Source organism: Morococcus cerebrosus, from assembly GCF_022749515.1.
In the GTDB taxonomy this organism is placed as follows: Bacteria; Pseudomonadota; Gammaproteobacteria; order Burkholderiales; family Neisseriaceae; genus Neisseria; species Neisseria cerebrosa.
Genome location: NZ_CP094242.1, coordinates 1,614,318 through 1,670,417 on the forward strand (window position 1 = coordinate 1,614,318; position 56,100 = coordinate 1,670,417).

56 protein-coding genes, 5 tRNA genes and 7 pseudogenes (2 of these 68 running past the window's edge) are annotated in these 56,100 nt (G+C 51.3%); 26 read left to right on the top strand and 42 right to left on the bottom strand.

What is annotated here, in order from left to right:
* On the top strand, positions 1 to 117 hold the final stretch of the coding sequence (locus MON37_RS07565) for a YbhB/YbcL family Raf kinase inhibitor-like protein (protein WP_039404191.1). Its footprint begins 441 nt before the window's first position; the window shows 117 of its 558 coding nt (coding positions 442-558); its start codon lies off the left edge, out of view; the stop codon is at positions 115 to 117.
* On the opposite strand, the gene MON37_RS07570 is transcribed toward MON37_RS07565, so the two are convergent.
* A complete protein-coding gene (locus MON37_RS07570) occupies positions 95 to 910 on the bottom strand; it encodes a helix-turn-helix transcriptional regulator (protein WP_209323740.1) in 816 nt (271 codons plus the stop codon). The genes MON37_RS07565 and MON37_RS07570 overlap by 23 nt on opposite strands.
* Before the next feature lie 506 nt (positions 911 to 1,416).
* On the opposite strand from MON37_RS07570, the pseudogene MON37_RS12475 reads away from it, so the two are divergent.
* Positions 1,417 to 1,877 (top strand): annotated as a pseudogene (locus MON37_RS12475) (hypothetical protein); the annotation flags it as partial.
* Between the two features lie 707 nt (positions 1,878 to 2,584).
* On the opposite strand, the gene dapE reads toward MON37_RS12475, so the two are convergent.
* The 7 genes from dapE to MON37_RS07605 all read right to left on the bottom strand — a co-directional run bounded on the left by dapE (position 2,585) and on the right by MON37_RS07605 (position 8,819).
* Complete coding sequence (gene dapE / locus MON37_RS07575) at positions 2,585 to 3,730, bottom strand: succinyl-diaminopimelate desuccinylase (protein ID WP_039404189.1); 1,146 nt, start codon at positions 3,728 to 3,730, stop codon at positions 2,585 to 2,587.
* Positions 3,731 to 3,898: 168 nt separating this feature from the next.
* A complete protein-coding gene (ylqF, locus tag MON37_RS07580) occupies positions 3,899 to 4,840 on the bottom strand; it encodes a ribosome biogenesis GTPase YlqF (protein WP_039404188.1) in 942 nt (313 codons plus the stop codon).
* Between the two features lie 157 nt (positions 4,841 to 4,997).
* Complete coding sequence (locus MON37_RS07585) at positions 4,998 to 5,228, bottom strand: hypothetical protein (protein ID WP_039404187.1); 231 nt, start codon at positions 5,226 to 5,228, stop codon at positions 4,998 to 5,000.
* A gap of 42 nt (positions 5,229 to 5,270) precedes the next feature.
* Entirely contained in the window at positions 5,271 to 6,125 is an 855-nt protein-coding gene (rapZ, locus tag MON37_RS07590) for an RNase adapter RapZ (RefSeq protein WP_003756091.1), read from the bottom strand.
* Positions 6,106 to 7,068, bottom strand: a complete 963-nt coding sequence (gene hprK / locus MON37_RS07595) for an HPr(Ser) kinase/phosphatase (protein WP_003756089.1) — start codon at positions 7,066 to 7,068, stop codon at positions 6,106 to 6,108. Before hprK ends, rapZ begins: the two co-directional genes overlap by 20 nt.
* Before the next feature lie 3 nt (positions 7,069 to 7,071).
* Positions 7,072 to 7,521 (bottom strand): PTS IIA-like nitrogen regulatory protein PtsN, encoded by a 450-nt coding sequence (gene ptsN / locus MON37_RS07600; protein ID WP_003743926.1) that lies wholly within the window; start codon positions 7,519 to 7,521, stop codon positions 7,072 to 7,074.
* Positions 7,522 to 7,811: 290 nt separating this feature from the next.
* Positions 7,812 to 8,819, bottom strand: coding sequence for an IS30 family transposase (locus MON37_RS07605; RefSeq protein WP_242883590.1), 1,008 nt, complete (start codon positions 8,817 to 8,819; stop codon positions 7,812 to 7,814).
* 104 nt (positions 8,820 to 8,923) lie between these two features.
* Here MON37_RS07605 and MON37_RS12480 point away from each other — a divergent pair.
* A pseudogene (locus MON37_RS12480) lies at positions 8,924 to 9,031 on the top strand (IS5/IS1182 family transposase); the annotation flags it as partial.
* A gap of 4 nt (positions 9,032 to 9,035) precedes the next feature.
* On the opposite strand, the gene ubiA reads toward MON37_RS12480, so the two are convergent.
* The 4 genes from ubiA to MON37_RS07625 all read right to left on the bottom strand — a co-directional run bounded on the left by ubiA (position 9,036) and on the right by MON37_RS07625 (position 12,922).
* Positions 9,036 to 9,953, bottom strand: a complete 918-nt coding sequence (ubiA, locus tag MON37_RS07610) for a 4-hydroxybenzoate octaprenyltransferase (RefSeq protein ID WP_039408711.1) — start codon at positions 9,951 to 9,953, stop codon at positions 9,036 to 9,038.
* Positions 9,954 to 10,389: 436 nt separating this feature from the next.
* Positions 10,390 to 11,133, bottom strand: coding sequence for a pseudouridine synthase (locus MON37_RS07615; protein ID WP_016687475.1), 744 nt, complete (start codon positions 11,131 to 11,133; stop codon positions 10,390 to 10,392).
* 116 nt (positions 11,134 to 11,249) lie between these two features.
* Positions 11,250 to 12,113 carry a UTP--glucose-1-phosphate uridylyltransferase GalU gene (gene galU / locus MON37_RS07620; protein WP_039408715.1) on the bottom strand — a complete coding sequence of 288 codons (864 nt, stop codon included), beginning with the start codon at positions 12,111 to 12,113 and terminating at the stop codon, positions 11,250 to 11,252.
* Positions 12,114 to 12,304: 191 nt separating this feature from the next.
* Positions 12,305 to 12,922 (bottom strand): CoA pyrophosphatase, encoded by a 618-nt coding sequence (locus MON37_RS07625; RefSeq protein ID WP_209323769.1) that lies wholly within the window; start codon positions 12,920 to 12,922, stop codon positions 12,305 to 12,307.
* A gap of 174 nt (positions 12,923 to 13,096) precedes the next feature.
* Here MON37_RS07625 and MON37_RS07630 point away from each other — a divergent pair, with 174 nt between their 5' ends.
* From MON37_RS07630 to MON37_RS07680, 11 genes and pseudogenes are all read left to right on the top strand, one after another.
* Entirely contained in the window at positions 13,097 to 14,956 is a 1,860-nt protein-coding gene (locus tag MON37_RS07630) for a tetratricopeptide repeat protein (RefSeq protein ID WP_039408718.1), read from the top strand.
* 55 nt (positions 14,957 to 15,011) lie between these two features.
* A complete protein-coding gene (gene lolB, locus MON37_RS07635) occupies positions 15,012 to 15,599 on the top strand; it encodes a lipoprotein insertase outer membrane protein LolB (RefSeq protein ID WP_039408721.1) in 588 nt (195 codons plus the stop codon).
* 27 nt (positions 15,600 to 15,626) lie between these two features.
* Positions 15,627 to 16,472, top strand: a complete 846-nt coding sequence (ispE, locus tag MON37_RS07640) for a 4-(cytidine 5'-diphospho)-2-C-methyl-D-erythritol kinase (RefSeq protein ID WP_039408725.1) — start codon at positions 15,627 to 15,629, stop codon at positions 16,470 to 16,472.
* Between the two features lie 6 nt (positions 16,473 to 16,478).
* Positions 16,479 to 16,554 (top strand) — tRNA-Gln (locus tag MON37_RS07645).
* 11 nt (positions 16,555 to 16,565) lie between these two features.
* Positions 16,566 to 16,641: transfer RNA gene (locus MON37_RS07650), tRNA-Gln, on the top strand.
* A gap of 11 nt (positions 16,642 to 16,652) precedes the next feature.
* A tRNA-Gln gene (locus tag MON37_RS07655) sits at positions 16,653 to 16,728 on the top strand.
* Between the two features lie 244 nt (positions 16,729 to 16,972).
* Entirely contained in the window at positions 16,973 to 17,956 is a 984-nt protein-coding gene (locus tag MON37_RS07660; protein WP_016687469.1) for a ribose-phosphate pyrophosphokinase, read from the top strand.
* 66 nt (positions 17,957 to 18,022) lie between these two features.
* Entirely contained in the window at positions 18,023 to 18,595 is a 573-nt protein-coding gene (locus MON37_RS07665; RefSeq protein WP_039408732.1) for a 50S ribosomal protein L25/general stress protein Ctc, read from the top strand.
* Between the two features lie 362 nt (positions 18,596 to 18,957).
* Entirely contained in the window at positions 18,958 to 19,275 is a 318-nt protein-coding gene (locus MON37_RS07670) for a helix-turn-helix domain-containing protein (RefSeq protein WP_039408735.1), read from the top strand.
* Between the two features lie 47 nt (positions 19,276 to 19,322).
* Positions 19,323 to 21,884, top strand: a complete 2,562-nt coding sequence (gene glnD / locus MON37_RS07675; protein ID WP_039408738.1) for a [protein-PII] uridylyltransferase — start codon at positions 19,323 to 19,325, stop codon at positions 21,882 to 21,884.
* A gap of 67 nt (positions 21,885 to 21,951) precedes the next feature.
* Positions 21,952 to 22,062, top strand: a pseudogene (locus MON37_RS07680) (IS5/IS1182 family transposase); the annotation flags it as partial.
* 192 nt (positions 22,063 to 22,254) lie between these two features.
* Here MON37_RS07680 and MON37_RS07685 read toward each other — a convergent pair.
* The 3 genes from MON37_RS07685 to MON37_RS07695 all read right to left on the bottom strand — a co-directional run bounded on the left by MON37_RS07685 (position 22,255) and on the right by MON37_RS07695 (position 24,750).
* Positions 22,255 to 22,788 carry an inorganic diphosphatase gene (locus tag MON37_RS07685; protein WP_039408741.1) on the bottom strand — a complete coding sequence of 178 codons (534 nt, stop codon included), beginning with the start codon at positions 22,786 to 22,788 and terminating at the stop codon, positions 22,255 to 22,257.
* Positions 22,789 to 22,921: 133 nt separating this feature from the next.
* On the bottom strand, positions 22,922 to 23,371 hold the full coding sequence (gene nudB / locus MON37_RS07690) for a dihydroneopterin triphosphate diphosphatase (RefSeq protein WP_039408744.1): 450 nt from the start codon (positions 23,369 to 23,371) through the stop codon (positions 22,922 to 22,924).
* The gene (locus MON37_RS07695; protein ID WP_039408747.1) at positions 23,371 to 24,750 is read right to left on the bottom strand and encodes a mechanosensitive ion channel family protein; all 1,380 of its coding nucleotides are present in this window, start codon (positions 24,748 to 24,750) and stop codon (positions 23,371 to 23,373) included. Before MON37_RS07695 ends, nudB begins: the two co-directional genes overlap by 1 nt.
* Before the next feature lie 248 nt (positions 24,751 to 24,998).
* Between MON37_RS07695 and MON37_RS07700 the strand changes: the two genes are divergently transcribed.
* Positions 24,999 to 25,075, top strand: a tRNA-Pro gene (locus tag MON37_RS07700).
* A 152-nt stretch (positions 25,076 to 25,227) separates the two neighbouring features.
* Here the strand turns inward: MON37_RS07700 and pncB are convergent.
* From pncB to MON37_RS07735, 7 genes and pseudogenes are all read right to left on the bottom strand, one after another.
* Complete coding sequence (gene pncB / locus MON37_RS07705; protein WP_039408749.1) at positions 25,228 to 26,451, bottom strand: nicotinate phosphoribosyltransferase; 1,224 nt, start codon at positions 26,449 to 26,451, stop codon at positions 25,228 to 25,230.
* Positions 26,452 to 26,583: 132 nt separating this feature from the next.
* On the bottom strand, positions 26,584 to 27,921 hold the full coding sequence (gene brnQ, locus MON37_RS07710; RefSeq protein ID WP_039408752.1) for a branched-chain amino acid transport system II carrier protein: 1,338 nt from the start codon (positions 27,919 to 27,921) through the stop codon (positions 26,584 to 26,586).
* 113 nt (positions 27,922 to 28,034) lie between these two features.
* A pseudogene (locus MON37_RS07715) lies at positions 28,035 to 28,097 on the bottom strand (transposase); the annotation flags it as partial.
* A 49-nt stretch (positions 28,098 to 28,146) separates the two neighbouring features.
* The gene (locus tag MON37_RS07720; RefSeq protein ID WP_039408754.1) at positions 28,147 to 29,034 is read right to left on the bottom strand and encodes a segregation and condensation protein A; all 888 of its coding nucleotides are present in this window, start codon (positions 29,032 to 29,034) and stop codon (positions 28,147 to 28,149) included.
* 105 nt (positions 29,035 to 29,139) lie between these two features.
* Complete coding sequence (locus MON37_RS07725) at positions 29,140 to 29,598, bottom strand: hypothetical protein (RefSeq protein ID WP_039408756.1); 459 nt, start codon at positions 29,596 to 29,598, stop codon at positions 29,140 to 29,142.
* 51 nt (positions 29,599 to 29,649) lie between these two features.
* Positions 29,650 to 30,123, bottom strand: a complete 474-nt coding sequence (locus MON37_RS07730; RefSeq protein ID WP_039408759.1) for a hypothetical protein — start codon at positions 30,121 to 30,123, stop codon at positions 29,650 to 29,652.
* A 1-nt stretch (position 30,124) separates the two neighbouring features.
* Positions 30,125 to 30,901, bottom strand: coding sequence for a tRNA threonylcarbamoyladenosine dehydratase (locus tag MON37_RS07735; RefSeq protein ID WP_039408762.1), 777 nt, complete (start codon positions 30,899 to 30,901; stop codon positions 30,125 to 30,127).
* A 192-nt stretch (positions 30,902 to 31,093) separates the two neighbouring features.
* On the opposite strand from MON37_RS07735, the gene MON37_RS07740 reads away from it, so the two are divergent.
* On the top strand, positions 31,094 to 31,558 hold the full coding sequence (locus tag MON37_RS07740) for a universal stress protein (protein ID WP_003755397.1): 465 nt from the start codon (positions 31,094 to 31,096) through the stop codon (positions 31,556 to 31,558).
* 229 nt (positions 31,559 to 31,787) lie between these two features.
* Here MON37_RS07740 and MON37_RS07745 read toward each other — a convergent pair whose 3' ends face one another.
* Positions 31,788 to 33,056 (bottom strand): Nramp family divalent metal transporter, encoded by a 1,269-nt coding sequence (locus tag MON37_RS07745; RefSeq protein WP_039408768.1) that lies wholly within the window; start codon positions 33,054 to 33,056, stop codon positions 31,788 to 31,790.
* Positions 33,057 to 33,611: 555 nt separating this feature from the next.
* Here MON37_RS07745 and MON37_RS07750 point away from each other — a divergent pair.
* A complete protein-coding gene (locus tag MON37_RS07750; RefSeq protein WP_003740987.1) occupies positions 33,612 to 33,983 on the top strand; it encodes an ACP-like domain-containing protein in 372 nt (123 codons plus the stop codon).
* Positions 33,984 to 34,077: 94 nt separating this feature from the next.
* On the opposite strand, the pseudogene MON37_RS07755 reads toward MON37_RS07750, so the two are convergent.
* Positions 34,078 to 34,377 (bottom strand): annotated as a pseudogene (locus tag MON37_RS07755) (DUF2238 domain-containing protein); the annotation flags it as partial.
* Between the two features lie 50 nt (positions 34,378 to 34,427).
* Here MON37_RS07755 and MON37_RS07760 point away from each other — a divergent pair.
* A protein-coding gene (locus MON37_RS07760) for an IS630 family transposase (protein WP_242883592.1) occupies positions 34,428 to 35,275 on the top strand; the annotation gives its coding sequence in 2 pieces (ribosomal slippage) (positions 34,428 to 34,743 and positions 34,743 to 35,275; 849 coding nt in all).
* A 2-nt stretch (positions 35,276 to 35,277) separates the two neighbouring features.
* On the opposite strand, the pseudogene MON37_RS07765 reads toward MON37_RS07760, so the two are convergent.
* Positions 35,278 to 35,601 (bottom strand): annotated as a pseudogene (locus tag MON37_RS07765) (DUF2238 domain-containing protein); the annotation flags it as partial.
* 43 nt (positions 35,602 to 35,644) lie between these two features.
* Between MON37_RS07765 and MON37_RS07770 the strand changes: the two are divergent.
* Positions 35,645 to 36,437, top strand: a protein-coding gene (locus tag MON37_RS07770; protein ID WP_234403659.1) for an IS5 family transposase whose coding sequence is annotated in 2 segments (ribosomal slippage) — positions 35,645 to 35,908 and positions 35,910 to 36,437 — 792 coding nt in all. Because the reading frame shifts where the segments join, the coding sequence is not laid out codon by codon here.
* Between the two features lie 51 nt (positions 36,438 to 36,488).
* On the opposite strand, the pseudogene MON37_RS07775 reads toward MON37_RS07770, so the two are convergent.
* Positions 36,489 to 37,576: pseudogene (locus tag MON37_RS07775) on the bottom strand (MBL fold metallo-hydrolase).
* An 84-nt stretch (positions 37,577 to 37,660) separates the two neighbouring features.
* Positions 37,661 to 38,395: a fumarate/nitrate reduction transcriptional regulator Fnr gene (gene fnr, locus MON37_RS07785; RefSeq protein WP_009311137.1), complete on the bottom strand. Its 735-nt coding sequence runs from the start codon at positions 38,393 to 38,395 to the stop codon at positions 37,661 to 37,663.
* 143 nt (positions 38,396 to 38,538) lie between these two features.
* Between fnr and hemN the strand changes: the two genes are divergently transcribed.
* The 6 genes from hemN (at position 38,539) to MON37_RS07815 (ending at position 44,358) form a co-directional block, all read left to right on the top strand.
* On the top strand, positions 38,539 to 39,960 hold the full coding sequence (gene hemN, locus MON37_RS07790) for an oxygen-independent coproporphyrinogen III oxidase (RefSeq protein ID WP_039406912.1): 1,422 nt from the start codon (positions 38,539 to 38,541) through the stop codon (positions 39,958 to 39,960).
* 77 nt (positions 39,961 to 40,037) lie between these two features.
* Complete coding sequence (locus tag MON37_RS07795; RefSeq protein ID WP_019270508.1) at positions 40,038 to 40,238, top strand: hypothetical protein; 201 nt, start codon at positions 40,038 to 40,040, stop codon at positions 40,236 to 40,238.
* A 227-nt stretch (positions 40,239 to 40,465) separates the two neighbouring features.
* Complete coding sequence (locus MON37_RS07800; protein WP_003759974.1) at positions 40,466 to 41,203, top strand: methionine ABC transporter ATP-binding protein; 738 nt, start codon at positions 40,466 to 40,468, stop codon at positions 41,201 to 41,203.
* A gap of 1 nt (position 41,204) precedes the next feature.
* The gene (locus MON37_RS07805) at positions 41,205 to 41,891 is read left to right on the top strand and encodes a methionine ABC transporter permease (protein WP_003777092.1); all 687 of its coding nucleotides are present in this window, start codon (positions 41,205 to 41,207) and stop codon (positions 41,889 to 41,891) included.
* Between the two features lie 138 nt (positions 41,892 to 42,029).
* The gene (gene prfA / locus MON37_RS07810) at positions 42,030 to 43,106 is read left to right on the top strand and encodes a peptide chain release factor 1 (protein WP_039406907.1); all 1,077 of its coding nucleotides are present in this window, start codon (positions 42,030 to 42,032) and stop codon (positions 43,104 to 43,106) included.
* 244 nt (positions 43,107 to 43,350) lie between these two features.
* Positions 43,351 to 44,358: an FAD:protein FMN transferase gene (locus tag MON37_RS07815; RefSeq protein WP_039406904.1), complete on the top strand. Its 1,008-nt coding sequence runs from the start codon at positions 43,351 to 43,353 to the stop codon at positions 44,356 to 44,358.
* Positions 44,359 to 44,478: 120 nt separating this feature from the next.
* Here the strand turns inward: MON37_RS07815 and MON37_RS07820 are convergent, their stop codons facing one another.
* From MON37_RS07820 to MON37_RS07830, 3 genes are all read right to left on the bottom strand, one after another.
* On the bottom strand, positions 44,479 to 45,816 hold the full coding sequence (locus MON37_RS07820; RefSeq protein WP_082013614.1) for a sodium-dependent transporter: 1,338 nt from the start codon (positions 45,814 to 45,816) through the stop codon (positions 44,479 to 44,481).
* A gap of 261 nt (positions 45,817 to 46,077) precedes the next feature.
* Positions 46,078 to 46,153: transfer RNA gene (locus MON37_RS07825), tRNA-Ile, on the bottom strand.
* 220 nt (positions 46,154 to 46,373) lie between these two features.
* Positions 46,374 to 47,027 carry a cysteine hydrolase family protein gene (locus MON37_RS07830; RefSeq protein ID WP_039406902.1) on the bottom strand — a complete coding sequence of 218 codons (654 nt, stop codon included), beginning with the start codon at positions 47,025 to 47,027 and terminating at the stop codon, positions 46,374 to 46,376.
* A 225-nt stretch (positions 47,028 to 47,252) separates the two neighbouring features.
* Between MON37_RS07830 and MON37_RS07835 the strand changes: the two genes are divergently transcribed.
* Positions 47,253 to 47,501: a hypothetical protein gene (locus MON37_RS07835; protein WP_141752686.1), complete on the top strand. Its 249-nt coding sequence runs from the start codon at positions 47,253 to 47,255 to the stop codon at positions 47,499 to 47,501.
* Positions 47,502 to 47,537: 36 nt separating this feature from the next.
* Here the strand turns inward: MON37_RS07835 and MON37_RS07840 are convergent, their stop codons facing one another.
* The 12 genes from MON37_RS07840 to hisH form a co-directional block, all read right to left on the bottom strand.
* Positions 47,538 to 49,493, bottom strand: a complete 1,956-nt coding sequence (locus tag MON37_RS07840) for a Pycsar system effector family protein (protein WP_039406900.1) — start codon at positions 49,491 to 49,493, stop codon at positions 47,538 to 47,540.
* 220 nt (positions 49,494 to 49,713) lie between these two features.
* Complete coding sequence (locus MON37_RS07845; RefSeq protein WP_039406898.1) at positions 49,714 to 49,998, bottom strand: PepSY domain-containing protein; 285 nt, start codon at positions 49,996 to 49,998, stop codon at positions 49,714 to 49,716.
* Between the two features lie 157 nt (positions 49,999 to 50,155).
* The gene (gene tatC / locus MON37_RS07850) at positions 50,156 to 50,932 is read right to left on the bottom strand and encodes a twin-arginine translocase subunit TatC (protein ID WP_039406895.1); all 777 of its coding nucleotides are present in this window, start codon (positions 50,930 to 50,932) and stop codon (positions 50,156 to 50,158) included.
* Between the two features lie 8 nt (positions 50,933 to 50,940).
* Positions 50,941 to 51,615 carry a Sec-independent protein translocase protein TatB gene (gene tatB / locus MON37_RS07855; protein WP_039406892.1) on the bottom strand — a complete coding sequence of 225 codons (675 nt, stop codon included), beginning with the start codon at positions 51,613 to 51,615 and terminating at the stop codon, positions 50,941 to 50,943.
* A gap of 3 nt (positions 51,616 to 51,618) precedes the next feature.
* Positions 51,619 to 51,822, bottom strand: a complete 204-nt coding sequence (gene tatA, locus MON37_RS07860) for a Sec-independent protein translocase subunit TatA (RefSeq protein WP_003679438.1) — start codon at positions 51,820 to 51,822, stop codon at positions 51,619 to 51,621.
* Positions 51,823 to 51,867: 45 nt separating this feature from the next.
* Positions 51,868 to 52,191: a histidine triad nucleotide-binding protein gene (locus tag MON37_RS07865; RefSeq protein ID WP_039406889.1), complete on the bottom strand. Its 324-nt coding sequence runs from the start codon at positions 52,189 to 52,191 to the stop codon at positions 51,868 to 51,870.
* Positions 52,192 to 52,328: 137 nt separating this feature from the next.
* Positions 52,329 to 52,652: a phosphoribosyl-ATP diphosphatase gene (locus MON37_RS07870; RefSeq protein ID WP_039406885.1), complete on the bottom strand. Its 324-nt coding sequence runs from the start codon at positions 52,650 to 52,652 to the stop codon at positions 52,329 to 52,331.
* Positions 52,653 to 52,839: 187 nt separating this feature from the next.
* Positions 52,840 to 53,238, bottom strand: coding sequence for a phosphoribosyl-AMP cyclohydrolase (gene hisI, locus MON37_RS07875; RefSeq protein ID WP_003769029.1), 399 nt, complete (start codon positions 53,236 to 53,238; stop codon positions 52,840 to 52,842).
* Positions 53,239 to 53,360: 122 nt separating this feature from the next.
* Positions 53,361 to 54,128 (bottom strand): imidazole glycerol phosphate synthase subunit HisF, encoded by a 768-nt coding sequence (hisF, locus tag MON37_RS07880; RefSeq protein WP_003776869.1) that lies wholly within the window; start codon positions 54,126 to 54,128, stop codon positions 53,361 to 53,363.
* Positions 54,129 to 54,272: 144 nt separating this feature from the next.
* Positions 54,273 to 54,590 (bottom strand): hypothetical protein, encoded by a 318-nt coding sequence (locus tag MON37_RS07885; RefSeq protein WP_003740874.1) that lies wholly within the window; start codon positions 54,588 to 54,590, stop codon positions 54,273 to 54,275.
* Positions 54,591 to 54,946: 356 nt separating this feature from the next.
* The gene (hisA, locus tag MON37_RS07890) at positions 54,947 to 55,684 is read right to left on the bottom strand and encodes a 1-(5-phosphoribosyl)-5-[(5-phosphoribosylamino)methylideneamino]imidazole-4-carboxamide isomerase (RefSeq protein ID WP_009313164.1); all 738 of its coding nucleotides are present in this window, start codon (positions 55,682 to 55,684) and stop codon (positions 54,947 to 54,949) included.
* Between the two features lie 161 nt (positions 55,685 to 55,845).
* A protein-coding gene (hisH, locus tag MON37_RS07895; protein ID WP_039406879.1) for an imidazole glycerol phosphate synthase subunit HisH crosses the window boundary here: on the bottom strand, positions 55,846 to 56,100 show its end. It continues 390 nt past the right edge of the window; the window shows 255 of its 645 coding nt (coding positions 391-645); its start codon lies beyond the right edge, outside the window; its stop codon occupies positions 55,846 to 55,848.

Genomic DNA, 56,100 nt, shown 5'->3' on the forward strand with positions numbered 1-56,100 from the left:
CTGAAAGTCGCCAAGCTGCCGAACATCACCGCCGAATCCACACCCGCGCTGGTCGGTTTCTTTACTAGGGCAAACAGCTTGGGCGAAGCGAAATTCACGGTCGAACACCGACGCTGACCTGCCCCGTGCGCCGATATGCCGCCGGCTCCGCTTCCGAGCGGACCGCCGACGGCACGCAACCGAACCGCTCTTTGAAGCGCGCGCTGAAACGGGACGGGCAGTCATAGCCGACCGCGCCGGCAATCTGCGCCACCGGCCATTGCGTAACCTGCAACAGCGTCAGCGCGCGCATCATGCGTACATCCGTCAGCAGCGTACGGAAATTCGTGTCCTGCCGCGCCAACCGCCGCCGCAACGCGGCCTCGCTGCAATTAAGCCGCTGCGCCAGCATCGCCGACGACCAGTCTGCAGCCATATCGGCGGTAATCAGTTTGCGGATTTGCCGCATCAGGTTGACGCCTTCGTACACGGTAAAACCGATGCCGTCATGCTGCAACCACGCCAACACGCCGCAAAGCGCGGCCTCCGCCGCATTGTGCGGCACTTCTTCATCCGCCAGTACCGCAGCCGCATAATCAAACGCGGCGTTCATCCGCCCGGGGTGCGGCAGCTTCACCGCATCGCACACTGCCTGCGCCGTCCCGTATTGTGCGGCAAACCTTTCTATGGCTTCCTGTTCGAAAGCAATCCATTGCGCCTGATAGAGGTCGTCTGAATCAGGAATATTGATGACGTCAAACGTCTGTCCGCCTGCCAATGCGACAGCCTCACCCGCCGCAATCCTCAATTCGCGCCCCGCCCACCGCAGCTTCTTGCATCCGCGCCGCACGATAACTACGGTCGGTTCATGTACCGCCACGCTGCGGTACAAGGCGGTATGATGTTGCACGATGCCGCCTAAAGCACCCAATCGTTCACGCGTATGAAAGTAATTTGACGGCACGGTTATATTCCTCAATGTTTCAACACACAGGGCTGCACATAAGGCGCAGCCCTGTTTACCCTGATTTAGAAGGGGTTACTTCCCAAAAAATAAACCAAAATTCTACTGCCCTGAAGGGCCGGGTTTCAACCATATTCCATCGGCGTGCCTGCAACTTGGCTCCCTCCCCTGTGGGGGAGGGTCGGGGAGAGGGTAAAACGGGGCAGATACAGACAATATTTCCGTTGCCGCCCCAATGCCCTCTCCCTAACCCTCTCCCACGGGAGAGGGAATGGATTGCCGTTCAAATAAATCGCTCCACATAAAAAATCAATGTATTATCTCAAACTCACGTTAGGTCTAATCAAATTGTCAGACATCCATATCCGACAAGCAATCTGCTTTTCAGACGGCCTTGCAAATTTAAGTTTGACATGCGTTCGAAATAAGGCAGTTGATGCGAAGCGAAATTCCGTCGGCGTGCCTGCAACTTGGCTCCCTCCCCTGTGGGGGAGGGTTGGGGAGAGGGTAAAACGGGGCGGATACAGACAATATTTCCGTTGCCGCCCTAATGCCCTCTCCCTAACCCTCTCCCACGGGAGAGGGAATGGATTGCCGTTAAAATAAATCTCTTTACATAAAAATCAATGCGTTATCTCGAACTCACGTTAGGTCTAATCAAATTGTCGGACATCCATATCCGACAAGCAATCTGCTTTTCAGACGACCTTGCAAATTTAAGTTTGATGTGCGTTCGAAATAAGGCAGTTGATGCGAAGCGAAATTCCGTTGGCGTGCCTGCAACTTGGCTCCCTCCCCTGTGGGGGAGGGTCGGGGAGAGGGTAAAACGGGGCAGATACAGACAATATTTCCGTTGCCGCCCCAATGCCCTCTCCCTAACCCTCTCCCACGGGAGAGGGAATGGATTGCCGTTCAAATAAATCGCTCCACATAAAAAATCAATGTATTATCTCAAACTCACGTTAGGTCTAATCAAATTGTCAGACATCCATATCCGACAAGCAATCTGCTTTTCAGACGGCCTTGCAAATTTAAGTTTGACATGCGTTCGAAATAAGGCAGTTGATGCGAAGCGAAATTCCGTCGGCGTGCCTGCAACTTGGCTCCCTCCCCTGTGGGGGAGGGTTGGGGAGAGGGTAAAACGGGGCGGATACAGACAATATTTCCGTTGCCGCCCTAATGCCCTCTCCCTAACCCTCTCCCACGGGAGAGGGAATGGATTGCCGTTAAAATAAATCTCTTTACATAAAAATCAATGCGTTATCTCGAACTCACGTTAGGTCTAATCAAATTGTCGGACATCCATATCCGACAAGCAATCTGCTTTTCAGACGACCTTGCAAATTTAAGTTTGATGTGCGTTCGAAATAAGGCAGTTGATGCGAAGCGAAATTCCGTTGGCGTGCCTGCAACTTGGCTCCCTCCCCTGTGGGGGAGGGTCGGGGAGAGGGTAAACCGGGGCAGATACAGACAATATTTCCGTTGCCGCCCCGATGCCCTCTCCCTAACCCTCTCCCACGGGAGAGGGAATGGATTGCCGTTCGAATAAATTGCTCTACATAAAAATCAATGCGTTATCTCGAACTCACGTTAGGTCTAATCAAATTGTCGGACATCCATATCCGACAGCTCATTTTCTTTTCAGACGGCCTTTTCAGCCAACAACCGCGCCAATATCCCCTCATACACTGCCGACAGCTTCGGAATGTCGTCCAGCCGCACGTTTTCGTTGATTTGGTGGATGGTGGCATTGGACGGGCCTAATTCGATGAGTTCTTTCGCAATGGCTTTAATAAAGCGTCCGTCCGAAGTGCCGCCGGTGGTGGACAATTCGGTCTCTACGCCACAGGTTTCGGAGATGGCGGCGCGTGCCACGTTGGTCAGTTTGCCCGCGTGGGTCAAGAAGGGCTGCCCCGAACACGACCACTGCAAATCGTATTGCACACCGTGTTTGTCCAAAATGGTGTGAACGCGTTGTTTCAGCCCTGCTTCGGTGGACTCGGTGGAGAAGCGGAAATTGAATTTGACGTTCAGCTCGCCCGGAATGACATTGGTCGCGCCTGTACCGCCGTTGATATTGGAAATTTGAAAGCTGGTCGGCGGGAAGTATTCGTTGCCTTCGTCCCAGACTTCCTGCGTCAGCTCTAACAAGGCCGGGGCAAAAGTATGCACGGGATTGATTGCCAAATGGGGATAAGCAATATGCCCTTGCTTGCCTTTGACGGTCAGGTTGCCCGACAGCGAGCCGCGCCGGCCGTTTTTAATCATATCGCCCAATTTGTCCACGGCGGTCGGTTCGCCGACGATGCAGTAGTCGATAAGCTCGTCGCGCGCTTTCAATACATCGACGACTTTGGTCGTGCCGTCCAACGCGTCGCCCTCTTCGTCGGAAGTAATCAGGAGCGCAATGCTGCCTTGGTGGTCGGGATGTTCGGCAACGAAGCGTTCGCAGGCGGTAACGAAGCAGGCGATGCTGGTTTTCATGTCCGCCGCGCCGCGCCCGTATAATCTTCCGTCGCGCTCGGTCGGTTCGAACGGGTGCGAATCCCATTTTTCAACAGGGCCCGTCGGCACGACGTCGGTATGCCCTGCAAAACAGACGACGGGAGCCTGCGTGCCGCGTCGCAACCAGATGTTTTTGGTGTCGCCGAAATGGAGTTCTTCAGCCGCAAAACCGATTTTGTGCAGGCGTTCGGCAAGCAGTTTTTGGCAATCTCGGTCGTCGGGGGTAACGGACGGGCGGGAAATCAACGCTTTGGCGAGTTCTAGGGATTGGGTTTCGGTCATTTTTTGGTTTTCTTGTTGATTGTGAATATTTGGAACAGGTCGTCTGAAAATAAGTTTCGGGTTTCAGACGACCTTTTTGTAGCAAATTATATAGCGTTCGATGCTTGAATTCATTCCTATGCGGAAATGGAGACACGGATATTTTCTATTTTAGCCCACCATACCGCCCTACTCGTCCGCAGGCTTCTGCCCTTTACGTTCTGCCTTTCTGGCTTCGCGAATGGCTTTGAGTTCGGCTTCTTTTTGGCGGGCTTTTTTGAGCCATGTTTCCCATTGGTTCGGCGTTTCGAGGGTGATTCTGCCGATTTTGCCTTCGCGGAAGTCGGTGAGGATGTTTTCGGCGGCTTTTTGGTAGTTGACCCGTCCGCCGCTGAGGACTGCGCCGCGTTTTTTGGCTATCCATTCAAGCCAGGAGTTGTCGTCCCAGTGGCTGCTGGGATCTTTGTCGGCTTGGTAGCGTTCTTGCAACATGGGGAGGTAGTGGCGGCGGAGGTAGTCTAAAAGCTCAAGGGCGACTTCTTCTTCGTCCAGCGCGTTGCGTCCGACTGCGCCGCCGGCGGCGAGGTTGTAGCCGCCTTCTTCGACGATGATTTTCGGCCACAGCATTCCGGGGGTGTCGTAGAGCCAGAAGTCGTCGGCGAGGAAGAGGCGTTGTTCGGCTTTGGTGATGCCGGGTTCGTTGCCGGTTTTGGCGGATTTTTTGCCTATCATGCCGTTGATGAGGGTGGATTTGCCGACGTTGGGGATGCCGCAGATGAGGACGCGCAGGGGTTTTTCTATGCCTTGGCGGTGGGGAATCATGGCGCGGCAGGCTTGGGTGATTTTGCCGTGTGCGCCGGTTTCGGAGGAATCGAGGGCGATGGCGCGGGTGTCGGGGCGGCTATTGTAGTGTTCGAGCCAGATTTTGGTGCGCTCGGGGTCGGCAAGGTCTTGTTTGTTGAGGATTTTGAGTTTGGGTTTGCCTTTGGAAAGCTGGGCAAGCAGGGGGTTTTCGCTGGAGGCGGGCATACGCGCGTCCAGCATTTCAATCACCATATCGACGCTTTTGATGCGTTCGGCGATGGCTTTTTTTGCTTTGTTCATGTGGCCGGGAAACCATTGGATTGCCATGTTCTTTTTCTTTCTGTCTGATTTGCGGTGGGGTCGTCTGAAAAGCGGTTCGGCGGTGTTTTCAGACGACCTTGAGGTTTGTCCGTTTTCTGTGCAAAGGTCGTCTGAAAGCCTTCGCGGTTTTTCAGACGACCTTTTGGTTTGGGGCGCTCAAGGTTTAGAGGTTGCCGTGTTCGTAGCGGTAGTAGCCGGCTTCGTCCATACATTGTTCAAGGGATTTGGATTCGCGTCCGTGTTTGGCGTCGTGTTGCGCTTGTGATTTGCAAACGTTGATTTGGCGGGAAACGTCGGATTCGCTTGCGCCGGTACGGTGCCAGCGGTAGGCAGGGACTTCGGCGGCGCAGGCGGCGAGTATGCAGGCGAGTGCGAGGGTGATGATGGGTTTCATGGTTTTCTCCTTTTATATCGAAAAGGTCGTCTGAAAAGGGAATCAACGTCCGGACAGGTTTTGCGCCTGTCTGTGGCGGACCAGCAGTTCGTAATGCCCTTGCAGGCGTTGGGCGAGTTTTTCGACGACATAGACGGAACGGTGCTGCCCGCCGGTACAGCCGATGGCGATGGTAACGTAGCTGCGGCTTTCTTTTTGCAGGCGCGGGAGCCAGTGGTTCATAAAGTGGTCGATATCGTCCACCATTTCCTGCGCCAGGGGCTGCTGGTCGAGATACGCTTGAATGGGGGCATCCATGCCGGTGTAGGGGCGCAGCTCGGGATCGTAATAGGGATTGGGCAGGCTGCGCATATCGAACATGAAATCGGCGTTGTTCGGCACGCCGTATTTGAAGCCGAAAGACTCGAGGATAACCAAAAGCCCCCTGCGCTCGATGTTGAGCCATTGTTGAACGGCATAACGCAGTTGCTGCGCGTTCATTTTGGATGTATCGATGCAGTAGGCGATGTCTTTAAGCGGGAACAGCCATTCGCGCTCTTTTTGCAGGCTTTCCAGCAGGGTAAGGTTCAGTCCAGACAGCGGATGGCCGCGCCGCGTTTCGGAAAAACGGCGCACCAGCACGCTTTCTTCTGCCTCCACAAACAATACTTCGACCTGATGGCCTTCATCGCGCAGGTATTGGATTTGCTCCTGCGCTTCCTGAATGTTGATACCGGAACGGACATCGACGCTCACGCCGAGTTTGGTTTCATCGGCGCGCTCGATATGGTGCAGCACCAGCGAAGGCAGCATTTCCAGCGGCAGGTTGTCCACGCAGAAATAGCCGAGGTCTTCAAGCTGTTTGAGGGCAACGGACTTGCCCGAGCCGGACAATCCGCTAATCAGGACGATTTTCATGGTTTTGTTCGTTTTCTTTGAGTTGTGTTTGATGGCGTTCGAGGAATTCTTTGGTACTGTCTTTGCCGCGCAACTGGAGGATGTAGTTGCGCACCGCCGCTTCAACCAATACGGCAAGGTTGCGGCCTACGGCGACAGGCAGGGTGACGGAACGGACGTTGACGTTGAGGATGGACTCGGTTTCCGTGCGTATGCTCAAGCGGTCGAGCTGCTTCATGTAATCGTCGTCGGCAGCGACCAGGTTGATAATCAACTGGAGGATTTTTTTCGGACGGATGGAAGTTTCGCCGAAAATGTGGCGGATGTTGAGTATGCCTAACCCACGCACTTCAAGGAAATCGCGCAGCATCGGCGGGCAGCGGCCTTCGAGCGTTTCGGGTCCGGTGCGGAAAAGCTCGACCGCATCATCGGCAATCAGGCTGTGTCCGCGCGAAATCAATTCCAACGCCAACTCGCTTTTACCCAAGCCGGAATGACCGGTAATCAACACGCCGACTTCAAATACATCGAGGAATACGCCATGCTTGACGATGGAAGTCGCCAGCGTGCGTTGCAGATAAATCCGCAACACGTCCATCAAATACGGGCTTTCGAGCTTGGAAGTCAAGAGCGGGATGTCGTTTTTATGGCAGTAATCGCGCAATTTGGGCGAAACCGCCAGACCGTTGGCAACGATGACCAGCGACATGGGAATATCGAAGAGTTCGCCGAAATCGTAATTCAACTCGCCCGATTCGAGACGCTTGAGATATTCGGCTTCGGCAACACCGACGACTTGGATTTGATTGGGATGGATAAAATTCAAATGGCCGACCAACGCCAAAACGGGTTTGTCGGCCTCTACTCCGATGCGGTTGTCCGCACCCGAATTGCCTGCCGCCCAAGCAAGTTGGAGCTTGTGCTGATTGTCGGAAAACAGGCGGCGGACGGATATACTGGGCATTCTTTACTCTTCTGCCAGAAGTTTGCGCACCTCCTCGGCAGAGGTTGCGGACATCAAGGCTTCACGGACGGCTTTTTGCGAGAACCTGCCCGCCAGTTTGGACAAGACTTCCAAATGCTCGCCAGTCGCATTTTCCGGCACCAACAAAGTGAAAATCAGGGATACGGGTTTGCCGTCGGGCGCATCGAAAGCGACCGGTTCTTTCGTGCGGATAAACGCGCCGGTGGCTTTTTTCACGCAGGCATGACGGCCGTGCGGGATGGCGACGCCCTGCCCCAAGCCGGTCGAACCCAGCTTTTCGCGGGCAAACAGGCAGTCGAAGACATCGCCGTGAGGTAATTCTGCTTCATGTTCAAGCAGCAGGCCCGCTTCTTCAAACAAGCGTTTTTTGCTGCCGACTTCCAAGTCTAAAACGATATGGGACAAAGGCAAAATTTCGCCGATAAGGCTCATAGAAATCTCTTTTGATGTGGCAAAATGAAATGGAATTGTACCGACTGTCTGTACAAACCTCAATCCTGAACACGCAATTTACACTCAGATTGCTAACAAGAAACGCTGCTTCTTTGATATTTCTTAACTCATACACAAGGTCGTCTGAAAACGGCGGCAAATGGCTTGCAGCAGGTTCGGACACCGGATAAAACCCAGCAGCTATCCATCAATCCGCCCTTCCCTAAAAACACAAAACGTCGTCTGAAAACCTTTTCAGACGACCTTGGATTCGGATTTCAAGTGCAACACTAGGGTACCAGTGGTTGGAACAGATTTAAGAATAAAACACTTGGCGTTTCGTAGCCAAGTGTTTTTCTCGGCCGGTGGTTCAACTCATCTTGAACCCTGCGTATCTCCCGATCGCTGATGTTTCGGAAATCGGTTTGTTTGGGGAAATATTGCCGGATGAGTCCATTGGTGTTCTCATTCAGCCCTTTCTCCCAAGAATGGTAAGGGCGGCAAAAATAGGTTTTCGCCTTCAAGGCTTTGGCTATTTTGGTGTGTTGGTAGAACTCTTTGCCGTTATCCATGGTGATGGTGTGGACTCTGGCTTTATATGCCTTTAATACCCTAATGGCCGCCCGGGCAGTGTCTTCGGCTTTTAAGTTCTTTAATTTGCAGATGATGGTGTAGCGGGTAGTGCGTTCGACCAAGGTCAATAACGCGCTTTTCTGATTTTTGCCGACGATGGTGTCGGCCTCCCAATCGCCGATGCGGGTTTTCTGGTCGACGATAGCAGGTCGGTTTTCTATGCCGACGCGGTCGGGCACTTTGCCTCTGGTCCATGTGCTGCCGTAGCGTTTGCGGTAGGGTTTGCTGCATATTCTGAGGTGTTGCCACAAAGTGCCGCCGTTGCTTTTGTCTTGGCGGAGGTAGCGGTAAACGGTGCTGTGATGGAGTGTGATCCCGTGGTGTTTATGCAGGTAGGCACATACTTGTTCGGGACTGAGTTTGCGGCGGATAAGGGTGTCGATGTGTTGAACCAGCTGCGAATCGAGCTTATAGGGTTTTCGCCGGTGCTGTTTGGTCAGCCGGTTTTGCCGTTGGGCTTTATCGGCGCTGTATTGCTGTCCTTGGATGCAGTGCCGCTTGATTTCTCGGCTGATGGTGCTTTTGTGGCGGTTGAGCTGTTTGGCGATTTCGGCGATGGTGCTTTTGTGGCGGTTGAGCTGTTTGGCGATTTCGGCGATGGTGCAGTGGCGGGACAGGTATTGGATATGGTATCGTTCGTCTTGGGTCAGTTGTGTGTAGCTCATGGCAATCTTTCTTGCAGGAAAGGCCGTATGCTACCGCATACTGGCCTTTTTCTGTTATGGAAAGTTGCACTTCAAATGCGAATCCGCCGACGTGTTATCCATTCTATAGTGGATTAAATTTAAATCAGGACAAGGCAACGAAGCCGCAGACAGTACAGATAGTACGGCAAGGCGAGGCAACGCCGTACTGGTTTAAAGTTAATCCACTATATTGCCTTACAACCGCGTAGCAGCCATAGTCCACAAATAATGTCCCGACAGACCCAAGAACCAGAGCAGACCGATATGGTTGTTATCCAAAAACACTTTAAAACAAGTCTGGCGGTCGCGCGTTTTGATGGCATGGTATTGACCGATTTGCAGCCACACCACCGCAGGCAGCATAATCCAATACGGCCATGTCGCGCCGATTTTCACGCCCAACACCGCCATCAGCGCGGTAAACCAAAAATGGCAGAGCATGGAAGCGGAAATATCGTGATCGCCGAACGTGATGGCCGAAGTTTTAATCCCGATTTTCAAATCGTCTTCCTTGTCCGACATCGCATAAATCGTGTCGTAGGCAAGCGTCCACAAAGCATTGGCGGTAAACATCAGCCACGCCGTAGAAGGCACGCCGCTGCGGACGGCGGCAAACGCCATCGGAATCCCGAAAGAAAACGCCAGCCCCAAATAAAACTGCGGCAGCGGGAAAAACCGTTTGGTAAAGGGGTAAGTCATCGCCAGAAACAGCGCGGGAACGCTCATCACCCAAGTCAACAGGTTCAGCGGCGTCATGCAGAGGGCGGCAAGCAGGCAGAGGATGACGGTCAGCAGAATCGCTTCCGTTTTAGAAACCAACCCGCGGGCAAAGGGGCGGTTTTTCGTGCGCTCGACCGAACCGTCAAAATTGCGGTCGGCAAAGTCGTTGATCACGCAGCCTGCGCTGCGCATAAAGAACGTACCGGCGGTAAACGCCCAAAAAATATCCGCTTCAGGAATCCCTTCCGAAGCAACCCATAACGCCCAATAGGTCGGCCAAAGCAGCAACAACGTGCCGATAGGCTTGTCGATGCGCATCAGCTTGCCGTATACCAAAATGCGGGCAACAGCGTGACGGTTGAGAAAATGTAGGAGAAAACGTCTTATCTTCATGTAGGTAATTTAAATTCTATGGCAAACCCGGACAAACCTCGCATCCCTTTTCAGACTTTGCCGTTACCTTATTAAAATTCTTGTAACTGTTTCGACGGAAACTTGCCTATTATAAGCTAATTTTCAAGAATGATGATTAAATTTAAACATTTATGACAAAAATTAAATAGGGTGCTATTTGGAAGTCTGGAAATGACTCTAGAAAATACAATACAAACATCTAAAATAAAACACTTAAAAATCAATAAGAAATTACTTCAAAAGCATCACTCTTCTACGACATACCCAACTTACCTAAATCATCCATTTAATACAAAAAAAATCCTTCTTTATTACAAAACAAATAATCGGTTTTCCCAAGAATAAGGTCGTCTGAAATGCAACTTACCAGTTTTCAGACGACTCTGTCTTACTGCAAACATCAGGCTTACAACATTTAAAACGACTCATCCGCCCGCAGATAGCGCCATTTACCGGGCGGCAGTTTGCCCAGTTTGACTTTACCCATTCGAATCCGCTTCAGCCCGACGACACGCAAACCGACGAGTTCGCACATACGGCGGATTTGCCGCTTTTTGCCTTGTTTCAACACGAAACGCAACTGGTCTTCGTTTTGCCATTCTACTTTGGCGGGACGCAGTTTCTCGCCGTCCAAACTCAATCCGTGATTCAGCAAGGCAAGTCCTTTTTCGTCCAATTTGCCGCGCACGCGCACGAGATATTCTTTTTCGCTGCCGCTGTTTTCGCCGATAAGCTGCTTGGCGATGCGGCCGTCCTGCGTCAACACCAGCAACCCGACGGAATCGATGTCCAGCCTGCCGGCGGGCGCCAAGCCGAATTTGTGTTTTTCGCTGAACGGAATGCGGCTGTCGTCGCCTTCCCAACGGTTGTCGGCGGTAATCAGCTCGGCGGCGGATTTATAGCCTTTTTCCGCCTGCGCGCTGACGTAGCCGACGGGCTTGTTGAGCAGGATGGTAACGCGCTCCGCCTGTTTTTCATGCGCCTGCCGGTTGAGGTCGATGCGGTCGCGTTCGGTTACTTTCTGACCGAGTACGGCGGTTTGCCCGTTGACCTTGACCCAGCCTTGCTCGATGTAGCTATCCGCCTCGCGGCGCGAGCATAAGCCCAATTGCGCCATACGCTTGGAAAGGCGCATGGTTTCTTCGGATGTATTGTCCATAATATGTCTGAATTTAAAAGAGAAAACGGATTATATCACTGCAATAGGAAAGGTCGTCTGAAAAGAAATCAAGAGACTCTTTCAGACGACCTTATCTTTTCAAGACTAGATCAGGCTTAAGAATATTGTTTTAAGAGTTCGCGGAACTGCGCACCGGTTTCCGGATGTTTCAAGCCGTAGGCGACGGTAGCTTCCAGATAACCCAGTTTGCTGCCGCAATCGTAGCGTTTGCCGTCGAAGGCATGGGCGAGAACGAACTCGTGATCCAACAAGCGGGCAATGCCGTCGGTCAGTTGGATTTCGTTTCCTGCGCCGCGCGGCAGGTTTTCCAGAAGACTGAAAATGCGAGGGGTCAGGATATAACGGCCGACAACAGCAAGATTGGACGGCGCTTCTTCGGGCTTCGGTTTCTCTACAATATTGGTAATCCGTTGAAAGCTGTTTAATTTTTCCACTTCTACAATGCCATAAGAACCGGTTTGCGACGGATCGACGGTTTCCACGCCCAAAACGCTGTTGCCGCTTTGATTGTAGATATCGACCATTTGCTTCAGTGCGCCTTTGGGCGCGTCAATCAGGTCGTCGGCGAGAATAACGGCAAAGGGTTCGTCGCCCACTGCGGCACGGGCGCACAATACGGCGTGTCCTAAACCCAAAGCCTCGGCTTGACGAATATAAAGGCAGGTAATGTTAGAAGGCAGAATGTCTTTAACGTGTTCCAGCAGTTTGTCTTTTTGACGCATTTCCAGCTCGGTTTCCAGCTCGTAGGCTTTGTCGAAATGGTCTTCGATACTGCGTTTGTTGCGGCCTGTAATGAACACCATTTCTGTGCAACCTGCTTCTACTGCTTCTTCTACCGCGTATTGAATCAACGGCTTATCGACGATAGGCAGCATTTCTTTCGGACTGGCTTTGGTGGCAGGCAGAAAGCGCGTACCCATACCGGCTACAGGGAAAACGGCTTTTTTAATCGGTTTCATAAATTTTCCTCTTACTTTATATTTCTAAAGTATCCAGCTATCCGGGGCCACAATGATTCATTGGCTTCATTCCCAGACCACATCACTAAAAATGATTTTGTAATAATCATCAATGTGTTAATTGTAACATGACATAATTTCACTGTAACAACCTCAACCGTAAAGCACAGCAAAATCCTGTATCCGTATTTTCACTCTACACCCTTCTGACCGGCACAATAATACCGGTAACGTTCTGCCAACCCATACAATATCAGCGCAGTCAATCCCCAAATATCGTAATGCAAATACGGCAAAACAGGCGTAGCAATCATATTGCCTTCATGAATGAAGCTGCGGCTGCCATAGTTGCCCATATCCAGTGCGAAATCCAATGGCAAGTAAAAGATTTCAGCCACTTCCCCACTATTGGCACAAGTTGGCGGATTTTCCAGACAGAGTGCCAAAACCGGATGTACTTCATAACCGGACGGCGTGTAATAAGGCGGCAACAGTGGAAAAACCTGCCAAAAATGCGGTGCAATTCCCGTCTCCTCTTCAGTTTCACGCAATGCTGTCACAATAAAGTCTTTATCCCCTTCGTCTGACCTTCCTCCGGCAAAAGCAATCTGCCCGGTATGGTGTCGCAGGGTATCGGCGCGACGCGTCAGCAAAATTTGCCACTGCCCTTCCCGCCGAACGACTGCCAGCAAAACGGCGGCTGTTTTACCTTCCTGCCGGACAAAACGGTTTCGTTCCTCTTGCACTATGCTGGCATAACGAAATGCCTGCCCGAAAAAATCCACAAGATCGGTCTGCCTCATCTCCATATACAGACTCCGAAAACAATGATTGATAGGTCGTCTGAAAAAAGAATATTACATTAGGTTTACGGTTGCTTAAAGCTCACGAATCTACAAAGACAAGCGCTTGTGATAAAGTATCGGCTGTTTTCACGACGGATTATCTGCGCTTCAGTCCGTTTTTTTGAATAAAGGCTTATCATGTTTTTGTCTCCGTCCCATATCCGCACACTGGCAGCAGCCGTCATACTGCTGTTTTCTGCCCAAACCATTGCCGCCAAGCAAGAATCTGCACCAGAAGTCAAAATCCAATCCCAGGCCATTCAGAAAAAAAACCGCCGTACGCCTGAAGCAAGGCTCGCCGAACAAGAGCGTTTGATTGCTGCAAACGATCGCGCTTGGAAAATTTTCACGCTTTTAGGCGGCGAAATGGCTTTGCAAAAAGGGGATGCCGGCATGGCTTTGGGCACCTATATGCATATGCTCGACCGCACAAAATCACCCGACGTAGCAGAACGCGCATTGGAAATGGCAGTTTCACTCAATGCATTCGAACAGGCCGAATTGATTTATCAAAAATGGCGGGAAATCGAACCTGTTCCGGGTGCAGCACAAAAACGCATGACCTGGCTGCGCGACTTTCTGCTCGGAAAAAACGACAAACACCTCAGCGGCTTGGATGAAGTCCTCGCAGGCGCTACTGAAGAACAAAACCGCCGTATTTTCCTGCTTCTCGCCCAAACCGCCGTCCAGCAGCCTGATTTGGCAGAAAAGGCCTCGGCACAAGTTCATAAAGAAACACTCAAATACCCTGAAATGCCTGAAGCGGCGATTGCAGATGCCATTTACAGCGCATACGACGGTAAGAAAAAAAATGCCATTGCCGCCCTGCAAAGACTTGCCAAACTGGATTCTGAAATCCTGCCCCCGACCATGCTCACCTTGCGCCTGATGGCGCAACGCAGTCCGGAAATCCTCAACGGATTCTTCGAACAAACCGACACGCGCAAACTGTCATCCGTATGGCAGGAGCTTGAAATCACCAACCTGGTTGCCAACCACCGTCCCGACAAGGCATACAGTCGTCTGAAAACGTTACTGGAAGACAACCCCTCGCCCGATTTGTTTATCCAGGCTGCGATACTATCCTCCAGCCGTAAAGATGACTTATCCGTTGTCAACCATTACCTCGAAAAAGCCTACCAATCCGGCACAAGCCAACAACAAAGCCGTGCCGCCCTGATCGGCGCCATGACTTATGCCGATGCCAAAGATTACGTCAAGGCCAAACAATGGCTCGGCAAAATCAATTCTGCGGATTACATTTTCGACAAAACCGTTCTCAGCGCCTCGCTCGAAGCCGAACAAGGCAACGGCAAAGCCGCGTGGGAATTGGCACAACGTGCGCTCAAACTGCCCGAGCAGCAAGGACGCTTTTTCAGTGCGCGCGAATTGCAACGTGTTTCCCTGTTTGCCATCGCCAAACACGACAACCCTAAGAAAGCACTATCAGAGCTGAATACACTTATGGCAAAAGCTTCCAAACAGCCTGATGCCAACCAACTGCTGCCCGACATCCTCTACCAACGCGCCATGGTTTACGACAAAATTGGAGAGCGCGACAAAGCCATTGCCGACCTTCGCCGCCAGTTGGAAATATCCCCCGACAGTACCAGCGGCATGAATGCTCTAGGCTATATCATGCTTTCTTCCCCGAAATATGATTTAAACGAAGCATTCAAACTGATTCAGGCCGCGTATCAGGTTGATCCGGAAAACCCCGCCATCAACGACAGCCTCGGTTGGGCATATTATCTGAAAGGCGATGCCGAAACTGCCTTGCCCTACCTGCAATACGCCTTCGAACAATATCCCGACGCCGAAGTCGCCTCGCATTTGGGCGAAGTTTTGTGGAAGCTCGGCAAGCCCGAAGATGCCAAAGCCATTTGGAACGAAGGTTTGAAACAAGAAGGCGACATCGGTTTATTGAAAGAAACCATGCGCCGATTCAATATTCCCGTTCCCCCGCGCAAAAAACACCCCTCCGCCAAAACAAAATAAAAAACAGGTCGTCTGAAAACTTTTCAGACGACCCTTCCCCTGCACAGGATTTATCATGAAACAGACCAATATATTATCCGCAGCCGCCCTAACCCTCCTCATCACCGCCTGCGCCCGCCCCGAGCTCCCGCAGCAAAATGGTTGGCAACCGGCTGAAACAGTCAACGATTTTTCCGCCGAAGGGCGAATCGCCGTCAAACTCGAAGGCAAAGGCTCTTACGCCAACTTCGATTGGACATACCAAAACCAAGTTCAAACCATCAACATCAACACCCCGATCGGCAGCACCGTAGGGCAGTTGTGTCAAGATAATCAAGGCGTATTGGCTGTCGATAACAAAGGCCGTACATATGAAGCCGCTACCGCACAAGAACTTAGCAACCGCCTATTGGGATTCGAACTCCCTATCCAATATCTGCACATTTGGGCAAGCGGAAAACGTGTAGCCGGCGCACCATACCAACTGCTCCCGGACAGCCGCCTGCAACAATTCGACTGGACAATTTCCCGCACACTCAACAGCAACGGCAAACCCAAAACCCTCCTATTGGAAAGCCCAAAACTCACTCTGCGCTTGGCATTCGACAACCTCGACGATCATCCCGAGGGCAACACCCAAACCCAATGTGCCGCCAGAAAATAACCATCTCGCCAGACAACCGTAAATAAAATGATTCCAAACGAAGCACAAGCCTTCCCGGCTCCTGCCAAACTCAATCTGGATCTCAGAATCACCGGGAAACGCGCAGACGGCTACCACAACCTAGAAAGCATTTTCTGCCTGATTGACTTATGTGATACCGTTTATCTGAAACCACGTTCAGACGACCTTATCATACTCCACACACCGACAGGCGGTATTCCACCGGAACAAGACCTGGCATACCGTGCCGCATCTTTACTGCAAAAACACACTAACTCAAAATCAGGTGTTGAAATTTGGTTGGATAAAAAAATCCCGACAGGCGCCGGCTTGGGAGGTGGCAGTTCGGATGCGGCAACCGTACTCACCGTATTGAACCATTGGTGGGAATGCGGATTATCCCGCCAGCAGTTAATTAATTTAAGTGCGACTCTGGGCGCAGATATTCCCTTCTTCCTTTTCGGCAAAAATGCCTTTGCCAAAGGTATAGGCGAGCAATTATCCCCTATCGATATACCGAAGCAATGGTATGTCGTCATCAAACCCAAGGCCCATGTTTCCACTCCCAAAATTTTCTCGCATGGGAACTTGACACGAAATTCCAAACCAAGCATAATGCCGACTTTCCAATCTTTGCAGCCGTTTAGAAATGATATGCAGGCTGTTGTTTTTCAGGAATATCCTGAGGTTTGGAAAGCTTATTGTGAATTATCCGAATATGGTTCTACGCTAATGACAGGATCTGGAGCGTGTATATTTCTCTCTACGGATAGTCGGCAAGAAGCAAACAATATATACCAACAAGTTTCACAATCATATGAAGCATATTGTGTTGAAGGTTTAGACATTCATCCATTGTTTCAAATGATTTGATAAAGTTGGGGAGTCGTCAAGCGGTTAAGACACTGGATTTTGATTCCAGCATGCGAAGGTTCGAATCCTTCCTCCCCAGCCAAATCCCTTTGTTGGGGAGTCGTCAAGCGGTTAAGACACTGGATTTTGATTCCAGCATGCGAAGGTTCGAATCCTTCCTCCCCAGCCAGCACCCTTTATTGGGGAGTCGTCAAGCGGTTAAGACACTGGATTTTGATTCCAGCATGCGAAGGTTCGAATCCTTCCTCCCCAGCCAAATAAGAGCGTGTAAGTTTCCTTACACGCTCTTTTATGTTGAAAATCAATGATAACGCTGAAAGACTTTGTTTTATAGTGATAAATTTGGATTGAAATGAGGCGCGATAGCGATGTAACGCCACAAATTTAATTCACTATGCCGGTCATTATGCGTATAATAACGCCCATAATGTCTTGGACATAAAGCAGAGGGAAGCATGACGTTTTCTGAGCGGAAGTTAAACATAAAATCAGGTGAAGATATGGCTGCATACGACAGTTTGATGGTATTTACCGGTAATGCAAATCCGGAATTGGCACAACGTGTTGTCAAACACTTGGATATTTCATTGGGCGAGGCTACAGTATCCAAATTTTCAGATGGCGAAATTGCTGTCGAATTGATGGAAAACGTTCGTGGTCGTGATGTTTTCATCCTCCAGCCTACTTGTGCTCCAACCAACGACAACCTGATGGAAATCCTTACTATGGCCGATGCGCTGAAACGCGCTTCCGCCGGTCGTATTACCGCGGCAATTCCCTATTTCGGCTATGCCCGCCAGGATCGCCGTCCGCGTTCTGTACGCGTTCCGATTTCCGCCAAACTGGTGGCGAATATGTTGTATTCGGCAGGTATCGACCGTGTTTTGACTGTCGATTTGCATGCCGACCAGATTCAGGGTTTCTTTGATATCCCTGTCGACAACATCTATGCCACTCCTATTCTATTGAATGACATCAAACAGCAGCGGATTGAAAACCTGACCGTAGTCAGCCCGGATATCGGTGGCGTAGTCCGCGCCCGTGCTGTTGCAAAATCATTAAATGCCGATTTGGCGATTATCGACAAACGCCGCCCGAAAGCCAATGTGGCGGAAGTCATGAATATTATTGGCGATATTCAAGGCCGTACCTGTCTGATTGTGGATGACATGATTGATACCGCTAATACGCTGTGTAAAGCTGCCGTCGCTTTGAAAGAGCGCGGAGCAGAACGTGTCTTGGCATATGCCAGCCATGCCGTATTCTCGGGAGAGGCAGTTAGCCGTATTGCCTCGTCTGAAATCGACCAAGTTGTCGTTACCGACACCATCCCTTTGTCTGAAGCGGCCAAACAATGCGACCGTATCCGTCAAGTGACGATTGCCGGCCTTTTGGCTGAAACGGTCCGCCGCATCAGTAATGAAGAATCCGTCTCATATCTTTTCAATGAAGAAGTGATGACAGGCAGCATGTTGCTGCCATAACCCCGAAGCCGTCTTAAGCTGGTCGCGGCCGATGACGGTAGTTTTATTTAATTTGGAGTATTTAACATGACTTATGAAATTCAAGCCTCTGTTCGTGAAGCACAAGGCACTGGTGCGAGCCGCCGCCTGCGTCGCGAAGGCCAAATCCCCGGTATTTTGTACGGTGAAGGTCAAGAGCCCGTTGCAATTGCTGTGGATCACAAAACTGTATTCTACGCATTGGAAAAAGAATCTTTCCACACTGCACTGATCAAACTGTCCCTGAACGGTGAAACCAAAGACGTTATCGTCCGTGATTTCCAAATGCACCCATTCCGTCGCGAAGTTCAACATATCGACTTCCAGGCCGTTAAAGCCGACCAACCTGTACGCATCCGTGTTCCCCTGCACATTGTTAACGCTGAAAACTCTCAAGCCGTGAAACTGCAAGGCGGTCGCGTATCCCTGTTGAACACTACTATTGAAGTGGTTGCTTTGCCTGCCAACATCCCTGCATACTTGGATTTGGACTGCACTAAAGTCGTTGCCGGCGACATCCTTCACCTGTCTGACATCCAACTGCCTGAAGGTGTAGAAAGCGTTTCTCTGAAACGTAACGAAAACCTGGCGGTTGCTACCGTTACCGGTAAAAAACGCTAATTCCTTATGTGGAAATAAAAAAACCGCACCGAATGGTGCGGTTTTTTATTTTTTATTATTAAAATAATCTATTTAAAAAATATATTTTATAAATATACAACTACTTGATTTGAATCAAAGCTCCAAATTGAGTTTCATTTATAATCGCTGACATTGGAACTGAGACGACATTTCTCAAAGTCCTCAAGATTTTCTGATCAGTAGATGATACATCTGCTTTGATTTAATACTCTCTATCTCTTTCCTCTTGATGTGTGTGTGTTTGGGTGTGGCTGTTGCCACCCCTTTTTTTTGGCTTTTATGTGAAGTAAAATCCGTAACAGCAAATTCTTTCATTTAACCATTTATCCGAAAGCAAAATCATGAGCAATAAATTGACTCCGCCTACCGAATTGCCTGATGAGCAGGATTTACGGGCGGTCTTGGCGTACAACATGCGGCTTTTCCGCGTGAATAAAGGCTGGTCTCAGGAAGAGCTGGCGCGGCAATGCGGTTTGGACAGGACTTATGTATCGGCTGTGGAGCGCAAACGCTGGAACATTGCGTTGTCGAATATTGAAAAAATGGCGACGGCTTTGGGTGTGGCGGCGTATCAGTTGCTGCTGCCGCCGCAGGAGCTGCTAAACCTGATGACCAATCCCTCTGATGCCCAACAGAGGTCGTCTGAAAACGATATTTGACCACCAAATCATCCGCCCCCTCTCCCCACTACTTGAAAGAATAAAAAATGTCTGCAAACCTGTCTTCAGCATTGGAAACCTTCAAACAGCAGCGTACTGCCGCCGAAGCGCATTATTTGAAAGCCAACCGCGTGTCGGTATTTTTCAGAGAATACACGGCGGCAGTCGAAACCTTGCTGGCGGCATTGTGGGCAGAGCATTTTCAAAACAGCGCATTATGCCTGATGGCGACCGGCGGCTTCGGGCGCGGCGAACTGTATCCTTATTCTGATTTAGATTTGGCAGTCGTGTCGTCTGAAACCGTTTCAGACGACCTTCAGGAAAAAATTGCGGCTTTCGTGCAGGCTTTATGGGATATGAAACTTTCGCCGTCGGTCAAAAGCGGCACCGTTGACGAACTGTGCGAAAGCGTGCGCGATGATATTACGGGGGACACGGCGTTTTTAGAGGCCCGTTTTTTGTTCGGCAACTGCCAAACCGCGGACGAGTTGACGGAAAAAATGAACTCGCAACGCAATGTAGCCGCGTTTATCGAAGCTAAACTGGTGGAGATGGAACACCGCCATGCCAAATCGCAAGGTTCGGGAGCGGTATTGGAACCGAACATCAAAAGCTGTCCCGGCGGTCTGCGTGATATCCATACCCTGCTTTGGATAGCGAAGGCGCAAGGCTTAGCGGCCAACCTGCCTGCGCTGGTCAAACAAGGCATTCTGACGCGCACCGAAGCCGGCATGCTTTCACACGGCTACCGCCGCCTCGCCCACATCCGCATCCATCTGCATTTAAACGCAAAACGCACCGAAGACCGCCTGCTGTTCGATTTGCAGCCGCAAGTCGCCGAAAGCATGGGCTATCAAGGCTTGAACCTCCGCCGCCAAAGCGAAGAATTGATGCGCGTGTTTTACCGCGCGATTAAAACCGTCAAACAACTGAGCGGCATCCTCACGCCCATGCTACAAAGCCGCGTTTCTTCGACGCCGATGCGCGTTACCCTGCGGATTGACGACGACTACATCCAAGTGAACAACCAAATCGCTGCGCGACACACCGATATTTTTTTCAGACGACCCGAACACATTTTCAAAATCGTTGAAATCATGCAGCAGCGCAACGACATTACCGCGCTCGAACCGCAAACCCTGCGCGCTTGGTGGGGCGCGACGCGCAAAATCAACCGCAGCTTCTACCAAAATCCCGAAAACCGCCGCCGCTTCGCCGGCTTTTTCCGCCGCGGCAACGGACTGACCCAAACCCTGCGCTTTCTCAACCTCTACGGCGTGTTGGGCCGCTACCTGCCCGCGTGGGAAAAAATCGTCGGCCTGCTCCAGCATGACCTGTTCCACATCTATCCCGTGGACGACCACATCCTCGCCGTCGTCCGCAACGTCCGCCGTCTTGCCCTAGACATGCACAGCCACGAGCTGCCCTACGCCTCCGCACTGATGCAGTCCTTTGAAAAACAAGACATCCTCTATCTCGCCGCCTTCTTCCACGACATCGCCAAAGGACGCGGCGGCGACCATGCCGTACAAGGCATCGCAGACGCGCGCCAATTTGCCGCCGACCACTTCCTGACCGAAGAAGAAAGCAACCTGCTCGCCTGGCTGGTCGAAAACCACCTGCTCATGTCCACCGTCGCCCAAAAAGAAGACATCCAAGACCCCGACGTACTCGATGCCTTCTGCAAACGCGTACAAACCCACGAACGCCTCAGCGCACTCTACCTCCTGACCATTTCCGACATACGCGGCACCAATCCCAAACTGTGGAACGCATGGCGCGCCAGCCTGCTGGAAAGCCTGTTTCACGCCGCCGGACGCTACCTCGCAGGCAACGGCGGCAACCCGCACGCCCTCTTCGGCCGCCGCCAACAAGAAGCCGCCGATTTGCTTACCCGCGCCGCCGTCCCCGAAAAACAGCAGAAAAAACTATGGAACGCGCTCGGTTCCGCCTACTTCGCCCGCCATCAGTCCCGCGAAATCCTGTGGCACGCTGCCAACCTCGTACACGACTTTGAAACCCCCATCGTCCGCAGCCGCATCCTGCCCAAGAGCGACAGCTTCCAAGTCATGGTCTTCATGCCCAACGGATCGCGCCTGTTCGCCCGCCTCTGCCGCATCTTCAGCCGCCACGGTTTCGACATTCTCGCCGCCCGCGCCTTCATCACCGAACACGACTACATCCTCGACACCTTCATCGTACAAATCCCCTCGCAGCACGCCCCCGAAGACTACCCCGACATCCAAAGCGCGCTCGAAGCCGAACTCAACAGCTTTATCCACGGACACACCGTTGCCGAAACCCAAAGCCACAGCCGCCGCATCAGCCGCCGCAGCCGCTACATGCCAATTGCGCCAAGCATCACCATCACCCCCGAAGAAGACTACCCCGACTGGTACTCCGTCGAAATCACCGCCGTCAACCGCCCTTTCCTGCTCGCCGACATGGCGGAAGTCTTCTTCGCCCACAACGTCAGCCTGCGCTACGCCAAAATTTCCACGCTGGACGAACGCGTCGAAGACAGCTTCATCGTCTTCAGCCCCGATTTGAAAAATCCGAAAACGCAGTCGTCGTTGAAACAGGCTTTGTTGGAACAATTATCGGTGTGACGGTTGGATTTAGAGGAAAAGCAAGAGGTCGTCTGAAAACCTGTTTTCAATTTTCAGACGACCTCTTTATAGTGGATTAAATTTAAATCAGGACAAGGCGACGAAGCCGCAGACAGTACAGATAGTACGGCAAGGCGAGGCAACGCCGTACTGGTTTAAAGTTAATCCACTATATTTGTAAAAATAAAGTTCAGATTCTCAAATCCGACTTTTTCATATGCATCCGAAAGCTGCGCAGGGGGGGTGCGCCCCATTAAAGAGTACGCCGGATACAAGCATCCATTCTTTCAGTACGGGTTACTATCAAAATACAAAAGGTCGTCTGAAAACCATTTTCAGACGACCTTTCTTTATTTATTGAAATGAAACATCAAGCCTGTTTATTCCAACGCTCGATGGATTCTTTAATTACTTTTTTTGCTTCTTCCACATCGCCCCAAGATTCGACTTTGGTTGTACCTGCTTTTTTCAGGTCTTTGTAGTGGTTGAAGTGGAACTCGATTTGCTTGATCAGCTGCTGCGGCAAATCAGCAAGGGTTTTGTAGGCGTTGCCGTTGTTACGGTCGTCGGCGGGGACGCAGACGACTTTGTCGTCCACTTCGCCGTCATCGACAAACTTCATCACACCGATGACGCGCGCTTCCAAGAAGATGCCTGTCGCCAAGGGCTGTTCGGTAACCAGCAATACGTCCAATTCGTCGCCATCCTCGTCCAAGGTTTGCGGGATGAAGCCGTAGTTGGTCGGTTTGGCGAAAATCGCGGGTTCGACGCGGTCAAGTTGGAATGCGCCGAGGCGGCGGTTCCATTCGATTTTGTGGTTGCTGCCGGCGGGAATTTCGTTGACGACGTTGATGATACCGGCTTCCACATCGCCCGGAGTCAGGATTTTATTGAAGTCTGCCATTTTATTTCCTTTATTTGACGGAAGTTTGAACGGCGGAAGTATAGCAAACAAAAGACTCTCTGAAAATGCGGAAAAAGGTCGTCTGAAAACGCAATCGCTGTTTTCAGACGACCTTTAAGCAATCAGGCTGGTTCTATTTCCCCAACCTTTTCCCCAATTCCAAAATAGCCCTTTTGTTCGACGGGGAGAACACTTTTTCCGCCGCTTCTTCTATGCCGAACCATCCGTAAGCGACGTGTTCGTCAGGCTGCAAAACAATCACCGCATCGCGCGGAATTTCGGCGGAAAAGATGTGTTCGCGGTTTTCGAACACACCTTTCGGATAGCGGTGCCGCCAATGATGGTAGATTTCGTAAACCGTGCTGTCGTGCCAGTTGCAGAGCTGTCCGTCCGCAAGGCGGATGCCGGTTTCCTCCCAAACTTCGCGCTTGGCGGTTTCCTCTATGGTTTCGTCCGGCTCGATGCTGCCGGTTACCGACTGCCAAAAACCTGGCGGCGAAGTGCGTTCGATTAGAAGGATATTGCCGTCGGCATCATGCAAAACCACCAGCGCGGACACGGGATACTTCAAGGGCTTTGCCATCAATCGTCTCCGGCAGAGTCCATCGCGGGATCGGATTTGGTATCGCTGCGCGCCTGCATTCCCGCCTTAATCATGGCGATGTTGCTCGGGGACTGCTCTTCGTTCAGGATACGGACTTCGCGTTGCGGATAAGGGAACTCGATGTCGTGTTCGTTAAACTGCTGCCAAATATCCAGAAAAATCGCTGATTGCAGCGCGGCAAAGCCGTTTTCAGGATCTTTCACCCAATAAGTCGCGCGCAAATCGATACCGTTGTCGCCGAAATTGGTCACCACCGCCAAAGGCGCGGGATGTTTGGAAACACGCGGCTGCGCGGCGGCTGCGCTTTTGATGATGTCGAGCGCCTTAATCAAATCAGAATGATAGGCAACCTGTATATTGAACGACTGCTGCAATTCGCGGCTGGTATAGGATTCGTTGACCACCATTGAGGTCACGAAAGTTTCGTTCGGAATCAGCGCCTCCGTACCGTTGGCATTGCGCAGCACGACAAAGCGCGAGGTAATTTTGGTGACATAACCGGTAAAGTTGTTGACGGTCAGACGGTCGTTCATGCGGATGGAGCGGTCGCCCAAAATGATGAAACCGGAAATATAGTTGCTCGCCACTTTTTGCAGACCGAAACCGATACCGACACCCAACGCACCGCCGAACACCGACAATACCGTCAAATCAATCCCCACCAGCGGCAGCGCAATCAATACCGCCAAAACCATCATCACCGTTTTGATGATTTTGGACAAAATCATGGACAGATTATTGTCCAGGCTGCTTTTTTCCAAACGCTCGCCGATAAAACGCGCCAGCCATGACGCACCTATCATCAGAAGCCCGACCCACAAAATCCCGTTCAGAATCATCAGCAGGCTGAGCCTGCCCGAACCGACTGAGAAGCTGATGCCGTCGAGCATCTCCAAAATCTTATCGTCCAAGCCCGACAGCCAAAGCACGAAGCCTACCCACAAAACCATGGAGACTGATTTCTCCAGCCAGTCGGTCAGTTTGTTTTGCGGCAAAGCGGCATGAACGACCGCCACGCTGACCCGAATCAAAATCATCCAGCGCGCCGCCAAAATCAGCAGATGCAGCCATACCGCGCGAAACTCCGTCAGGTTGCAGACAAACAAAGCCGCCGCGCCGAAAATCATCATCAGCACCGGCCACAAAATCCGCCTGCCGATATGCCGCAATAGCGCGAAGTTACCTTGTTCCGCAAAGAAATAACGGTTTTTTAGTCGGTTTGACAGCCAATACGTCGCCGCCATCAGCATCAATACGCCGACCAGCTCTATCCAGCCCGAAACCTGTCCGAAATTGCGCTCCACCAAACTCGACGTAAACGCCTGACGCGCAAACAATTCATGCAAAATATTGTCCATCAGCCCTGTTTTTTATTAAAAATTAAAGCTGAGATTATATAGCAGCCATTAAATTCCGCCACACTCGTTTACCGAACAAAGGTCGTCTGAAAATATGGCGGATTCAAGTGAAAAACAAGACATCCCGTCTGCCCTACCCGACCTTACGTCAAACAAATTCAAAGCCGCTTCAAACAGATAGCCGAAACCATCAGGCTTCACCCTTGCCAAAGCCGGACAGTAAAACTATAATCCGAAACTTATCAAGTCGGAGTGTGGCGCAGTCTGGTAGCGCACTTGCATGGGGTGCAAGGGGTCGAAGGTTCGAATCCTTTCACTCCGACCAAAAATTCAACAGCTCGGTCATTTTTGACCGGGCTGTTTATTTGTCTTTGCCTATTTCAAACTTTATATTCCAAGCGTTTTTCACAATCAAAAGGTCGTCTGAAAACCTCGAATCCGAGTTTTCAGACGACCTTTTGCCTTTTCTTCAGTTAATCACTCCTCTGCCTTCGGCTCGGGAACGTCAAACACCTGACGCAGGTAGGCGAGGAAGGTTTTGTTGGTGGTCATGGTTTTGCCCGGAGAGTCGGAGAGTTTGGCGACGGACTGACCGTTGCACTCGACGAGTTTCAAAACGATGTTCAGCGGGGTATGGCCCATGTCGTTGGTGAGGTTGGTACCGATACCGAAGCTGGTTTTGAATCGGTCTTTGAAATATTGGTGCAACGCCCACGAGCGTTCGATGTCCAGACCGTCGGAGAAGGTCAGCATTTTGGTGCGGCTGTCGATTTTGAGTTTTTTGTAGTGGGCGTGCGCTTTATCGCCCCATACATAGGGGTCGCCGCTGTCGTGACGCAGACCGTCGAAGAGCTTGGCGAAATAGAGGTCGAAGTCGCGCAGGAAGGCGTCCATGCCGACCACGTCGGTTAATGCGATACCGAGGTCGCCGCGGTATTCGTGTACCCAGCTTTCGAGGGCGGCTTTTTGGAAATTGCGCAGGCGCACATCGAGGGCTTGGAAGGCTTGGAGGAACTCGTGCGCCATCGTGCCGATGGGGGTGATGCCGATTTTTTTGGCGAGATAAACGTTGCTGGTGCCGCGCACGATGTCGGGAGCGGCTTCAAGCAGGGTTCGGATGACGTGTTCCTGCCAGTCGAGGGTGTAGCGGCGGCGGGTGCCGAAGTCGGAGATGAGGAACGGCGGATCGTCGGGGTTTTGCGCGGCGGAGATTTCTTTGAGGCGTTGCGCTTTGGCTTGGAGGCGGCGTTCGCCTTCTTCAATGACGGCGGGGGTTTCGAGACGGCGGAAGTAGAGTTCGTTGACGATGGCGAGGATGAAGATTTCAAAGAACATCGCCTGAATCATGGGGCCTTCGATGCGGATGTTCAGACGACCTTCATTGTCGGGGCTGACTTTGACGAAGCGGCGTTGCAGCTGGAAGAGTTCGAGATAGTCGACAAAGTCGCTTTTGATGAAGCGCAGGCTGCGCAGGTAGTCGAGTTCGTCGTGGGTAAAGCGCAGTTGGCAGAGCGCGTCAAGTTCTCGTTCCAAGTCGCTTTGGATGTCGGCAAGCGGGTAAACCATGTCGGTGTTGCGACAGCGGAACTCGTAAAGGCTGTGGGTTTGGGGGAATTGGTGCAGTATCACCTGAAGCATGGTGAACTTGTACAGGTCGGTGTCGAGCAGGGAGCGGATAACGGGCGTTTGAGGTGCGGTCATGGCTTTTCTCTCGTTCAGCGTAAATGTAAAGCATTATTAGAACACGGTTAGACGGGCGGGTGTTACTTTTTTTGGTTGGAGAAGCGTTGAAAAGGTCGTCTGAAATCTTTCAGACGACCTTTGTTTTGTGATTTAAGCCTTATGTTTTTTCTTGATCGCGGCGTTCAGGATGCACCCTAAAATAAAGCCGACGGTTGCGGGCAGCAGCCAACCCAGTCCGACGTTGTAAAGCGGCAGTGCGCCGTTGATGTCGGTGGCGACTTCTTCGCTGAAACCGAACGCGGCTTTATAGGCATCGAGCAAACCGACTGCCAGCGTTGCCATCATGGTGCAGAAATAGACGATGCGGCTGCCGCCGAACAGTTTGTGCAGGAAGACCAGCAGGATGATGACGATGGTCAGCGGGTACAGCAGCATCAGCATCGGGATGGAGAAAGTCAGGATGGAGGACAGGCCTTTGTTCGCCAACGCCATAGACACGACCGTATTGATGACGACGAATATTTTGTAAGGAATGCCGGGACACAGGCGGTTGAAATATTCGGAACATGATGTAATCAGTCCGACGGCGGTACTCAAGCAGGCGAGCAGGACGATGACGCCCAAGAGGATGTTTCCGGGGACGCCGAAGTAGAAATTTGCCGTTTTCGACAACACTTCCGCGCCGTTTTCCTGAAGTCCCAAGCCTGACACGCTTGTCGCGCCCATATAGCCGATGAAGAGGTACACCAATGCCAGACAAGATGCGGCAACGATGCCTGAAACGGCGGTCGTCCGCAGCAGATCGGAGCGGTTGTCCACACCCATCGCGCGCACGGCGTCAATGACGATAATGGAGAACACCAGCGAAGCGAGTGCGTCCATTGTGCCGTAGCCTTCCAAAATGCCTTTTATGAACGGACGGAGGGCAAAATCGCCTTGTGCCGCAGCGGGAACGCCCATCGGATTCAACGCGGCGTAGCCGACCAAAACGGCAATCGTCAAAAGCAATACGGGGGTCAGGATTTTACCGATGCGGTCCACCAGCTTGCCCGGCGACATCGACAGCCAATACGCCACGCCGAAAAACGCCACGCTGAACGCCGCCAGCCCGACTATTTTCTGGCTTTCATTCAAAAACGGCGCAACGGCAATCTCAAACGACACCGTCGCCGTACGCGGCATGGCAAACAAAGGCCCGATGGACAAATACAGTGCGACGGCAAACGCCACGCCGTACCAAGGCGCAACCCTGGATGCCAGCGCCTGCACATCGCGCGAACCGGAATAGCCGATGGCAATCACGCCCAACAGCGGTAGGCCCGCGCCGGTCAACAGGAAACCCGTCATCGCAGAGAACCAGCTTTCCCCCGCCTGTTGTCCGAGATAAGCGGGAAAAATCAGATTGCCCGCACCGAAAAACAAAGCGAACAACATCAAACCGACCGCCCACAGCGAGGCTTTACGGTTGAGCGGGGAAACACTGTTCATAAATTCGTACCTGTTTGTTTATAGTGGATTAACTTTAAACCAGTACGGCGTTGCCTCGCCTTAGCTCAAAGAGAACGATTCTCTAAGGTGCTGAAGCACCAAGTGAATCGGTTCCGTACTATCTGTACTGTCTGCGGCTTCGTCGCCTTGTCCTGATTTAAATTTAATCCACTATATAAAGGACAGTTGATGGAAATGGGTATGGGTTTGCCAAGCGTGAAATCATCATGCCGTTTCGCCTTCAACGTCGGCGTAGGGGTCGTCTGAAACGCCCTCTTCCGCTTCCGGGCGTTCTAAATTTTCCTGTTTCAGGCTGATTTCGATTTCGCCGTAGTTGTCCGGCTGGACGATGCGGACCAAACCTTCTTTGGCAAGCTCCAAGAGCGCAATGAAATTGACGACCACATATGCCGCGCCCTGCTCCGGTTTGAACAAATCGCTGAATTTGCATATCCCGCTCTCGTTCAGACGACGTAAAACCGCCGTCATCTGCGCGCACACGGAAATGGTTTCCTGAATCACTTCATGGCTGCGCGTATGTTTCGCACGCGACAAAATGCCCAGCCACGCCTGCGTCAAATCGGCGACATACACCTCCGGCAGCTTCGCCTCGACCGCGATTTCCAACGGCAGATACGCCCAAGCAAAATCCCGTCCCGCGCGCGGCAACGCATCCAAACCCTGCGCCGCCAGCTTCATCTGTTCGTAAGCCAAAAGGCGGCGCACCAGCTCGGCACGCGGATCCGCCTCTTCATCCTCGACCTCTTCGGAACGCGGCAGCAGCAGGCGAGATTTGATTTCAATCAGCATCGCCGCCATCAAAAGATATTCCGCCGCCAAATCAAACTGATACGCTTCCATTTGGGCGATATAGTGCAGATATTGCTCGGTAATCTTTACCATCGGAATATCGAGAACGTCGATATTCTGTTTGCGGATAAGGTAAAGCAGCAAATCCAACGGCCCTTGGAAGCTGCTTAAGACAACCTTCAAAGCATCGGGCGGAATAAACAAATCCTGCGGCAAATCGGTTACGGGTTGACCGAATACCCACGCGACAGTGTGTTCAGACGACGTTGCCGCAGCGGAAGGAATAAGGTGTTCTGAAGGCATGTTTAGAGGAGCTTTTTCTTATTAGGTTCGATGGGTGGTTAATCAATAACGGGGTCGTCTGAAAACGCAGCGGGTTTCGCCCAAACGAGTGCGGCAAAACAAAAATCAGCCTTTTTTGCGTTGGCTTTTCAAAGAAGCGATGGCAATGGCAAGCGTTTGCGCCAACGCCATGCCCAGCAGCGGCAAAACGGCGAAAAACGAACCGGTCAGCACCGTAACGGCATCGCGGGAAAACACAAAGCCATCGCGTGCCAGCATCGCAATTATCCAAACCGACAATAGCAGCCATTCGCAGCCGACCAAAAACCAAATCATCCCGACCGAGCAGCGTTTGCGCCACTTCATGATGGCAGCGTGCAAAAGGCTGAATATCGGAACGGACAGGAAGGGATAAAGGAAATTGGTAAACGGCCGCGGAGAGCCGTCCTGAAAACACAAATAATCGCCCGACTGTATGTCGCATCCCATTGCGCCAAACATCGGATCGACGGCATACATCAACACGCCGAACCACACCGCATAAATCAGGCTGGCAATAAAATAGGCTTTGAAAAATCGGTTCATAGGCAAAAAAGGTCGTCTGAAAAAATAAATTTCAAAAGGCTTAAACCCACATCAAATTTTCTGATTGGCATTTGCAGAAGAGACCAACACACTCAGGGCTTGAACTGCTGCCATGCCATAAACAGGCAATCCGAAAAAAAGAAGTCCCGTTATTGCCGTCCAACTACTATCCAGACTACTCCACTTCCACAGCAAAAAAACGAACCAAACAATCAACCATTCGATAATAGGCAAGGCAAGAGTCATCGAAGTTGTACAGCGTTTGGTCCACTTCATAATGCCGGCATTGAGTAGGGACAATAACATCACGGATAAAAACGGAAAGAAGAAAAACTTCAAAGACACTTTCTCAAAAGCCGACATTTCAGCAGCTCGCAGACAATACTCTGCATACTGTTCATTGTCAGCGTCAATATCAAAACATTCGAATCCTGAAAACAGCAAACCGACACTGTACACCAGCAAACCGAAGACAACCGCATAAATCAGGCTACTGATAAAGTAGGCTTTAAAAAATCGATTCATCTCACTTCCGTCCCGCAATATGTTCTACCGCCGCCTGCGCACAATACAGCCCAAACGAAGCCGTCACCAGCATACTCGCGCCATAGCCCGCGCAGGACAGCCCTTGCGGCGCGGTATCGGTCGAACACGCTTCGCCAGATTGCGGCGGCGTAATGTTCTCAGTCGAGAACACACACGGCACGCGCATTTTTTCTTTGGTATCGCGGCTGAAGCCGTAGCGTTTGCGCAAGGTGTAGCGCAGGTTGGCAAGCAGCGGGTCGTGGGTAACGCGGCTCAAATCAGCGGTTTGAATCAATGCCGGATTTTTCTGTCCGCCCGCGCCGCCGCTGAGGATAAACGGCTGATTGTGCCGCACAAAATAAGCCGCCATCGCCGCCTTGACACGCACTTGGTCTATCGCGTCGATCACAAAGTCGAAAGGTCGTCTGAAAAGCGTTTCGAGATTGTCTTCCGTCACAAAATCCTCGATTTCCTCCACTTCGCATTGCGGATTGATTTGAGCAATGCGTTCGCGCAACGCCGTCACCTTCGCCTTGCCGAAATCGTCGGTCAGCGCATGAAGCTGGCGGTTGACATTGGACTCGGCGACGTTGTCCAAATCAATCAAGGTCAAACGACCGATGCCCGTCCGCGCCAAAGCCTCCACCGCCCAAGAGCCTACCCCGCCCACGCCGACCACGCAGACGTGCGCGTGCGAAAACCGCGCCAGTGCTTCATCTCCGTAGAGCCTGGCAATACCGCCAAAACGGCGCGAAGGAAGAAAAACGGTGTCGTTCATACCCAACCTTGTGATATATCAATAAATGAATGAAAATCAACGCAAAACGCTGCGAACGAGTCCGACACATATTATACTGGAAAGCAGACGGGCTGTTGCAGCAGCCCGAAAGAGTCTATAATCGTTTCATATCGGACCCTTCCCAACCGCATGAAACAAAGTGCCGCCTGCGGCGCAAAAGGAGAATGAACTATGTACAAACATCTGGTTGTAGCCGTTGACGGCAGCGAAACTTCCCTCAACGCCCTGAAACACGCCGCCGAGTTGGCAAGCGTCAACAACGCCCGCCTGACTTTGGTACACGTCGCCAACCCCGCCGAATACATGGCGCTCGCCCCCGAATTCCTGCAACACGAAAGCTACGAGGCCGCCGCCGTCGCCCAAGGCAACGAAGTCTTGGACTTCGCTGAAAAAACCGCCCGCGAAAACGGCGTGGAAAACATTGTCAAACACCTGCTGGTCGCCAACAAAGGCGCGCGCGAAATGGCGCAGGATTTGGTCGATTACGCCGATGAAAACGGCGCCGACCTGCTGGTACTCGGCACACACGGCCGCACCGGCCTGATGCACCTCCTGATGGGCAGCTTCGCCGAAACCGTTATGCGCCAAAGCCACCTGCCGCTTCTGATTATCCGCAGCAAAGCGGAAGAAGCGTAAGGGGCTGCCCTACTGAAGAAGGTCGTCTGAAATCTCAAACTAAGATTTTCAGACGACCTTCTTTCATCTTATTTCAAATAGGTTTTACGAATTATTGATTATAATCATGAACTTCGTAATATCATTCACCTATACCAATAAATAACTTCTTCCCCAAACCAAACCCATAACAAAAAGGTCGTCTGAAAACCAAAATCCGGTTTTCAGACGACCTTTGTTTTGATTGGGCTTACTTAGGTGCAGCCAAGATGCCTGTCAGGTTCAGCAGGAACAAAACCGTAAACCCAGTCAGGTAAATCAAGCCGAGGATGGCGAGGAGGTCCATACCTGCCGTCAGCTTGTGGCGTTTGTCGCCTTTGACGAGGCGGTAGTTCAACCAAGCGAACACGGGGGCAGAAACGAAGGCGGTAATCATGGCGAATTTGAGCAGCTCCGCCATCGCGCTGTTGAACCAGAAAATCACTGCCAAGCCCGTACCTGCGACCCAAACGTTCCAAGCGAACAGTTCGATGTTGCCCGTTTTGTCTTTGCCGCGCAGCAGGCGCACCGGCTCGGCAATCGCGCGCGCGTAGCCGTCCACTACGGTAATCGTTGTACCGTACATGCAGGCGAAGGCGATGAATGCGACCATCGGACGCGACCAGTCGCCGATGGTGACGGCGTACATATTGATCAGTTGCCCGACGTATTTGCCACCCGCCATCTGCACTGCCTCACCGTTGCCGTACTGCACATACGCGCCCAAGGCGAGGAAGACGACTGCCAACACCGCGCTGGTGATGTAGCCGACGTTGAAGTCGAAAATACCGTCGCGGTAGCTGGAAGGATTGATGCGTTGTTTTTCAGTAACCCACAATGAGTTGATCGCTGAAATTTCAATCGGCGCGGGCATCCAGCCCATCAGCGCAATTAAGAAGCCCAAGCCTGCCAGTGTCCATGGGGTAGGTTCGATAAAGTCGGACTTCATCTGCATGCCGCGCGACATGGCGATGGCGGCGGCGGCGACTGTGGCAATCGTCAGGCTGACGATGATGATTTTGGAAACGTTGTCCAAAGCCTTGTAGCGTCCGCTTGCCAAGATAATCAGGCAGGAAGCCATAATCAGTGCGGAGATTGCGCCGACATTCAGCGTCAGCGAGGGAATTGCCATTTTGACGATGGCAGCGGTCACGATGGCGACCGCACCCGCGTTAATCGTTGCCGAGATAACGCACAAAATCAGGAATACCCACAAATAAACGCGGCTTTTCTCCGCATAGCCTTCAATCAGGCTTTTGCCCGTATCCAGCGTGTAATGCGCGCTGAAACGGAAAAACGGATATTTGAAGAGGTTGGTCAAAATGATAATCAACGCAAGCTGCCAGCCGTAAAGCGCGCCCGCCTGCGTCGAGGCAATCAGGTGCGAACCGCCGACCGCCGCCGAAGCCATCATGATTCCGGGCCCCAGTGCATTGATTTTGCTTTTCCAAGTCGAAGCGTGTGTGTGTTGTTCAGACATCATTCTCTCCGTCTTTTTTCAGACGACCTTCACAAAAAAAGGCGTATTTTAACGTAAATCAAGAGATTATCTAACAGACATTTCGGATATTTCATGCCGAAATATGTTAAAAATAAGCTGTACCGAATCGAAAATCTCCAATCATCAGCATTTTGTGGCTGGAAACCTTTTTCAGACGACCTTGTATCGCTTTTTATACCCAATCAGGGCAGCACCCGAAAAACAACATACTTAATATCTAACTTGGGGTTAGTGTTGTGCAGAGGCTTTCAGGTACTTGCTTTGATGATAAACTTTTATAAAAAAATCAATACCCGAAAATAAAAGAAAAACAATAAAATAAGTTATTTTGTTATGATAAATTTTCAACTTATTTAATTTCGTACAACCAGAATAACCCTTCTCGAAAATTTCTTTGTATAGCTTTGCATATCTGCATATTGTATATTTTTTCGGAACGGATAAAATATGTTCTGCTTTCAAAACAAAGCAAGGATGGCGCCGGATAGTCCACGCCACACATCACTCTTTTCTCACTTTATGGAGTAATACCAGATGAAATTCTTATCTGCCGCTATTGTAGCCGTTCTGACTGCCGGTGTTTCCATGACTGCCGCTGCTGCTCCTGCTGGCTACGTTCCTTACAAATGCGACAACGGTAAAAAACTGAATGTCGTTTACGAATTTGACCGCAGTGGTAATGCAGTTGGCGCATCTGCAAATGCAGCCGGTAAACAAATCAGCCTGCGCGTTGACAAACGTCAATCAGACAGCACCGGTACAACATTCACCAACAAACGCGGCTTCTCTATGTCTGCCGGTTACATCGACAAAAACACCCACACCACTTCCGAAGTTGTGGGCGTAACCGACTCACGCAACCGCTTCATCGTGAAAAACTGCGAACCCGTTAACATCGACCGTTAATTTACAACGAATGATTTAAGCTTCTTTAAGGTCGTCTGAAAACCGAAATAAGGTTTCAGACGACCTATTGTTTTTCCCATTTCTTTAAAACCTGTCAACCTGTTTTCAAACGCTTATCCGGTCGTGTCAATATAAACACTACCAGTGACGTTAACGCGCCTAGCGTATCAGCGAGCATGTCTTTTTGCGCATCCCAAATATCGCCTTGCGAACCGAGTACTTCCAAACCTGCTTCGCCGCCGTCAATCACCGCATACTGCCATTCGATGATTTCGTAAGCCGCTGCCACGCTCATGATGAAGAACAAGGAGAAAAACAGGGCAAGCGCAGGACGGCAGAGTTTACGGCGCAACAACCATTCTGCCATCGGATAGGCGTAGAAACCGATGATGTATAATCAATTAAAAACAAAATAGTACAATACTCAACTTTGAAGGTCTAACCATGGCATACTCTGCGGACTTAAGAAACAAAGCTTTAAACTATTACGAACAATGCAAAAACATCAGCCAAACCGCAGCAACGTTTAATTTGTCAAGAAACACGCTTTACCTGTGGATTCGCCTTAAAAAACAAACAGGCAGCCTAAAACATCAAGTTACCGGTCTAAATGCCGTAAAATTGGATAGGCAAAAACTGGCTCAATATGTTGAGCAGCACCAGGATGCCTATCTGCATGAAATCGCCAAACATTTTGATTGTACGCCAGCCGCCGTTTGCTATGCACTCAAACAGATGGGGATGACGCGCAAAAAAAGACCACCACTTACAAAGAACAAGACCCGGCCAAAGTAACGCATTATTTGACACAGCTGGCCGAATTTTCCGGCTACCAACGTGTTTATTTGGATGAAACAGGATTTGACCGCTACCTGTTCCGTCCCTATGCCCGCAGCCCGAAAGGGCAAATAGTGAAAGCGCAGATAAGTGGAAAAAGATACCGACGCTTATCTCTGGTGTCCGCACAAGTCGGCAACCGGCTGATTGCTCCGATGGTTTATCAAAATACGATGACCGGAGTCTTTTTTGAAGCGTGGTTTCAGCAATGCCTACTGCCTGCATTGACTCAAAAATCGGTGATTATTTTAGATAATGCGCGATTTCACCGTATGGGTGTTTTACGGGAAATGGCGGGAAAATGGGGACATAAGGTATTGCCTCTTGCACCTTATTCACCTGAGCTCAACCCGATTGAGAAGGTGTGGGCGAATATTAAGCGGTATCTGCGAACCGTATTGTCTGATTACGCCCGATTTGACGATGCGTTACTGTCCTATTTTGATTTTAATTGACTATAGTGTCCGACGCGGTCAAAATGGTTGCGTCCTTCGCCTAAAAACGGCGCAAGCAGGCGGTTTGCCCAATCGAAGGGCACATCGGCGAAAGTGTAGTAAGAACCGATGGTATGCATAATCAGCCAGAAACTCATGAATACATAAGCCAGATTACTGAAACGGAAACAGCGGTAGGTAGCGATGAGTGAGATAAATACGATCGAAACAGGAATGATTTCGGCGTACCAAACGGCGCGGTCGGACGGATTGATACCCGACCAGACGATGAGTAAAGCAATGAAAACTGTGAATAATAAAGGGATAACATGCGAAGTTTTTTGCATAAGAACGTGTTCATTGTCTCAGCCTCTGCTGTAAACTATCGGCATGAACAGAAAAACCTACCCAAGCGATATCAGTCGCGAGCAATTTGCGCCTCTCCTTCCCCTGCTGGAAAGTGCCCGTAAACGCACAGCGCCACGCCAGGTGGACTTGTACGATGTCTTTTGTGCCATTCTCTACCTGCAACGCACTGGCTGCTCCTGGCGCGCTTTGCCGGGCGACTTCCCCAAATGGCGCACCGTGCATTCCTACTTCCAGAGATGGACCGAACCACGCGAGAGTGGCATCAGCATCCTTGAGGAAGCATTAAAAAAATCAGGTAGTTGCGGAGCACCGCAAGCAGGGGCGCCATGAAGCAACTACTTTCCTGATTATTGATGCGCAGAGTGTGAAGAACACGGATACCGCCATGGAAAAAGGCTACGATGCGGGCAAGAAGGTTAGCGGTATCAAGCGACATATAGCGGTTGACACGCAAGGTTTGCCGCATGCCCTTGCGGTAACGACGGCGGATGTTACGGATAGAAAAGGCTGCCTGGTGGCATTGGAACGTGGGCGGGATAATCTTGGTGCGATACAAAAAATCCTTGCTGACGGTGGTTACACGGGTAAGGCATTTGCTTCGTCGGTACAGGAGTTGATTGGTGCGGAGGTAGAGATTGCCAAACGAAACGAATTGCACCGTTTTGCAGTATTGCCGAAGCGATGGGTAGTAGAGCGCAGCTTTTCCTGGTTGGAAAAGAACAGGCGGCTTTGGAAAAACTGCGAGCGTAAGTTGAGTACCAGTCTGCAAATGGTAGCTTTGGCTTTCTTGGGAGTCCTGCTACGAAGACTATGAACACGCTCTAAGAATTTCTTTGTATTAAATTAATAAAAATGATGGAAATTTTCAATAAACTGTGCAGCAGCTTGATTCTAAAGGCTCTGCAAACCAGTCTTGCGTGGCGGTATCAGCATCGAAGACTTGCCCCATCAGCGGAGTCAACGGATTGACACCCAAGCTGCGTGCCAGCGGGAGGCTTTGTAGCAGGGGTTCGTTCCAAGCGTGCAGTGCCATGGCGTAGGCGCCCCAGTGGATGGGCATGAAGCGTTTGGGAGCAAGCTGTGCGGCATAGCGGGCGGTTTGCTCGGGGAAGAGGTGATTGTTGGGCCAATGTTCGCTGTATTGCCCGTTTTCGATGAACGCGATATCAAACCCGTTGAATTTTTCGGCGATTTTGTCGAAATGGCTGCCTTGTGCCGAGTCGCCGTGAAAATAGAATTTTTCGCTGCCGTGTTCGATGGCAAAGCTGGACCACAGGGCTTGGTTGTGGTCGGTCAGGGTTCGGGATGAATCGTGACGGGCAGGTAGTGCGGTGTAGCGGATGCCGTTGCGTTCGGTGCTTTGCCACCAATCGAGTTCGGTAATGCGCTCTTGCGGCACGCCCCATTTTTTCAGCAGTACGCCCATGCCGAGTGAGACGATGAAATGGCTGTTGCCTTTTGAATTGAGTGCTTGCACGCTGTCTTTTTCGAGGTGATCGTAGTGGCTGTGTGAAATCAGGATGACATCGACGGGCGGCAGTTCGTCGATTTCTGAGGGGGCAGGCTGGAAGCGTTTCATGGTGATGGGGATGGGGAATTGCCGAAAACGGGGTCGGTAATGACGGTTTGCCCGCCGATCCGCATCAATAGGGTGGAATGCCCGAACCAGACGAAACGGCTTTTCCCTTCGGGTGCGGCGAGGAAGGTTTGCCAATCGGGCTTGACGGTAGGCAGAGGTTTGGGCGGGCGCGTTGCCTGCGGGTCGGTCAGAATCTTCCAAAATGCGCCGGTCAGGCCGGTCGGTTTCTGCTGCGGTTCGGGGTTGAAGAAGGTTTGCGTTTTCGGGTCGTAATGGTCGCTTGCGGGGTAAACGGGATGTTGATCGGGATAAAGCCAGTAGGCGAGCAGGGCGCAGACAGCGGTCAAGGCAATGAGTTTTTTCTTGTGTTTCATAATTGGTTTTTATGAAGAAGGTCGTCTGAAAATTTTCAGACGACCTTGGATTCTGTTTGAAGTTTGAAATGGTTTCGGTATCCGTCAGATGGCGTGCGAACAGCCGGATACCATTTTTTTGAGGGCTTGCGAGTCGAGGATTTTAATGTGTTTGTGTTCGACCGAAATTAGACCTTCATGGTGGAACTTGGACAGTGTGCGGCTGACGGTTTCCAGTTTCAGTCCCAAATAGCTGCCGATTTCTTCGCGCGACATCCGCAAGATGAAATCATTAGCGGCAAATCCGCGCGAGTAAAGGCGTTGGGATAAGTTCAGCAAAAACGCTGCCAGACGTTCTTCGGCGCGCATATTGCCCAAAAGCAGCATCACACCTTGGTCACGCACGATTTCGCGGCTCATCAACCGGAAAAAATGGCTTCTCAGGCTGGGGATGTTGTGTCCCAGCTCTTCGATGTGGGTGAAGGGCAGCTCACACACTTCGCTGTCTTCCAAAGCCACCGCGTCGCAGCTGTGGACATGGGAACAAATGCCGTCCATACCGATGAGTTCGCCGGACATAAAAAAGCCGGTAACCTGATCGCGACCGTCCTGACTGGCAACCGTGGTTTTGAAAAAACCGGCACGGATGGCAAACAGCGACGCGAAAGGCTCACCGGTGCGGAACAGATATTCACCCTTCTTCAAGCGGCGGCTCTGTCGGATGACCGCGTCCAATTGTGCAAACTCATTGGGCAAAAGCCCGACAGGCAGGCAGAGTTCACGCAGCGAACAGGAAGAACACAGGGTTTTCATCTGATGCATAGCATTGTGTGTGGTCATAAAACACCCTTAAAATTAAGGTTTTTATCCTGTCATGATTACGTAAGTTATTGACACATATCAAGACAGGTTTATCATACTGTGGCATTCTACCAAACTATCCGAAAATTGCCTAACTTCATTACTCTAATCACGCACACGCCATGAAAGTAATACCGATACAAAATAATCACAATAGAAACGATGACAAGCCTGAGTTCGACCGCGAACTCATCGCCAGCCTTCCTTCCAGCGGTCCGCGCTACACTTCCTACCCCACAGCCGACCGTTTTCATGACGGATTTCGCGAAGCCGAATATATCAATGCCTTGAATCAGCGCGGTATGGGGGCTTTGAACAAGCCCCTTTCGCTTTATATCCACATCCCCTTCTGCAACACCATTTGTTACTACTGCGGCTGCAATAAAATCATCACCAAAGACAAAAGCCGCGCCGATGCCTACATCGAATACCTTGAAAAAGAAATGGAGCTGCTCGCCCCGCATCTGGGCGGACGGCATCAGCTCGCGCAACTGCACTTCGGCGGCGGTACGCCGACTTTCTTGAGCGACGACCAAATCGAACGCGTATTCCGCATGATACGCAAACACTTCCAACTGATCCCTGGCGGCGAATACTCCATCGAAATCGACCCGCGCAAAGTCAGCCGCGAAACTGTCCTCATGCTCGGTAAGCTCGGCTTCAACCGCATGAGCGTCGGCATTCAGGACTTTGATCCCAAAGTGCAGGCAGCAGTCAACCGCATCCAAAGCTACGACGAAACCAAAAAAGTCATCGATGCCGCCCGCGAAGCCGGATTCAAATCCGTCAGCGTCGATTTGATTTACGGTCTGCCGCACCAAACCGCCGAAAGCATTAAAACCACCATCGACACTGTCTTGTCGCTCGATCCCGACCGCCTTGCCCTTTATCACTACGCCCACCTGCCGCATATCTTCAAGCCGCAACGCCGCATCGATACCGAAGCCGTTCCCGGCAGCGAAGAAAAACTCGATATGCTGCAATACTGCGTCCAAACCCTGACCGAACGCGGCTACGTCTTCATCGGTATGGACCACTTCGCCAAACCCGATGACGAACTTTCCATCGCCCTCAAAGAAGGCTTCCTCCAGCGCAACTTCCAAGGCTACTCGACCTACGCGGACTGCGATTTAGTTGCCATCGGCGTATCCTCCATCGGCAAAATCGGCAGCACCTACTCCCAAAACGAACGCGACATCGACGCCTACTATGCCGCGCTCGATGCCGGACACCTGCCCATCATGCGCGGCTACCAACTCAATCAGGACGACCTTTTGCGCCGCAATATCATCCAAGATTTGATGTGCCGTTTCTCCTTGGATTACCGAATCTACGAAAGCGTGTTCGGTATCCCGTTCGACCGCTATTTCAAAGACGAACTTGCCGACTTGGAACAACTTGCCTCCCTCGGACTCGTCCGCCTGAAACCGCACGGACTGACCGTTACCCCCAAAGGCCGCTTCCTGATACGCAATATCGCCATGGTGTTTGACTACCACCTGCGCCACAGGGAAACTAAAGCCCAATATTCGCAAACAGTGTAAAGAGGAATAGCAAAGGTCGTCTGAAAACCGTTTTCAGACGACCTTTGCCCTTTGTTTCCCTTTGTTAAGGAACGCTAATGAACGAACAAACCAAACAGGCCGCACAAACCATAGGTCGTCTGAAACGAAAAGCCAGCGATGAAGAACGACTTCAAGGTTGGCGCGAAACCTGCGCCGAACAAGGGTTAAGCGGCGAATTTATCCTGACTGCGAAGCTCAACGGCGCGGCTTATACCGAGGAAGAAGCACGCATGGTGGCGGAGCTTTTCGGCAAATAAGCTGACAATTTATTATTTTAAAATTACAAATCATATCAAAACTTGACAAAGTTACCGATTTTGATTATAGTCATATCTGAGTTAACATTGCCGATTTGACACAGCTTGCGGGCATGAACAGCTAAAGCGTATTTTCATTTTCTGCTGTTTTTATTCCTTTCTTTATATCCAAGCCCGTTGTGTACAGCATCGGGCTTCTTTTTTTCCGGAAGTATCAGGAAGTATTTATGATTATTTTGGACAACGTTTCCAAACATTACCAAACGCGCGACAAAACCCGTTTTGCCGCCGTCGAGCCGACCAGCCTCGAAATCCAAGACGGCGAAATCTTCGGTCTGATGGGCTATTCCGGCGCGGGCAAATCCACCCTGCTGCGCCTGATTAACCTGTTGGAACGTCCCGACAGCGGCAAGGTCAATGTGTGCGGACAAGAGCTGACCGCGCTTGATGCCGCCGCATTGCGTCAGGCGCGGCAGAATATCGGCATGGTGTTTCAGCAGTTCAATCTTTTGAGCAATCGCACCGTCGCCGACAATGTTGCCTTTCCTTTGGAAATCGCCGGATGGTCGTCTGAAAAAATCAAAGAACGCGTTAAAGAATGCCTTGAAATCGTCGGCTTGACCGAACGCGCCGACCACTACCCCGCCCAGCTTTCCGGCGGACAAAAACAGCGCGTCGGCATCGCCCGCGCGCTCGCACCCAAACCCCAAGTCATCCTCGCCGACGAACCGACTTCCGCCCTCGACCCCGCCACCACGCGCAGCGTCTTGGAATGTCTAGAAGATATCAACAAGCGCTTCAACGTTACCATCGTCATCGTAACCCACGAAATGAGCGTCATCCGCCGCCTGTGCGACCGCGCTGCCCTTTTGGATAAAGGAAAAGTGGTGGAAATCGTCGAAGTACGCGGCAACCAAATCCACGCCCAATCCGAAATCGGGCGCGAACTGATTCGGGAGGACTGATATGGCAGACTTAACATTCGAACAAGCCGTTTCCACCATCGTCGGCATGAAAGACGAAATCGTCCGTGCCTTGGGCGAAACCTTCGTCATGGTCGGGCTGTCCACCACGATTGCCGTCATCTTCGGCACGCTCTTGGGCGTCTTGCTTTTCGTGACTTCCAACCGCCAGCTTCATTACAACAAGCCGGTAAATTTCCTGCTCGACAACTTAGTCAACCTGATGCGCGCCTTCCCCTTCGTCATCCTGATGATTGCCATGATACCCGCCACCCGCGCCATCGTCGGCAGCACCATCGGCCCGATTGCCGCCTCGCTGGTATTGAGCGTGTCCGGCCTGTTTTACTTCGCCCGACTGGTGGAACAAAACCTGCGCGAAGTCCCTAAAGGCGTGATTGAAGCCGCCACCGCCATGGGCGCATCGCCGCTTGCCATCGTCCGCAAAGTCCTCTTGAACGAAGCGCGCGCGGGCATGGTTTCCAGCATCACCGTCCTCGCCATCGGCCTGCTCTCATACAGCGCGGCAGCGGGCATGATAGGCGGCGGCGGTTTGGGCGACCTCGCCATCCGCTACGGCTACTACCGCTACCAAACCGAAGTCATCATCTTCATCGTCGCCATCCTCGTGCTGCTCGTTATCCTGATTCAAAGCATCGGCAACGCATTGGCGCGGAAATTGGATAAACGTTAAACCATCAAAAGGTCGTCTGAAAAGTTTTCAGACGACCTTTTCAGTCATATCCTTTTGAATTTCCAACCAAACCCATTATAATAACGCCTCCTCACGCCGTCGCGGACGACTCCCGACGGCATTTGTTATGGAAGAATTATGAAGCCGTCTATCTTAGAAAAACTACAACAACTCAGCGACCGACTGGAAGAAGTCACCCACCTCCTCGGACAACCCGAAGCCACGTCCGACATGGACAACTACCGCAAGCTCACGCGCGAACACGCCGAATTGACGCCCGTGGTCGAAGTGTTCCAAAACTATCAGCTGGCGCAAAGCGACTTGGCGGATGCCGAAGAAATGCTGTCCGACCCCGAAATGAAAGACTTTGCCGCCGAAGAAATCGAAGCGGCGAAAGCCAAAATCGACACGCTCGATACCGAACTGCAAAAACTGCTGCTGCCCAAAGATGCCGACGACGACAAAAACATCTTCATCGAAGTGCGTGCCGGAACGGGCGGCGACGAAGCCGCGCTGTTTGCAGGCGATTTGCTGCGCATGTACAGCCGCTACGCCGAGCGCAACCGCTGGCAGGTTGAAATCGTCTCCGCCAACGAAAGCGAGTTGGGCGGTTATAAAGAAGTCATTGCCCGTATTGTCGGTTTGGGCGCGTACAGTCGTCTGAAATTCGAATCAGGCGGCCACCGCGTACAGCGCGTTCCCGCCACCGAAAGCCAAGGCCGTATCCATACTTCCGCCTGTACCGTCGCCGTCATGCCCGAAGCGGACGAACTCGAAAACATCGAGCTGAACCCCGCCGACCTGCGCATCGACACCTTCCGCGCATCCGGCGCGGGCGGTCAGCACATCAACAAAACCGACTCCGCCGTCCGCATCACCCACCTGCCCACAGGCATGGTGGTCGAATGCCAAGACGGCCGCAGCCAACACGCCAACAAGGCGCAGGCGATGAAAGTCCTCGCCGCCCGCCTGAACGATGCGCAAAAACGCGAAGCCCAAGCCAAAGAAGCCGCCGAACGCAAATCCCTTATCGGCAGCGGCGACCGCAGCGAACGCATCCGCACCTACAACTACCCGCAAGGCCGCGTAACCGACCACCGCATCAACCTCACCCTGCACAAGCTGGATTTCGTGATGGACGGCGATTTGGAAGAAATCACCAACGCCCTGATTGCCGAACATCAGGCAGAGCTACTGGCGGCAATGGGCGACTGATAGGGCGGTTGATGCTTGGTGCCAAAGCGTGAAGGCAGGCTTAATGGCGGGAAAACAAGTTCTGCCGCAGCGCAAATCAAGCCTCAGCCGTCGCCCGCCGTCCTTTCCGTAACCATAAAATCCTATGCGGAAATGACGGCGCTCCTAAAAAGCCTTCCCATCGTCTTCAAACGCAAGCCCAGATAAACCGGTTTTCCCAGTCTTCCAACAATCCGCCCCTTTTTCAGACGACCCATTCCAACCCATGAACATCCCGCTCACCCGCCGCCGTTTTTTCGCCATCGCCGCCCTGACTGCCGCCGGAGCGGCCGCGCCCTTCCTCCTGAACCGCAACCGCCCTGCCCCGTTACCAACTACCGGCGAGCCCGTCATTTGGAAAGGCATCGCGCTGGGTTCCGGCGCCGAGCTCCGCCTCTTCGGCGTTGACCGCAAAGAAGCCGAAATCCTCGTCAACAAAGTCCTCGCAGAAGTCGCCCGCCTCGAAAAAATCTTCAGCCTCTACCGCGAAGACAGCCTCATCAACCGACTGAACAAAGAAGGTCGTCTGAACAACCCGCCGCCCGATTTCCTCGCCCTGTTGAGCATTTGCCGCGACATCCACGCCCTGACAGACGGCGCGTTCGACCCCACCGTCCAAGTGCTGTGGAACCTTTATGCAGACCATTTCCGCCGCAACCCGCGTGCCGAAACCCCGCCGTCCGAACCGGACATCCGGCGCACCCTCAAGCTCGTCGGCTTCAAACACGTCGTCTTCGACCAAAAATCCATCCTCTTCGAACAAAAAGGCATGGGCTTATCCCTCAACGGCATCGCCCAAGGCTACATCACCGACAAAATCACCGCCCTGCTGCAAAAACACGGCATCCGCCAAGCCCTCGTCGATATGGGCGAAATCCGCGGCTTCGACACCGACAACCAACGCACATGGAACGTCGGCATCCGCAATCCCCAAAACGAAGAAGCCACCCTCCTGACCATCCCCATGCAAAACCAAGCCTTCGCCACCTCAGGCGGCTACGGTACCGTGATGGACGAAGCCGGCAAGTTCACCCACCTCTTCGACCCGCGCACCGGCACGGCCACACCGCGCTACCGCAGCGTCAGCGTCATGGCGCCGACTGCCGCCGTTGCCGATGCCTTCTCCACCGCATTCTCCATCATGGACGAAGCCACCATCCGTACCGCAGCCCGCGCCAAACAGGCAAAAGTCTGGCTGGTCATGCCCGACAACCGCATCGAAACCCTAGCCTGAACATTGTATTTGGCAAAAAAGGCAGGCTCTCCCGAATACAACAAAACTTAAAAGTCAAAAGGTCGTCTGAAAACCTCGAATCAAGATTTTCAGACGACCTTTGCCATTTTGGGACAGTTTTTAAATCAAGCCTAGGGAATTGACAAATACGACGACAATCGCCAAAGGTGCAACATAGCGCAACACCATCAACCAAAGACGGATAATGGTTTTCGGTACGCTACTGCCTGAACCCGCATCCGCCAATACGGACTCCCTATCCTGAACCCACGCAGTAAACACAGCAACGCTCAATGCGCCAATCGGCATAATGACTGCCGAAATCAGGTAGTCCCACAAATCGAAAACGGTTTTTCCGAAGATTTTAAACTCACCCCAAACACCGAAAGACAAAGCAGAGGGAATACCGACAATAAAAATTGCCGTACCAATCAGCCAAGTATGGCGGCTGCGTTTACCCTCATCCTGACGAATCGTAGCGGCAATGACGGTTTCCAACATCGAAAACGCCGAAGTCAGCGTCGCAAACACCACCAACAGCATAAAGACGGCAAACAAAATCTGCCCCAACGGCATTTTCATGAACACGGCAGGCAAAACAACAAAAATCAAACCCGGCCCCTGACTTGGTTCGAATCCGAAAGCAAATACCGCCGGAAAAATAACCAGCCCAGCCAGCAGAGAAACCAAAAGGTTCATCCACATAATGATATTGCCTGAACGGAACATATCTTGGTCTTTACCCAAATAAGACGCATAAGTAATCATCGCAGACACGCCGATACTTAACGCAAAAAATGCCTGACCCAAAGCCGTAAGCATGGTTTGCGGCTTCAAATGCGACCAGTCGGGTTTCAGCAGGAAAGATACTCCTTCCATCGCCCCGGGCAGCGTCAGTGAACGGACAGCCAAAACAATAAACAGGATGAACAGGCCCGGCATCAGGTAACGGTTTGCTTTTTCAATCCCGTCGGACACACCGCCTTGAACCACCCAAATGGTAATCAGCATGAACAGCCCTTGATAAAACAACGACCCTACAGGACTGGAAATGGTCGCACCGAATAATGCCTCAAAATCCGCACCCGCATGGATTTCTCCGGTAAAGCTATGGACAACGTAGTTCAACACCCAGCCACCGACGACACTGTAAAAAGACAGCAAGATAAAGCAGGCTGCCACCCCCATACGCCCCACCCACGGCCATTGCGAACCCGGGCGCAGGGTCTTGAAAGAATCGATGGCATTTTTACCGCCCGTCCTGCCGATATAAAACTCGGCAAGCTGCACAGGTAATGCCACCAAAATCGTAAAAAGCAAAAACAGCAGGAAAAACACCGCCCCACCGTTTGTCCCCGCGGTGTACGGGAATTTCCAAATTGCACCCAAGCCGATTGCCGAACCTGCCGCAGCAAGCACAAATCCAAGTTTGGACGACCAAGAAACCGAATGATTCATGATTATTGTATTAAGAAATGTGAAGAGACCGCATTGTAACAAAGCGTAACTGCATATAGCACAACCATAATGGCCTGCTTCAAAATTTCGCACATAAGGTGCGCTTAAAAAGACAATTTTGAATAAAAAATCTGAGATTTTGTTTTTTAGATAAACATAAATACAAAAAATAGGCAATTTTGATATTTTATTTCAAACGAACACTACCATGATAAAAAGCACAAAAGAAAAAGCCCGGACATTTGTCCGGGCTTCGGTAATTGGTGGGTCCGGTGGGGTTCGAACCCACGACCAAGGGATTATGAGTCCCCTGCTCTAACCCCTGAGCTACAGACCCTCAAGAGAAGAGGCATATTGTATCATAAAATATTATAGAGACAAGGACCGCTTGGCTTTTATCGCCGTATATTTTATCCATAAATACCTTGCCTCAAGTCGCCTGAAAACAAAAATTACACTTTCAGACGACCTTTTCTCATGCATACCATATAATTCAAAAAAACAGGCCGCTAAAAGCGACCTGAAAAACTCTTGCAGCTGGGAGTGATAGCAAGAGGTTACGACACTTTAAACCAAGCTTCGTTAGCATAACGGAGCATTTGTTCGGGAATCTCTTCGGCGTTGCTGACAACAGAGATACCGGATTTACGCATTTTATAGACAGCCTGAATGGTACTTTCAGGTGCATAGCCATGGCATGCGGCAAGATTGACGATAATGTGCAGGCTGTCGTTGTACCACAATAATTGTTCGGCGGTACGGCTGATTGCTTCTTCCGTTGCCAAACCGCCGATAATGACAGTATCTGCTTTTTCTGCATAAAGCCATTCAATCAAACCGGTGCTGCGGGCTTCGTTATCATCATGGAAGCATGCACCAAAACCATTCTCCCCGCCTAATTCGATTACATGGTCATAATCAGCAGATGCCGGCAAACCATCCAGCAAATTTGCACCACGGCAACCACCTGCACACTGGCTAAAATAGCCACTTTCCCGCGCAAACATAATTCCGTTGCGTTTAACGACTGCGGCGCAAATACTCTCCGGATCAATATTGACGTTCTCGACCAAAATACGCTTATCTGCGATAGCTGCCTGACGGTTTAATTCTTTAACCATGTTTTCCGGTTGATGCAGGAAATGGTTGGCATTGGCTGCCATGCAGGTAAAGCGGAATTGAGGTTGAATATCGATAGCAACAGTCGTCATGATGTAACTCCACAAAAAACCAGATAAATCCGGAAACACTTCCTCGATAAATGGCTCTTATCGAAGATAATCGGTATATTTATGATGAACGGTATAATATCAGGATAATCGGCAAATCACCAGGAATATTTAACAATTAGTAACAATTTATTCCGTAAATATCTATTTAGTAGAATTCACCCTCAAAAATCTCACAAAAAATATCAACTCAATAAGCATAAATGTTTGAAATTTATTTTTGTTTTAATCCCCATTATTACCTCCTCCTCAACTTTTGCCTTCAATTTAATATTGACCAAAAAACAACAGAAAGAGAAAAATGCAGTTATTTTTTTTGACTTAAATCGAATTTTTCTTCATGAGTTAACAAAAAATCTTGCTAAAAAAATTAAAAAGCATAGGACAAACGGCAATCATTCCTCCTCCAACCAACAACCCAAAGCCACAAATATAAAAGGTCGTCTGAAACCTTAAACCTCAGTTTCAGACGACCTTTAATCAGCTTTAAAACTACTGTTTACCAAGCTGGCTGTAATCCACCAACATATACTTGGCAGTAATTTTCTGCGAAGCGTTGCCTTCGTCGCCCATCAGAATCATTTGCGGTTTGCCATTGACCGTAATCGAATCGACGGCTTCGACGTTGGTGATGTGTTGCAGGTTAGGCAGTGAGATTTTTTGCGGTTCGTCGGTCGGGTTGCCGCTCCAAGTCCACAGTTGCGAGAATTTCTGCCCGTTTTCATCCTTCACTTCGTTGGCGATGACGTAGTTTTTCAACACTGGGTCGTAGTTGATGGAACGGATACCGCCGCCGTCGATGTCGAGGATGGCGACTTCGTCAAACTCAGGCTTGGCGTTGCGCTCGAACACGTCTTTCGGGTTGCTGATGAATGCCACCAGCGCCATATTGTTGAACTCAGGATCGCGGAAGCCCAAGACGAGGCGTTTCTTCACAGGGTCGAACGCCATACCTTCGATATTGATTTCTTCAAAGGAAACTTCGGCTTTGGTGCGTTCGCGGATAAGGTCGTGCAATTTGTGGTCGGTTTCCAAAACTTGCGTCAGATTGTCGTAGCTGGTCAGTCCCAACACATTGCCGTCTTGGATTTTAAAGCGCATCAGGTGTTCGCGGTCGGGCGAGCGGTTGCCTTTGCGGGTGCGCGAATGCGAAGTGAGCGCGTAGATAAAGCCTTCATCGTCGCGCGCCAATGCTTCCAAGTCGCTTAGGCGGCGTTTGAAGCCGGTGATCACGCGCGTATCCAAGGCCTCGTCTTCGATAAATCTGCCTGACGGATCGATGCTGACGATGCTGAACGCATGATTCGGTTCGTCTTCTGCAATCAACAGTTTGCCGTCGGGAAGCTGTTGCACGGCAGATGGCTCGTACACGCCGTTGAACATATTAATACCCAAAGAGCGCAGCTCTGCCGCATTGTTGGCAGGTTGGGTCAGCAGCGAAGGCAGCGTCTTCACACCGATAAACGCCGCCAGCGAAGCCAAAAGCCCCCAACGGAATACGGCATAAGACAAGTTGATGTATTTGAACTGTTTGTCCGCCAGCAGGCCCAGCCAGTAAAGATGATCGCTCATCTTTTGATAGACTTGTTTGCGGTCGCCCATAATCTCCTGCATCATTTCCCAATATTGGTCTTTTTGCACCTTCACACGGTCTTCGTAAATCAGGATATTGGGCTGGCTGCCGCTGAAAAAGCGCGTTTGGGTGCTGCTGAGGCGGGTTCTCAAATCACGCAGTTTGGCGCGTCCGCGGAAGAAATCCTTAACCCAAGCACGCGCCGCCTGCATTTTGCCGATACGTTCGGGCGAAGCGGACAGCAGCGCGAACACGATGGACGCGGCGGCGGTAATCATAAACGTACTCGCCGGAATCAGAAATTCGGGTGACGATGAAAAAATAAATGCGCCCGAAATCATCAGCGCAGACACGATAAAACCGTTGAGCGAAATCATAATGTTCGCCTTGGTCGCCGCCAGCGCGAGCAGCTCCATTTCCGAACGCACGGCGTTGCGGAACATGGTTTCCACGCCTTTGTTCGTACCCAAAAGATCGGAAGGCGGCACATCGGCGGCTTGTTTTTTCTTCTTCGCCTTGTCTTTTTTGTCTTTCTTTTTCTTTTTGGGCTTTTCAGACGACGTCTCAATGCCTTCAAGGATGATGTTATCCATCACGGCCTCTTCGGCATTGCTGTCTTGTCGATGGTCTGCCGTTTCAGACTCCGAAGCTTCTTCAACTTTTAAAGTTTCTTCAGCTTTCACGGCTTCTTCAATGTTTACAGCTTCTTCAGTTTTTAAATTTTCTTCACCCTTAGCAAACGCTTCTTCTGAGTCTTCCCAAACTTCGGAAACAGGCTGCGGCGCATCGGGATCGGGTCGTTCGAAAGGTTTCTCCCAGTCAGAAACCGTATTTTGCGGCTCTTGCCCTTTTTTATTTTTATCGTGGAAATCCATGTTTATCCTCCGTTTGAGTGAATCAATTTAAATCGAAAGGGAAAAGCGTTTTTTAGTTCCTCTGATTCGGGGAATTTACACAACGTCATACATTATCGATAAAAACATTACATTTCTTGGAATAATCATGTTTGTAATGATTAAGTCGGAAATCCAAGTTCTTCTTCAACAAAAACTGCCGCCAAACGGGCAGTTTGCGGCAGTTGTAACGCATCGTTTATCAGTAGTCGATACGCTCTTTGATGATTCTCAAGTCGGGGTAAGACAATTTGATGTCGTATTCGCGTCCGCCTTTGTAGGCTTCTACGTCCAATACAGGTCTGCCGCGATAGTCGTCGGCATCGATGTCGTGAACGCGGTAACCGCGTTGCTCAAGCATTCTGATGGCTTTGGTACGGTTTTGTTCAAAATTTTTGTCGCTGTAAATTTGGTGTTCGATGTAATCGTTGGCACCTGCGACAGCAGCGGACAAAGCGACGATGGCGGTCAATAATAATTTTTTCATGTTCGACTTCCTTTCGAAATGTGTCATTGGGGTTTTGATGGGTGTATTTAAACACGGCAAAATTAGCAGTCATTTAGCACTTGGTTAAACGCGGTAAAGGTCGTCTGAAACGTTTCAGACGACCTTTTAATATTTACGCTCTCCATTGCAGGCTGATTTAAGTTTCTGCGGGTGGAAGGGGCGGGTGTTCGTCGGTTTTGTCCGATTTGGGTTTGGCAAAGCGGCTGCACCAGATGCCTGCTTCGTAAAGCAAGATAAGCGGGACGGCAAGCAGGGTTTGGGAAATCACGTCCGGCGGGGTAATGATGGCGGCAACGACGAATGCGCCGACAATGACGTAGGGTCGTGCGTTTTTGAGTTGTTCGGTGGTCACGACGCCGATTTTGGCGAGCAGGACGACGACGACGGGGACTTCGAAAGTCGTGCCGAATGCGACGAACATGCCCAAAATAAAGGACAGGTATTTGTCGATGTCGGTCGCCATGTTGACGCCGACGGGGGTGATGCCTGCGAGGAATTTAAAGATGACGGGGAAAACGAGGTAATAGGCAAACGCCATGCCGACAAAAAACAGGCTGACGCTGGAGAGGACGAGCGGGGTGATCAGTCGTTTTTCGTTTTGGTAGAGGGCGGGTGCGACGAATGCCCAGATTTGGTAGAGCGTGTGCGGCAGGGAAACGAGGAATGCCGCCATCAGCGTCACTTTCACCGGCACGAAAAACGGCGCGATGACGTCGGTGGCAATCATGCTGGTGTCTTTGGGAAGATTCACCATCAATGGTTCGGCAACGAAGGTATAAAGCTGCTGGGCAAACGGCATCATGCCGAGAAAGCAGACGACGATGCCGATGACGATCCACATCAGGCGGCGGCGCAGCTCGATAAGGTGTTCGATAAGAGGTTGGACGGGTTGTTCGTTTTGAGGTTCGGACACCGGTTTACTCACTTTTTACGGACGCGAAGTTTGGGTTTGGCATGAAATTTCGGGCGCAGGTCGCGCTTGCGGTTCATCGCTTGTTTTTTGAGGGAAGTGATATGCAGCACGGGCGCGTCTGCGGAAGTGTCGATATAGCTGACTTCTACGGCATTGGACACCGGAGCGGCGCTGCCGGTCAGGTATTCGCGCCAAGCGCGGTCTTGTTCGGATTCTGCAGGCATGTCGGTTTCGACGGCATTCGTCGGATTGCCTGCTTGCGCCATAGCGTTTTCAGACGACGTGGAAACAGCCGGGTCGTCTGAAACTTCCGTGCTTAACGAAGGAAGCGGGTTGCCGTGTTCATCCAAACCGAAATCGGCAGGCGTGCGTTGCGCCGGCAGGCGTTCCCAAGGTTTGAGTCCGTCGGAAATGTCGTGCAGGTTGTCCTGCATATCCGTACTGGTTTCTTTGAGGCTGTCGCGCACTTGTGCGGCGGCGGCTTCAAATTCCTGTTTGGCTTTGCGCAGCTCTTCCAATTCGACTTGGGTGTTGAATTCTTGCTTGACGCTGCTGACGAGGCGTTGCAGCTTGCCGATGAGCCGTCCGGCGGCGCGGGCAGCTTCGGGCAGACGCTCTGGACCGAGTACAATCAGGGCGACGATGCCGACTAACAGCAGCTCGCCCAAACCGAAATCAAACATAGATTATGCTTTGTCTTCGTCTTTTTTGTGTTCGATGACTTCGTCTTTTTTGGCGTCTTTGCCGTCGGTGCCCTCGTTCAGACCTTGTTTGAAGTCATGCACGGCTCCGCCGAGGTCTTTGCCGACGTTGCGCAGTTTTTTGGTACCGAAAACCAAAACGACGATGATTAATACGATAATCCAGTGCCACAGAGAGAAGCTACCCATAATAAATCCTTGATATAGTTGAAAATGGATGGTGGGAATGTTGGTTTATGCAGGCGTACCCATGATGTGGATATGCAGGTGGAACACTTCCTGCCCGCCGCCTTTGCCTGTGTTGATACGGGTTTTGAAGCCGTCGGTCAAACCTGCCGCTTCGGCGATTTGAGGGACTTTCAACATCATTTTGCCCAAGAGGGTTTGATGTTCGGGCGCGGCGTGTGCCAGCGAGTCGAAATGGACTTTCGGAATCAGCAACAGATGAACCGGTGCGGCGGGGCGGATGTCTTTGAAGCACAACATCTCGTCGTCTTCGTACACGGTTTGCGCCGGAATGTCTTTGGCGGCGATTTTACAGAAAATACAGTTGTCCATAATGGCTCCGAGGTCGTCTGAAAACGAGAGAATCGAGTTTCGCTAAAACGAGCGCAGCGAGTTTCGCTAAAACGTGTGCAGCGAGTTTCGTCAAACAGACGGCAGAAAAACGAATAAGGTCGGATTGTAATATAAATTCAAGACTCTTTGCGAGAGGCTTTTTCCGCTAAGCCTGATAAACCTTGACGGCGCGCAAGCTCGTTGACGACATCTTCGGCGCGCAAACCGTGGTGCGCCAAGAGAACCATAGTGTGAAACCATAAGTCGGCCACTTCGTAAACGAGGTGTTCGCCGCCGCCGTCTTTCGACGCCATCAGGACTTCACCCGCTTCTTCGATGACTTTTTTGAGGATTTTGTCTTCGCCTTTGTGCAGAAGCTGGGCAACGTAGGAAGCTTCGGGATTGCCGCCTTTGCGGGAGTCGATGGTGTTTTGGATTTGGGTAAGGATGGTGTCGGTCATGGGATTTTCGGCTTTGAAGGATAAGGACTATTCGGATAAGGCATAGGTTTGCAGGGTTTCGCGTAACGCTGTTTCTGACAACAGACAATCATCCGCCCGATTTTTAGCGAAACTCGTTACACTTGTTTTGGCGAAACTCGCTGCGCTCGTTTTAGCGAAACTCGATTCTCTCGTTTTCAGACGACCTCTAAGGATGCGTATGCCCATAAATAGCTTTTTCGTCTTTCAACACGGCATCAACCGTCTGCCATGCGCCGTCTTTCCAAACTTTGTAGAAACAGCTTTCGCGTCCCGTATGGCAGGCGATGCCGCCGTTTTGGTCTATCAGCATCACAATGGCGTCGCCGTCGCAGTCGAGGCGTAATTCGTACACTTTTTGCGTGTGCCCCGATTCTTCGCCTTTCATCCATTGTTTTTGGCGCGAGCGGCTGTAATAGTGGGCGAAACCGGTTTCTACGGTTTTTTGCAGGGCTTCGGCGTTCATCCATGCGACCATCAATACGCGGCGGGTCTGCCTATCTTGGGCGATGGCGCAGACCAAGCCTTTTTCGTCGAATTTGACGGCTTCAAGCAGGCTGTTATCCATATTCGGCATCCTTATTTATTTTGACGAACTCGCTTCGTTCATTTTAGCGAAACTCGTTACACTCGTTTTGGCGAAACTCGCTGCGCTCGTTTTCAGACGACCTCGAGTCAATCAAGTTCAACTTACAGCCGCACTTCGATTCCAGCTTCGCGCATGGCGAGCTTCGCATCGCGGATACTGACTTCACCGAAATGGAAAATACTGGCGGCAAGCACGGCATCTGCTTTGCCTTCTTTGATGCCGTCAATCAGATGCTGCACATTGCCGACGCCGCCGGAGGCGATGACGGGAATATCGACCGCTTCGCTGACAGCGCGGGTCAGCGGCAGGTTGAAGCCTTGTTTCGTGCCGTCCCTGTCCATACTGGTAAGCAGGATTTCGCCCGCGCCGCGCCGCTGCATTTCAACCGCCCATTCGACTGCGTCCAAGCCGGTCGGCGTGCGCCCGCCGTGGGTGAAGATTTCCCAGCGGGTGTTTTCGGGATTGACGGCTTTGGCATCGACGGCGACGACGATGGCTTGCGAGCCGAAAAATCCGGCGGCTTCGTTGACTAAATCGGGGTTGGTGACGGCAGCGGTGTTGATGCTGGCTTTGTCCGCACCGGCATTGAGCAGGCGGCGGATGTCGGCTACGGTGCGCACACCGCCGCCGACGGTCAGCGGAATGAAAACTTGTGAGGCAACGTCTTCGATGACGTGCAAAATGGTGTCGCGGTTGTCGGAGGAGGCAGTGATGTCGAGGAAGGTCAGCTCGTCCGCACCTTCGTCGTTGTAGCGTTTGGCGACATCGACGGGATTGCCCGCATCGCGCAAACCGAGAAAGTTTACGCCTTTGACGACGCGGCCGTCTTTAACGTCGAGACAGGGGATGATGCGTTTTGCCAGTGCCATTTTGAATGCCTTTCCAAATCTAGGAATGAGGTCGTCTGAAAGTGGGCGCAGTGGGTTTCGCTAAAATCCATACAGCGGATTTCACCCAAACGGACAATCCGTTTCAGACGACCTTTCAAATCATTGATACCGGCAAGGCAGGTGTTATGCCAGCCAGTTGTGCACCCATTTGGGCAGGTGTTGGAGCAGTTGGAAATAGCCGACGCCTGCAATGGCGGCGAATACGCAGGAAGTCATAAAGTTGCCGCTAAAGCGCCCGACGATATAAAACACTGCGCTGGCAAATGCCCACAACGCGCCGTTAAACACCATCCAATAGGTGTCGATCATCGGCATATCGAACGCGGAAAGCTGGCGGACGAGGATGGCGATAATGGTAAATCCCAAGCCCTCGCTGACGGCGCGCACGTTGCGACCGGACGACCAGATAATCCAAAAGCCCAAAATAAATGCTTCAAACATGAAATACCCCTTGAAAAGTAAATAAAACTAGTGAGTGTGGGATGGTGAGTCCCAAACAATATTCGGCGGTCTGCCGCCTTTTATTGTGAAGAAAAATGGACGAACCCATCTTTTGTCCTGCCTGTGAAGACAGGACAACAATGAAAGCAAACAGGTTCAACCGAGTATTGTGTATCTTCGTCCCGCTATATTGTTTGAAAACGGCGGGACAAGTGAGTAAGTAAACGTTTGGTCATTTCAGACGACCTTGATGGTTGTTTTTGAATAAGGTCGTCTGAAAACGAGCGCAGCGAGTTTCGCTAAAATGAGTGTAACGAATTTCGCAAAACGAGCGCAGCGGGTCTCGCCAATGCAACTTATGCCAACGAATCCGCCAACTGCTGCGCTTGGGCAAAATCAATACTGCCCTCGTAAATCGCGCGACCGGTAATCGCACCCGCCACGCCGTGTTTTTCAACGGCACACAAAGCGCGGATGTCATCCAAATTGGTCAACCCGCCCGATGCGATAACCGGAATGGCGACGGCTTGTGCCAATTTGACGGTTGCGTCGATGTTCACGCCGCTCATCATGCCGTCGCGGCCGATGTCGGTGTAGATGATGCTGTTGACGCCGTCGTCTTCAAAACGTTTCGCCAAATCAATCACATGATGCTCGGTTACCGTCGCCCAGCCGTCTATCGCCACCATGCCGTCTTTGGCATCCAACCCGACGATAATCTGCCCGGGAAATGTTTTACACGCCTCGCGCACGAAGTCGGGATTTTTTACCGCCGCCGTACCGATAATGACGTCGTTCAGTCCCAAATCCAAATATTTTTCAATGGTTTCCAGGTCGCGTATCCCGCCGCCCAGTTGTACGGGAATGTCTTTGGCAACAGCAGCGAGGATGTCCTTGATGGCGGGGAAATTTTGCGGAACGCCGGCAAATGCGCCGTTCAAGTCCACCAAATGTAAACGGCGCGCGCCTTGCTTGAACCAATGCAGCGCAGTTTCGGCGGGCGAATCGGAAAACACCGTCGCCTGCTCCATCAAACCTTGTTTCAGGCGCACGCAGCGGCCTTCTTTTAAATCGATTGCGGGAATCAGCAGCATGGGAGTCCTATCCTTATGCGGAGTGTATTTTACACAAATTATCGAGTTTTAGCATATTTGAATAATTTAAGATAACAGTGATACGAAATCCTGATTAAAATTGCTTGAAAATCCTTTTCAGACGACCTGATTAATTTATAAAAATCAAAGTGCAAGCCTTTTCAAACTGTCCAGTCCAAAAAATTGCGTAACAGCAACAATCCTACATCATGGCTTTTTTCCGTGTGGAACTGGGTGGCGAACACATTGTCTTTGCCGACAATGCAGGCAAATTCGTGCGGATATTCGCTGGTAGCAAGGACGGTTTCAGGGTCTTCGGGAGCGAAGTAGTAGCTGTGTACAAAGTAAAAGCGCGTTTCTTGACCAATGTCTTTAAACAGCGGGTGCGGGCGGGTTTGGCGTACTGTGTTCCAGCC

Coding starts and splice junctions, on each gene's coding strand:
- dapE (WP_039404189.1), bottom strand. CDS start 3,730: ATGACCGAAACCCAATCCCTAGAACTCGCCAAAGCGTTGATTTCCCGC.
- ylqF (WP_039404188.1), bottom strand. CDS start 4,840: ATGGCAATCCAATGGTTTCCCGGCCACATGAACAAAGCAAAAAAAGCC.
- MON37_RS07585 (WP_039404187.1), bottom strand. CDS start 5,228: ATGAAACCCATCATCACCCTCGCACTCGCCTGCATACTCGCCGCCTGC.
- rapZ (WP_003756091.1), bottom strand. CDS start 6,125: ATGAAAATCGTCCTGATTAGCGGATTGTCCGGCTCGGGCAAGTCCGTT.
- hprK (WP_003756089.1), bottom strand. CDS start 7,068: ATGCCCAGTATATCCGTCCGCCGCCTGTTTTCCGACAATCAGCACAAG.
- ptsN (WP_003743926.1), bottom strand. CDS start 7,521: ATGAGCCTTATCGGCGAAATTTTGCCTTTGTCCCATATCGTTTTAGAC.
- MON37_RS07605 (WP_242883590.1), bottom strand. CDS start 8,819: ATGAGCTACACACAACTGACCCAAGACGAACGATACCATATCCAATAC.
- ubiA (WP_039408711.1), bottom strand. CDS start 9,953: ATGAAGATAAGACGTTTTCTCCTACATTTTCTCAACCGTCACGCTGTT.
- MON37_RS07615 (WP_016687475.1), bottom strand. CDS start 11,133: ATGGACAATACATCCGAAGAAACCATGCGCCTTTCCAAGCGTATGGCG.
- galU (WP_039408715.1), bottom strand. CDS start 12,113: ATGAAACCGATTAAAAAAGCCGTTTTCCCTGTAGCCGGTATGGGTACG.
- MON37_RS07625 (WP_209323769.1), bottom strand. CDS start 12,922: ATGGAGATGAGGCAGACCGATCTTGTGGATTTTTTCGGGCAGGCATTT.
- MON37_RS07630 (WP_039408718.1), top strand. CDS start 13,097: ATGTTTTTGTCTCCGTCCCATATCCGCACACTGGCAGCAGCCGTCATA.
- lolB (WP_039408721.1), top strand. CDS start 15,012: ATGAAACAGACCAATATATTATCCGCAGCCGCCCTAACCCTCCTCATC.
- ispE (WP_039408725.1), top strand. CDS start 15,627: ATGATTCCAAACGAAGCACAAGCCTTCCCGGCTCCTGCCAAACTCAAT.
- MON37_RS07660 (WP_016687469.1), top strand. CDS start 16,973: ATGGCTGCATACGACAGTTTGATGGTATTTACCGGTAATGCAAATCCG.
- MON37_RS07665 (WP_039408732.1), top strand. CDS start 18,023: ATGACTTATGAAATTCAAGCCTCTGTTCGTGAAGCACAAGGCACTGGT.
- MON37_RS07670 (WP_039408735.1), top strand. CDS start 18,958: ATGAGCAATAAATTGACTCCGCCTACCGAATTGCCTGATGAGCAGGAT.
- glnD (WP_039408738.1), top strand. CDS start 19,323: ATGTCTGCAAACCTGTCTTCAGCATTGGAAACCTTCAAACAGCAGCGT.
- MON37_RS07685 (WP_039408741.1), bottom strand. CDS start 22,788: ATGGCAGACTTCAATAAAATCCTGACTCCGGGCGATGTGGAAGCCGGT.
- nudB (WP_039408744.1), bottom strand. CDS start 23,371: ATGGCAAAGCCCTTGAAGTATCCCGTGTCCGCGCTGGTGGTTTTGCAT.
- MON37_RS07695 (WP_039408747.1), bottom strand. CDS start 24,750: ATGGACAATATTTTGCATGAATTGTTTGCGCGTCAGGCGTTTACGTCG.
- pncB (WP_039408749.1), bottom strand. CDS start 26,451: ATGACCGCACCTCAAACGCCCGTTATCCGCTCCCTGCTCGACACCGAC.
- brnQ (WP_039408752.1), bottom strand. CDS start 27,921: ATGAACAGTGTTTCCCCGCTCAACCGTAAAGCCTCGCTGTGGGCGGTC.
- MON37_RS07720 (WP_039408754.1), bottom strand. CDS start 29,034: ATGCCTTCAGAACACCTTATTCCTTCCGCTGCGGCAACGTCGTCTGAA.
- MON37_RS07725 (WP_039408756.1), bottom strand. CDS start 29,598: ATGAACCGATTTTTCAAAGCCTATTTTATTGCCAGCCTGATTTATGCG.
- MON37_RS07730 (WP_039408759.1), bottom strand. CDS start 30,123: ATGAATCGATTTTTTAAAGCCTACTTTATCAGTAGCCTGATTTATGCG.
- MON37_RS07735 (WP_039408762.1), bottom strand. CDS start 30,901: ATGAACGACACCGTTTTTCTTCCTTCGCGCCGTTTTGGCGGTATTGCC.
- MON37_RS07740 (WP_003755397.1), top strand. CDS start 31,094: ATGTACAAACATCTGGTTGTAGCCGTTGACGGCAGCGAAACTTCCCTC.
- MON37_RS07745 (WP_039408768.1), bottom strand. CDS start 33,056: ATGTCTGAACAACACACACACGCTTCGACTTGGAAAAGCAAAATCAAT.
- MON37_RS07750 (WP_003740987.1), top strand. CDS start 33,612: ATGAAATTCTTATCTGCCGCTATTGTAGCCGTTCTGACTGCCGGTGTT.
- fnr (WP_009311137.1), bottom strand. CDS start 38,395: ATGACCACACACAATGCTATGCATCAGATGAAAACCCTGTGTTCTTCC.
- hemN (WP_039406912.1), top strand. CDS start 38,539: ATGAAAGTAATACCGATACAAAATAATCACAATAGAAACGATGACAAG.
- MON37_RS07795 (WP_019270508.1), top strand. CDS start 40,038: ATGAACGAACAAACCAAACAGGCCGCACAAACCATAGGTCGTCTGAAA.
- MON37_RS07800 (WP_003759974.1), top strand. CDS start 40,466: ATGATTATTTTGGACAACGTTTCCAAACATTACCAAACGCGCGACAAA.
- MON37_RS07805 (WP_003777092.1), top strand. CDS start 41,205: ATGGCAGACTTAACATTCGAACAAGCCGTTTCCACCATCGTCGGCATG.
- prfA (WP_039406907.1), top strand. CDS start 42,030: ATGAAGCCGTCTATCTTAGAAAAACTACAACAACTCAGCGACCGACTG.
- MON37_RS07815 (WP_039406904.1), top strand. CDS start 43,351: ATGAACATCCCGCTCACCCGCCGCCGTTTTTTCGCCATCGCCGCCCTG.
- MON37_RS07820 (WP_082013614.1), bottom strand. CDS start 45,816: ATGAATCATTCGGTTTCTTGGTCGTCCAAACTTGGATTTGTGCTTGCT.
- MON37_RS07830 (WP_039406902.1), bottom strand. CDS start 47,027: ATGACGACTGTTGCTATCGATATTCAACCTCAATTCCGCTTTACCTGC.
- MON37_RS07840 (WP_039406900.1), bottom strand. CDS start 49,493: ATGGATTTCCACGATAAAAATAAAAAAGGGCAAGAGCCGCAAAATACG.
- MON37_RS07845 (WP_039406898.1), bottom strand. CDS start 49,998: ATGAAAAAATTATTATTGACCGCCATCGTCGCTTTGTCCGCTGCTGTC.
- tatB (WP_039406892.1), bottom strand. CDS start 51,615: ATGTTTGATTTCGGTTTGGGCGAGCTGCTGTTAGTCGGCATCGTCGCC.
- tatA (WP_003679438.1), bottom strand. CDS start 51,822: ATGGGTAGCTTCTCTCTGTGGCACTGGATTATCGTATTAATCATCGTC.
- MON37_RS07865 (WP_039406889.1), bottom strand. CDS start 52,191: ATGGACAACTGTATTTTCTGTAAAATCGCCGCCAAAGACATTCCGGCG.
- MON37_RS07870 (WP_039406885.1), bottom strand. CDS start 52,652: ATGACCGACACCATCCTTACCCAAATCCAAAACACCATCGACTCCCGC.
- hisI (WP_003769029.1), bottom strand. CDS start 53,238: ATGGATAACAGCCTGCTTGAAGCCGTCAAATTCGACGAAAAAGGCTTG.
- hisF (WP_003776869.1), bottom strand. CDS start 54,128: ATGGCACTGGCAAAACGCATCATCCCCTGTCTCGACGTTAAAGACGGC.
- MON37_RS07885 (WP_003740874.1), bottom strand. CDS start 54,590: ATGTTTGAAGCATTTATTTTGGGCTTTTGGATTATCTGGTCGTCCGGT.
- hisA (WP_009313164.1), bottom strand. CDS start 55,684: ATGCTGCTGATTCCCGCAATCGATTTAAAAGAAGGCCGCTGCGTGCGC.